This window comes from Kitasatospora sp. NPDC101176, from assembly GCF_044768035.1.
GTDB lineage: Bacteria > Actinomycetota > Actinomycetes > Streptomycetales > Streptomycetaceae > Kitasatospora.
Genome location: NZ_JBIWPA010000004.1, coordinates 401,360 through 443,707 on the forward strand (window position 1 = coordinate 401,360; position 42,348 = coordinate 443,707).

38 protein-coding genes and 1 pseudogene (1 of these 39 running past the window's edge) are annotated in these 42,348 nt (G+C 72.8%); 20 read left to right on the forward strand and 19 right to left on the reverse strand.

What is annotated here, in order from left to right; translation table 11 throughout:
- The 3 genes from ACIRS1_RS09500 to ACIRS1_RS09510 form a co-directional block, all read left to right on the forward strand.
- On the forward strand, window positions 1-367 hold the 3' portion of the coding sequence (locus tag ACIRS1_RS09500) for a threonine aldolase family protein (protein WP_402838151.1). It extends 743 nt beyond the left edge of the window; the window shows 367 of its 1,110 coding nt (coding positions 744-1,110); the start codon falls outside the window, past its left edge; it ends in the stop codon at window positions 365-367.
- Window positions 364-828, forward strand: a complete 465-nt coding sequence (locus ACIRS1_RS09505; RefSeq protein WP_360217385.1) for a pyridoxamine 5'-phosphate oxidase family protein — start codon at window positions 364-366, stop codon at window positions 826-828. Before ACIRS1_RS09500 ends, ACIRS1_RS09505 begins: the two co-directional genes overlap by 4 nt.
- A 224-nt stretch (window positions 829-1,052) precedes the next feature.
- Window positions 1,053-2,804 (forward strand): FAD-dependent monooxygenase, encoded by a 1,752-nt coding sequence (locus ACIRS1_RS09510; protein WP_402838153.1) that lies wholly within the window; start codon window positions 1,053-1,055, stop codon window positions 2,802-2,804.
- 174 nt (window positions 2,805-2,978) lie between these two features.
- Here ACIRS1_RS09510 and hemG read toward each other — a convergent pair whose 3' ends face one another.
- From hemG to ACIRS1_RS09525, 3 genes are all read right to left on the reverse strand, one after another.
- Window positions 2,979-4,457: a protoporphyrinogen oxidase gene (gene hemG, locus ACIRS1_RS09515; protein ID WP_360217379.1), complete on the reverse strand. Its 1,479-nt coding sequence runs from the start codon at window positions 4,455-4,457 to the stop codon at window positions 2,979-2,981.
- Between the two features lie 147 nt (window positions 4,458-4,604).
- Entirely contained in the window at window positions 4,605-6,068 is a 1,464-nt protein-coding gene (locus ACIRS1_RS09520) for an FAD-dependent monooxygenase (RefSeq protein WP_402838156.1), read from the reverse strand.
- A gap of 32 nt (window positions 6,069-6,100) precedes the next feature.
- On the reverse strand, window positions 6,101-7,588 hold the full coding sequence (locus ACIRS1_RS09525; protein ID WP_402838158.1) for an FAD-dependent monooxygenase: 1,488 nt from the start codon (window positions 7,586-7,588) through the stop codon (window positions 6,101-6,103).
- Between the two features lie 301 nt (window positions 7,589-7,889).
- Here ACIRS1_RS09525 and ACIRS1_RS09530 point away from each other — a divergent pair, with 301 nt between their 5' ends.
- From ACIRS1_RS09530 to ACIRS1_RS09540, 3 genes are all read left to right on the forward strand, one after another.
- Complete coding sequence (locus ACIRS1_RS09530; protein ID WP_360217371.1) at window positions 7,890-8,618, forward strand: SDR family oxidoreductase; 729 nt, start codon at window positions 7,890-7,892, stop codon at window positions 8,616-8,618.
- A 34-nt stretch (window positions 8,619-8,652) separates the two neighbouring features.
- The gene (locus tag ACIRS1_RS09535) at window positions 8,653-8,922 is read left to right on the forward strand and encodes an acyl carrier protein (protein ID WP_360217368.1); all 270 of its coding nucleotides are present in this window, start codon (window positions 8,653-8,655) and stop codon (window positions 8,920-8,922) included.
- Between the two features lie 90 nt (window positions 8,923-9,012).
- On the forward strand, window positions 9,013-9,891 hold the full coding sequence (locus tag ACIRS1_RS09540) for an NmrA/HSCARG family protein (protein ID WP_402838160.1): 879 nt from the start codon (window positions 9,013-9,015) through the stop codon (window positions 9,889-9,891).
- A 9-nt stretch (window positions 9,892-9,900) separates the two neighbouring features.
- Here ACIRS1_RS09540 and ACIRS1_RS09545 read toward each other — a convergent pair whose 3' ends face one another.
- Entirely contained in the window at window positions 9,901-10,518 is a 618-nt protein-coding gene (locus ACIRS1_RS09545; protein ID WP_402838162.1) for a DsbA family protein, read from the reverse strand.
- A gap of 33 nt (window positions 10,519-10,551) precedes the next feature.
- Window positions 10,552-11,334 carry a 3-oxoacyl-ACP reductase FabG gene (fabG, locus tag ACIRS1_RS09550; protein WP_402838164.1) on the reverse strand — a complete coding sequence of 261 codons (783 nt, stop codon included), beginning with the start codon at window positions 11,332-11,334 and terminating at the stop codon, window positions 10,552-10,554.
- A 217-nt stretch (window positions 11,335-11,551) separates the two neighbouring features.
- Here fabG and ACIRS1_RS09555 point away from each other — a divergent pair, with 217 nt between their 5' ends.
- The 6 genes from ACIRS1_RS09555 to ACIRS1_RS09580 all read left to right on the forward strand — a co-directional run bounded on the left by ACIRS1_RS09555 (window position 11,552) and on the right by ACIRS1_RS09580 (window position 18,648).
- On the forward strand, window positions 11,552-12,580 hold the full coding sequence (locus ACIRS1_RS09555; RefSeq protein ID WP_360217356.1) for a methyltransferase: 1,029 nt from the start codon (window positions 11,552-11,554) through the stop codon (window positions 12,578-12,580).
- A 56-nt stretch (window positions 12,581-12,636) separates the two neighbouring features.
- Entirely contained in the window at window positions 12,637-14,172 is a 1,536-nt protein-coding gene (locus ACIRS1_RS09560; protein WP_402838166.1) for an FAD-dependent monooxygenase, read from the forward strand.
- A 17-nt stretch (window positions 14,173-14,189) separates the two neighbouring features.
- Window positions 14,190-15,149 (forward strand): aromatase/cyclase, encoded by a 960-nt coding sequence (locus ACIRS1_RS09565; RefSeq protein ID WP_402838168.1) that lies wholly within the window; start codon window positions 14,190-14,192, stop codon window positions 15,147-15,149.
- Window positions 15,146-16,288 carry an FAD-dependent monooxygenase gene (locus tag ACIRS1_RS09570; RefSeq protein WP_402838170.1) on the forward strand — a complete coding sequence of 381 codons (1,143 nt, stop codon included), beginning with the start codon at window positions 15,146-15,148 and terminating at the stop codon, window positions 16,286-16,288. Before ACIRS1_RS09565 ends, ACIRS1_RS09570 begins: the two co-directional genes overlap by 4 nt.
- A gap of 24 nt (window positions 16,289-16,312) precedes the next feature.
- Entirely contained in the window at window positions 16,313-17,827 is a 1,515-nt protein-coding gene (locus tag ACIRS1_RS09575; protein WP_402838172.1) for an FAD-dependent monooxygenase, read from the forward strand.
- 77 nt (window positions 17,828-17,904) lie between these two features.
- Window positions 17,905-18,648: an antibiotic biosynthesis monooxygenase gene (locus tag ACIRS1_RS09580; protein ID WP_402838174.1), complete on the forward strand. Its 744-nt coding sequence runs from the start codon at window positions 17,905-17,907 to the stop codon at window positions 18,646-18,648.
- 69 nt (window positions 18,649-18,717) lie between these two features.
- On the opposite strand, the gene ACIRS1_RS09585 is transcribed toward ACIRS1_RS09580, so the two are convergent.
- The 4 genes from ACIRS1_RS09585 to ACIRS1_RS09600 form a co-directional block, all read right to left on the reverse strand.
- Window positions 18,718-20,598, reverse strand: a complete 1,881-nt coding sequence (locus ACIRS1_RS09585; RefSeq protein ID WP_402838176.1) for a hypothetical protein — start codon at window positions 20,596-20,598, stop codon at window positions 18,718-18,720.
- Window positions 20,595-20,930, reverse strand: coding sequence for a 4Fe-4S dicluster-binding protein (locus tag ACIRS1_RS09590; RefSeq protein WP_360217338.1), 336 nt, complete (start codon window positions 20,928-20,930; stop codon window positions 20,595-20,597). The genes ACIRS1_RS09585 and ACIRS1_RS09590 overlap by 4 nt, the downstream gene beginning before the upstream one ends.
- An 89-nt stretch (window positions 20,931-21,019) precedes the next feature.
- Window positions 21,020-22,522, reverse strand: coding sequence for a glutamine synthetase family protein (locus ACIRS1_RS09595; RefSeq protein ID WP_402838178.1), 1,503 nt, complete (start codon window positions 22,520-22,522; stop codon window positions 21,020-21,022).
- A 2-nt stretch (window positions 22,523-22,524) separates the two neighbouring features.
- Window positions 22,525-23,838, reverse strand: coding sequence for an amidase (locus ACIRS1_RS09600; RefSeq protein ID WP_402838180.1), 1,314 nt, complete (start codon window positions 23,836-23,838; stop codon window positions 22,525-22,527).
- Between the two features lie 265 nt (window positions 23,839-24,103).
- Here ACIRS1_RS09600 and ACIRS1_RS09605 point away from each other — a divergent pair, with 265 nt between their 5' ends.
- From ACIRS1_RS09605 to ACIRS1_RS09615, 3 genes are read left to right on the forward strand one after another with little or no spacing between them, the layout of a single operon-like run.
- Window positions 24,104-24,550: a carboxymuconolactone decarboxylase family protein gene (locus ACIRS1_RS09605; protein ID WP_360217329.1), complete on the forward strand. Its 447-nt coding sequence runs from the start codon at window positions 24,104-24,106 to the stop codon at window positions 24,548-24,550.
- Window positions 24,551-24,567: 17 nt separating this feature from the next.
- The gene (locus ACIRS1_RS09610; protein ID WP_360217326.1) at window positions 24,568-25,230 is read left to right on the forward strand and encodes a sulfotransferase family protein; all 663 of its coding nucleotides are present in this window, start codon (window positions 24,568-24,570) and stop codon (window positions 25,228-25,230) included.
- A gap of 19 nt (window positions 25,231-25,249) precedes the next feature.
- Complete coding sequence (locus ACIRS1_RS09615; RefSeq protein ID WP_360217323.1) at window positions 25,250-25,861, forward strand: dTDP-4-dehydrorhamnose 3,5-epimerase family protein; 612 nt, start codon at window positions 25,250-25,252, stop codon at window positions 25,859-25,861.
- Window positions 25,862-26,047: 186 nt separating this feature from the next.
- On the opposite strand, the gene ACIRS1_RS09620 is transcribed toward ACIRS1_RS09615, so the two are convergent.
- The gene (locus tag ACIRS1_RS09620) at window positions 26,048-27,076 is read right to left on the reverse strand and encodes a Gfo/Idh/MocA family oxidoreductase (RefSeq protein WP_360217320.1); all 1,029 of its coding nucleotides are present in this window, start codon (window positions 27,074-27,076) and stop codon (window positions 26,048-26,050) included.
- Window positions 27,077-27,272: 196 nt separating this feature from the next.
- Here ACIRS1_RS09620 and rfbA point away from each other — a divergent pair, with 196 nt between their 5' ends.
- Together rfbA and ACIRS1_RS09630 are read left to right on the forward strand one after the other, a co-directional pair.
- On the forward strand, window positions 27,273-28,142 hold the full coding sequence (gene rfbA, locus ACIRS1_RS09625) for a glucose-1-phosphate thymidylyltransferase RfbA (RefSeq protein WP_360217317.1): 870 nt from the start codon (window positions 27,273-27,275) through the stop codon (window positions 28,140-28,142).
- A 56-nt stretch (window positions 28,143-28,198) separates the two neighbouring features.
- Window positions 28,199-29,275 carry a nucleotide disphospho-sugar-binding domain-containing protein gene (locus ACIRS1_RS09630; protein WP_360217315.1) on the forward strand — a complete coding sequence of 359 codons (1,077 nt, stop codon included), beginning with the start codon at window positions 28,199-28,201 and terminating at the stop codon, window positions 29,273-29,275.
- A gap of 399 nt (window positions 29,276-29,674) precedes the next feature.
- Here the strand turns inward: ACIRS1_RS09630 and ACIRS1_RS09635 are convergent, their stop codons facing one another.
- Window positions 29,675-30,850 carry a glycosyltransferase gene (locus ACIRS1_RS09635; protein WP_402838183.1) on the reverse strand — a complete coding sequence of 392 codons (1,176 nt, stop codon included), beginning with the start codon at window positions 30,848-30,850 and terminating at the stop codon, window positions 29,675-29,677.
- Between the two features lie 275 nt (window positions 30,851-31,125).
- Between ACIRS1_RS09635 and ACIRS1_RS09640 the strand changes: the two genes are divergently transcribed.
- From ACIRS1_RS09640 to ACIRS1_RS09650, 3 genes are all read left to right on the forward strand, one after another.
- Window positions 31,126-31,386 (forward strand): hypothetical protein, encoded by a 261-nt coding sequence (locus tag ACIRS1_RS09640; protein WP_360217309.1) that lies wholly within the window; start codon window positions 31,126-31,128, stop codon window positions 31,384-31,386.
- 68 nt (window positions 31,387-31,454) lie between these two features.
- A complete protein-coding gene (gene purB / locus ACIRS1_RS09645) occupies window positions 31,455-32,726 on the forward strand; it encodes an adenylosuccinate lyase (RefSeq protein ID WP_387900750.1) in 1,272 nt (423 codons plus the stop codon).
- The gene (locus tag ACIRS1_RS09650; RefSeq protein ID WP_360217303.1) at window positions 32,710-33,111 is read left to right on the forward strand and encodes a GNAT family N-acetyltransferase; all 402 of its coding nucleotides are present in this window, start codon (window positions 32,710-32,712) and stop codon (window positions 33,109-33,111) included. Before purB ends, ACIRS1_RS09650 begins: the two co-directional genes overlap by 17 nt.
- Before the next feature lie 426 nt (window positions 33,112-33,537).
- Here the strand turns inward: ACIRS1_RS09650 and ACIRS1_RS09655 are convergent, their stop codons facing one another.
- The 8 genes and pseudogenes from ACIRS1_RS09655 to ACIRS1_RS09690 all read right to left on the reverse strand — a co-directional run.
- Complete coding sequence (locus tag ACIRS1_RS09655) at window positions 33,538-35,316, reverse strand: ABC transporter ATP-binding protein (RefSeq protein ID WP_402838186.1); 1,779 nt, start codon at window positions 35,314-35,316, stop codon at window positions 33,538-33,540.
- 21 nt (window positions 35,317-35,337) lie between these two features.
- The gene (locus tag ACIRS1_RS09660) at window positions 35,338-36,558 is read right to left on the reverse strand and encodes a ketosynthase chain-length factor (protein WP_402838188.1); all 1,221 of its coding nucleotides are present in this window, start codon (window positions 36,556-36,558) and stop codon (window positions 35,338-35,340) included.
- Window positions 36,555-37,829: a beta-ketoacyl-[acyl-carrier-protein] synthase family protein gene (locus ACIRS1_RS09665; RefSeq protein ID WP_360223255.1), complete on the reverse strand. Its 1,275-nt coding sequence runs from the start codon at window positions 37,827-37,829 to the stop codon at window positions 36,555-36,557. Before ACIRS1_RS09665 ends, ACIRS1_RS09660 begins: the two co-directional genes overlap by 4 nt.
- The gene (locus tag ACIRS1_RS09670; RefSeq protein ID WP_360223258.1) at window positions 37,826-38,152 is read right to left on the reverse strand and encodes a TcmI family type II polyketide cyclase; all 327 of its coding nucleotides are present in this window, start codon (window positions 38,150-38,152) and stop codon (window positions 37,826-37,828) included. The genes ACIRS1_RS09665 and ACIRS1_RS09670 overlap by 4 nt, the downstream gene beginning before the upstream one ends.
- Before the next feature lie 408 nt (window positions 38,153-38,560).
- Entirely contained in the window at window positions 38,561-39,541 is a 981-nt protein-coding gene (locus ACIRS1_RS09675; RefSeq protein ID WP_402838190.1) for an ABC transporter permease, read from the reverse strand.
- Window positions 39,528-40,331, reverse strand: coding sequence for an ABC transporter ATP-binding protein (locus ACIRS1_RS09680; protein ID WP_402838192.1), 804 nt, complete (start codon window positions 40,329-40,331; stop codon window positions 39,528-39,530). The genes ACIRS1_RS09675 and ACIRS1_RS09680 overlap by 14 nt, the downstream gene beginning before the upstream one ends.
- Window positions 40,328-41,518: an aliphatic sulfonate ABC transporter substrate-binding protein gene (locus tag ACIRS1_RS09685; protein ID WP_402838194.1), complete on the reverse strand. Its 1,191-nt coding sequence runs from the start codon at window positions 41,516-41,518 to the stop codon at window positions 40,328-40,330. Before ACIRS1_RS09685 ends, ACIRS1_RS09680 begins: the two co-directional genes overlap by 4 nt.
- Window positions 41,519-41,622: 104 nt before the next feature.
- Window positions 41,623-42,348 (reverse strand): annotated as a pseudogene (locus tag ACIRS1_RS09690) (hypothetical protein); the annotation flags it as partial.

Sequence of the window (42,348 nt, forward strand, 5' to 3'; positions counted from 1 at the left end):
CCTGGTCGCGCTCGGCCGCCTCCCCGACCTGGCCGCCGACCACCGGACGGCCGCCGCGCTCGCCGCCGGGCTCGCCGCGGTGCCGGGCGTCGAGCTGATCCGCCCGCCCCGGCCGACCAACATGGTCATGGCGCGGGTGCCGGGGCTGGCCGCGGGCGAGTGCGCCGCACGCCTCGCCGGCCACGGGGTCCGCGTCCTGCCGCTGCCGAACGGCCATGTGCGCTTCGCGGTGCACCGCGCGCACGACATCATCGGAGTGCGCGCCGCCGTCCGGGCGTTCGCGGCCGTGGCGGCCACCGCGCAACCGGCGACCGACGGAGAACTCCCCGGCCGGGGAGCCTCCCTGACATCGATGGAGGAAGCATGACGGACGTGCCACCGCGCGGGCTGGAGGAGCGGCTGCGGGACACCCGGGCCCGCCTGGAGGAGGACGTCGACCTCTGGGTCGCGTCCTCGGGCTCCCCGGACGGCCCGGGCGGCGTCCACCTGATCCCGCTGTCCTACCTCTGGGACGGCAGCGCGATCCTCGTCTCGACGCCGCGCGACTCGGTCACCGGCCGCAACCTGCTGGCGGACGGCCGGGTGCGGCTGGGCCTCGGCCCGACCCGCGACGTGGTGATCGTCGACGGCGTCGCGGAGCCGGTGGACCTCACCGAGCTGGGCCGGGAGACCGGGGACGCGTTCGCCGCCAAGACCGGGTTCGACCCGCGCGAACTCAAGGAGCCCTACCAGTACTTCCGGATCCGGCCGCGGCGCATCCAGGCCTGGCGGGAGGCCAACGAGCTGGCGGGCCGCGGCATGATGCGCGACGGCGTCTGGGCCGGCTGACCCGCGCCCCGCGCCCCGGCCGGCCGGTCACCGCGGTGACCGCCCGGCCGGGGCGCGCTGCACCGGGGCCCGGGGCCGAGCGGCGGAGGTGCGGTGCCGCGGTGGGACGGAGGTGCTGCGGCGCCGGGGTGCGCCCACCCGGAGTCGACCCGTTCTTGACCGGAGCTGAAGAGCGCCTTGCCAGGCTGCGGGGCAAGGCATCCGTCATTTCTGGAAGGTCGAATATGGGAGCAATCGAGGTTCCGGTCCTGATCATCGGCGGCGGCGGATGCGGTCTGTCCGCCTCCGTCTTCCTGTCCGACCAGGGCGTTGAGCATCTGCTGGTGGAACGGCATCCGGAGACGTCGAGGATTCCGAAGGCCCACTACCTCAACCAGCGCACGATGGAGATCTACCGCCAGCACGGCGTCGCCGACGACGTGCTCGCCGAGGCGGCTCCGCTGGAGTACTTCGGCAAGGTGCGCTGGCAGACCACCCTCGCCGGCGACGGCCCGCTGGACCGTCGGCTGATCCACGAGATGGACGCCTTCGGCGGCGGCGAGCTGGAGGAGTCCTACGCGGCGATCGGCCCGGTGCTACCGGCCAAGCTCCCGCAGATGTGGCTGGAGCCGATCCTGCGCCGCCACGCGGAGGAGCGCAACCCCGGCCGGGTCCTCTTCAACCACGAGGTGACCACCTTCTCCGACGAGGGCGACCACGTGCTCGCCGAGGTGCGCAACGTGGAGACCGGCGAGGTCACCACGGTCAAGGCGCAGTACCTGATCGGCGCCGACGGCGGCCGCTTCGTCGGCCCGGCGGTCGGCATCCGCATGGAGGGCCCGCCCGGGCTGGTCAACACCACGACCGCCTACTTCTCCGCCGACCTGTCCGAGTGGTGGGAGGAGGGCACCCTCATCACCCACTTCCTCAGCCCGGAGGACCCGGACCTCTCCAGCAACCTGATCGAGATGGGCCCGAGCTGGGGCAAGTCCTGCGAGCAGTGGGGCCTGCACTTCGCCCCCGGCCCGCCCGGACGCTGGGACGCCGAGACGGTCGTCCCCCGGATCCGCGAGCTGCTGCGCATCCCGGACCTGGAGATCACCGTCCACAAGGTGACGGACTGGATCGTGGACGCGATCCTCGCCGACCGCTACCGGGTCGGCCGGGTGCTGATCGCCGGCGACGCCGCGCACAAGCAGCCGCCCGCGGTCGGACTGGGCCTCAACACCGGCATCCAGGACGCGCACAACCTGGCCTGGAAGCTGGCCGCGGTGCTGGGCGGGCGTGCGCCCGAGAGCCTGATCGACACCTACGAGGCCGAGCGCCGGCCGATCGGCCGGCAGAACGTCGACTGGGCGGTCTCCGCGGCCGTGCACCACCAGGCCGTGATCGACGCGGTCGGCGCCGGCCACAACATCCCGGCGGGGCGCCGCAAGCAGCGCCTGGAGTCGTACTTCGACCCGTCCTGGCTCGGGGACACCGTGCGGGCCCGCGCCCTGGAGATCTTCCACACCCACCGCGGCGGCTGCCAGTCCCTCGACATGGAGGTCGGCTTCGCGTACGAGGCCGGTGCGGTGCTGCCGGACGGCACCGAGCCGCCGGTCCGCGTCCCGATGCGCAACGAGCACACGCCGACCTCCCGCCCCGGGCACCGGCTTCCGCACGCCTGGATCACCAAGGACGGCAAGCGGCTGTCGACGCTGGACCTGACCGGCCGCACCGGCTTCACGCTGATCACCGGGCCGGAGGGCTCCCCGTGGGCGGAGGCGGCCGCGCGGATCGCGGAGCGGCTCGACGTCCAGCTCGTCACGGCGGTCGTCGGCGCGGGCGCCGAGTTCGCGGACGTGGACGGCGGGTGGGAGGCCGTCCGGCAGATCACCGACGCCGGCGCGCTGCTGGTCCGCCCCGACCAGCACGTCGCCTGGCGCAGCCCGGCCGGGGCCGAGGACCCGGAGCAGGTGCTGACCGGGGTCTTCGCCGCCGTCCTGGGGCGCTGACCCGCGAGCACCGACGAGAAGTGGCCGTGCCCGGTGATCGGGCACGGCCACTTCTCGTTCTCCGGGCGGGTCCCGCCGCGCCGTCGTCCTCGTCGGGCGGGGGCGGGGTGCCGGCTCCCGGGGACACCGGGCAGGCCGTCGCCCGGAACGGCGGACCGTTCCGGGCGAGACCGCTCAGACCCCGACGGCGACGGAGCGCTCGGCGGCGTCCTTCCGCAGCCAGCCGGCGACCTGGTCGGCGGCCTTGCGCGCGGTGGTCATGCAGACGCCGACGCCCACGCCGTCGTACAGCGCGCCGCAGACGGCGAGCCCGGGCTGGGCCGCGACGGTGTCCCGGATCCGCTGCACGCGGTCCAGGTGGCCGACGGTGTACTGCGGCAGGGCGTCGGCCCAGCGGCTCACCCGGGACGCCACCGGGGCGCCGGTGACGCCGGTGGCCTCGGCCAGCTCGGCCGCGGCTACGGCGACCAGGTCGGCGTCGTCGCGCTGCAGCAGGTGGTCCTCGCCGAAGCGCCCGAAGGAGCAGCGGACGATCTCCACCTCGCCGGCCAGGTGCGGCCACTTCACGGTCGTGAAGGTGACCTCCTTGACCGCCCTGCCCTCCACCGCCGGCACCCGGTAGGCCGAGTAGCCGCGGCCGGAGAGCCCGCCGGGGAACGCCGCGCGGGGGTAGGCCAGGGTGACCACGGCGACGCTCGAGTACGGGACCTCGGTGAGCGCGGAGACCGCCGCCGACGTCCCGGAGACCCCGGCGAGCAGGCTGCCCGCGGGGCCGGCCGGCACGGCGACGACGACGGCGTCCGCCTCGATCAGCTCCGGGTCGCCGGCCGGGCCCACCGTCAGCTTCCAGCCGTCCGTGCCGCGGACCAGCTCGCGCACCGGGGCGCCGGTGCGCACCGTGGTGTCCGGGGCGACGGCCAGCACCTCGCGCACCAGCGCGGCGGGCAGGCTGCCGAAGCCGCCCGCCAGCTTGGCGACGCTCACCGGCGGCGGCTTCTCGCCCGGCGCGAGCTCCGGGACGAGCGAGCCGGCCGCGTCGGCGAGCGAGGCGTGCCGTCCGGACGCCTTGGCCAGCGGGGTCAGCGTGGCCTCGAACGACAGGTCCTCGGCGCGGCCGGAGAAGACGCCGGCGAGGAACGGGTCGACGAGGCGGTCGACGACCTCCTGGCCGAGCCGGCCGCCGACGTAGGACGCGACCGAGACGTCGCCGTCCCGGTCGAACGAGGGCAGGGCGAGGTCCTGCCGGGCGCGGTCGACGCCCGCTGCGGACAGCACGCCGGACTTGGCGAGGTCGTCCATGTCGCAGGGCACGCCCATGAACTGACGGTCGGGCTGGTTGCGGATGTCGCCCCTGGTCCAGATCGCCGAGGCGGTGACGCCCGCCGACATGATCTGCTCGCCGAGGCCGACGTCCTTGATCAGCCCGGTGGTCTTGACGCGGTTGGCGTACAGCGACTCGGCGCCCTCGTCGACCGCGACACCCGCCACCTCGGATACCAGCAGCTTGCCGCCGATCCGGTCCGAGCCCTCCAGGACGGTCACCCGGACCGGCTCGTTGCGCAGATAGAACGCCGCCGCCAGTCCCGAGATACCACCCCCGATGATGACCACGTGGGGCTTTCCGTTCACCTGGTCCCGTTCGCTGCCAGCCATTCCACCAGCTCCTTCGTGGTTACGGTGTCGTAGAGCCGCCCCGGCGCCGACGGCCGGCGCCGGGACGGTTTCTTGGCAATGTGGCCGGGGGCTCTGGACCCCCGGTCGAGGGTTCCTGGACCCTCGGCGGTATGTTCTGACGGTGCGTCAGTCCTGTGCTGCGGGGCCGAACCAGCGGTCGAGGGCGGCGGTGAGGTCGTCGTCGCTGCCGGGGGCGGTCCAGGCGACGTAGCCGTCGGGGCGGACCAGGACGGTGTCGAGCGGCTCGTCGGGGGTGGTGGTCCAGGTGCCGGTGACGAGGTCGAGGCCGGTGCGGCCGGTGGTGTGCGCGGCGGCCCCGTCGTCCTGGCCGGTGGTGATCAGCAGGCCGTGCCCGGTGTGCAGCAGGTCGGCGACGCGGGTGCGGGTGCCGTCGGCCAGGGTGAGCTCGCGGCCGGGCGCCAGGCGCCGGCCGAGCAGCGGGTGGTCGCCCTTGCCGAGCTCGTAGCGGATGCCGAGGTTGCTGAGCATCCCGGCCAGGTACTCGGCGGCGTCCCGGTGGGCGACCAGCTCGGACATGATGCCGCGGACCGGGTCCATGTCCGCACCGGTGAGCCGTAGTTCGATCGCCGCCCGGGCGTTGCGCGCCAACTGCTCGCCGACCGCGTGGCGTTCGGCGTGGTAGGTGTCGAGCAGGCCCTCCGGGGCCCGGCCGGCGATCGTGGCGGCGAGCTTCCAGCCGAGGTTCACCGCGTCCTGGACGCCCACGCTGAGGCCCTGCGCCATGGCCGGGGGCTGGATGTGCGCGCTGTCGCCGGCCAGGAACACCCGGCCGCGCCGGTACTGCGCGGCGGCCCGGGAGGCGTCGGTGAAGCAGCTGATCCAGCGGCACTCGCCGTGGTGGATGGACTCGCCGGTGAGCCGCTGCCAGGAGTCGGCGAGGTCGGAGAAGACGAGGGAGTCGCGGTCGCGCGGCGGCGTGCCGGCCTCGTGCACGACGATCCGGGTGACGCCGTTCTCCAGGTCCATCGCCATCACCATGCTGCCGCCCGGCAGGTCCTCGCCGATGCGCCGCTTGCGGGTGTCGATGCCGGTGACGTCGGCGCTGAAGAAGCCGCGGACGCCCTCGGTGCCGGGGAAGTCGATCCCGGCCAGCTTGCGGACGGTGCTGCGCCCGCCGTCGCAGCCGACCAGGTACCCGGCGGTGTCCTCGCCGGGCCCGTCGGGGCCCTCGAAGGCCACCACGACGCCCCCGTCGGTCTCCCGGAGGCCGGTCACCCGGTGGCCGCGCAGGATCGGCACGCCCAGCTCGACGACCCACTCCTCGAGCATCCGCTCGGTGCGGAACTGGGAGATCCCGCGGTGCCCGTGGTGGTCCTCGGCGAGCCCTCGCAGGTCGATCGGCACCCCGCCGAAGTGGCTGTCGGCGGGTTCGGTGGCGCCGAGCCGGCCCAGCAGACCGCGCTGGTCGAAGCACTCGGCGGTGCGCCTGGTGAAGCTCGCGCCGCGGGACTCCCTGGTCGGGGCCGCCAGCCGCTCGTAGACGACGACGTCCACGCCGCGCAGCCTGAGCTCGCCGGCGGTCATCAGCCCGACCGGGCCCGCGCCGACGACGATCACGTCCCTGGTCATGTGTTCGCTCCTCTTCGGATCGATGCGGCCGGTCACCGGCCGGCGGTGCGGGGGTCGGGGGCGGGGCCGAACCAGCGGTCGAGGGCGGCGGTGAGGTCGTCGTCGCTGCCGGGGGCGGTCCAGGCGACGTAGCCGTCGGGGCGGACCAGGACGGTGTCGAGGGGCTCGTCGGGGGTGGTGGTCCAGGTGCCGGTGACGAGGTCGAGGCCGGTGCGGCCGGTGGTGTGCGCGGCGGCCCCGTCGTCCTGGCCGGTGGTGATCAGCAGGCCGTGCCCGGTGTGCAGCAGGTCGGCGACGCGGGTGCGGGTGCCGTCGGCCAGGGTGAGCTCCCGCTCGGGCGCCAGACGCCGGCCGAGCAGCGGGTGCTCGCCCTTGCCGAGCTCGTAGCGGATGCCGAGGCCGCTCACGATGCCGGCGATCTGCTCGGCGGCGTCCTGGTGGGCCAGCAGCTCGCCCATCACCTCGCGGATCGGCTCCATCGCGGCCTCGCCGAGGTAGATCTTCTGCGCCGCCTGGGCGTTGCGGACCAACTCCCGCCCGACCGCGTGGCGTTCGGCGTGGTAGGTGTCGAGCAGGCCCTCCGGGGCCCGGCCGGCGATCGTGGCGGCGAGCTTCCAGCCGAGGTTCGCGGCGTCCTGCAGGCCGGCGCTCAGGCCCCAGGCGGCCAGCGGCGGGATCTCGTGCGCGGCGTCGCCGGCCAGCAGCACCCGGCCGCGCCGGAACTCCTCGGCCAGCGCGGCGGAGTTGCCGCAGGCCCAGAGCCACTGGGGCTGCGCCTCGTGGATGGACTCCCCAGTGAGCCGCTGCCAGGCGTCGGCGACCTCGGCGAAGGTGAGCGCACCCGGTTCGGGGCGGGCGGGCAGCGACAGGTCGTGGATGACGACGCGGAAGCGGCCGGGGCCCAGCGGGGTGCAGACCACCATGCTGCCGCCGGGGAGCCGCTCGCCGATCGGCCGCGGGCGCAGGGCCACGCCGGTGATCTCCGCGGTGTACATCCCCCGGGTGGCGGCCCACTCGGTGGCCGGGATGCCGGCGAGCGCGCGGACGGTGCTGCCCGCGCCGTCGCAGCCGACCAGGTAGCCGGCGGTCTCCTCGCCGGGGCCGTCGGGGCCCTCGAAGGAGACCACGACGCCGTCGGCCTCCTCCCGCAGTCCGGTCACCTCGCGGCCGCGGTGCACCGGGACGCCCAGGTCGGCCAGCCAACCGGCCAGTGCCGTCTCGGTCCTGACCTGGGACAGGCCGAGCACGCCGCTGTGGTCCTCGTCGAGCATGTCGAGGTCGAAGCGGACCCCGCCGAAGTGCCCCATCGGGCCCCACCGGAACTCGCCCAGCCGGGGGAGCAGCCCGCGCTGCCCGAGCGATTCGGCGGCGCGCCGGTTGAAGCCGAGGGCGCGGGACTCGTCGGTGGGAGCGGAAAGCTTGTCGTAGACGACGACGTTCACCCCGCCGAGACGGAGTTCTCCGGCCAGCAGCAGGCCGACCGGCCCGGCACCGACCACGATGACGTCAGCTGTTTTCATATTCAGGCCCTCTGCACTGTGGCAATAGTTGGCCATGGTGAAGCTACCCAGCGCGGTGTTCGACTGCAATGAGTTGAATGCGCACGCAGCAGTCGAACGTTCGACTGTGGATTCAGCGCGTTTGAACGGGAAATCGGGCACGGCAATGTCGGAGGTGCACCCGGCAATTGCGGACCAGCAATGTGAATGCGTGAGCAATTCGGCCCTCGAATGCGGGCCGCCCGGTCTCGCGCGTTCCGTGGCCCCGGCTCCGGTGCGGCGGCGCGCCGGGCCCGGAACGCCCCACACGAAAGGAAGAGACGTGCCGGTCGAGAAGATCGCGCTCATCACCGGTGCCAACAAGGGCATCGGATTCGCCATCGCGCGGCAGCTCGGTGAGCAGGGGGTGGTCGTCCTCGTCGGCGCGCGGGACGAGCTGCTCGGCAAGCAGGCCGCCGACGCGCTGGCCGCCGACGGCGTCACGGCGGTGCCGCTGCGGATCGACGTGACGGACCGCGACTCGGTGGAGGGGGCGGCCCGGGAGGTCGAGCGGCGGTACGGCCGCCTGGACGTCCTGGTGAACAACGCCGGGGTCGCGGGCGGCTTCACCGGGGCGCCCAGCGAGGCGACCGCCGACGACCTGCGGGAGGTCTACGAGACCAACGTCTTCGGCGTGGTCACCGTGACCAACGCGATGCTCCCGCTGCTGCGCCGTTCCGCGGCCGGGCGCATCGTCAACCTGTCCAGCCACGTCGGGTCGCTGACCCTGAACTCGAACCCGGGGTCCCCGCTGGCGGGCGTCAACATGATCGCCTACCAGTCCTCGAAGACCGCGCTGAACGCGGTGACGGTCGCGTACGCCAAGGAGCTGCGCGGGACCCCGATCAAGGTCAACGCCGCCCTCCCCGGAGTGGTGGCCACCGACATCAACCACCACCGAGGTCACCGGACGCCCGCCGAGGGAGCGGTGATCGCGGTCCGGCTCGCCCTGCTGGACGAGGCCGGCCCGTCGGGCGAGTGCCTGGCGGACGACGGATCCATTCCGTGGTAGCGCGGAACGTCCCCAACCAGAAAGAGGAACGGCTTTGCTCCAGATCACGATCAGTGACCTCCAGACCATCATGCGCCAGTGCGCGGGCGAGGCCGAGGACGCGTTGCCGCTCGAGGAGGCGCCCGACCGCACCTTCGAGGAGCTGGGGTACGACTCGCTGGCCCTGCTCGAGACGCACAGCCGGATCGAGCGGGAGTTCGGCATAGCGCTCTTCGAGGACGAGGTCGGCGACGTCGACACGGCCCGGGACCTCGTCGACTACGTCAACTCGCTGTTGCAGCTGAAGGTCATGTCGGCGGCCTGATCCCGCGCGGGGTCGCGGCCGTTCGCGGTCATCACAACCGAGCGCCGGACCGGGCGGGGACCCGGGGGGCACGAGACACGGAGACAGACAGTGGCGGTAGAAGAAACGATTCTGGTGCTGGGCGGTACCGGTCGGCAGGGCGGGGCGGTGGCCCGTGAGCTGCTGCGCCGCGGACGCACCGTGCACGCCCTGGTCCGCGACCCGGAGAAGGCGGAGGCGCGCGCGCTCGCCGAGGCCGGCGCCGTCCTGGTCCGCGGCGACCTGGACGACGGGGAGTCGCTGTTCGAGGCGATGCGCGGCGTGCACGGGGTGTTCAGCGTCCAGACCTTCCGGGGCCCGGGCGGCTGCGAGGCCGAGGTGCGCCAGGGCCGGGCGGTGGCCGACGCCGCGGTCCGCGCCGGCGTGCGGCACTTCGTCTACAGCTCGGTGGGCGGTGCGGACCGGGACACCAGGGTCCCGCACTTCGAGAGCAAGCTGGAGGTGGAGCAGTACCTGCGGACGCTGGACCTGCCGACGACCGTGCTGCGGCCGGTCATGTTCCACGACATCCTCCTCGACATCGCCCCGCGCCCGGTGGCGGGCGAGCTGGTGCTGGCCATGTGGCTGGATCCGGAGACCCCGGTGCAGCTGATCGCGACGAGCGACATCGGCGCCTTCGCCGCGGACGCCTTCGACGACCCGCAGGCGTGGCTCGGCCGGGTGGTCGAGATCGCCGGCGAGGAGCTGACCGGTCCGCAGATGGCGGCGGCGTTCCAGGCGGTGTCCGGCGTGCCGACCCGCTTCCAGCAGCTGCCCATCGAGCCGCTGCGCGCGGCCCGCGAGGACCTCGCCAACATGTTCGACTGGTTCGAGCGCGACGGCTACCGGGCCGACCTGCCCGAGCTGCGCCGGATCCGGCCGGACCTGGTCTCCCTGGAGACCTGGCTGGGCGACAACTGGACCTCCCCGCTGGCCGCCTCCCGGGGCTGACGGCGGGGTTCAGGTGAAGATCGGATCGCGGGTGCGGGTGCGCTTGAGTTCGAAGAACCCGTCGGTCCCGGCCACGGCCAGGACGCCGTCCCAGAGCCGCACGGCCGCCTCGCCGCGCGGGGTCGGCGTCACCACCGGGCCGAAGAACGCCACGTCCCCCACCGCGAGGACCGGAGTGCCCACGTCGGTGCCGACGCGGCCGATCCCGTCGTCGTGCGAGGCGCGCACCGCGCCGTCGAACACGTCGGATCCGGCCGCGTCGGCCAGGGCGGGATCGAGCCCCGCCGCCGCCAGCGCCGCCTCGTAGGTGGACCGCTCCTTGGGGGCCCTCCCGAGGTGGAACCGGGTGCCGAGCTCGGTGTACAGCCGGCCCAGCACCTCCGGGCCGTGCTTCCGGGCGGCGGCGGCGCAGACCCTCACCGGTTCCATCCGCAGCACGAGGTCCCGGTGCCAGCGTTCGGGCAGGTCGGTCCGCCCCTCGTTGAGCACGGTCAGGCTCATCAGGTGCCACCGGACGTCGAGGGGCCGGTGCCGTGCGACCTCCAGGATCCAGCGGGAGGTCAGCCACGCCCAGGGACAGGTCGGGTCGAACCAGAAGTCCACCGGGATCTGTTCGTCGTGCGGCAAGGTCGGCTCCTCGGGGGTCTCGGTCGGTCGCGATCAGTAGTTTCCGAGGCCGCCGCAGACGTTGATCGCCTGCGCGGTCACCGGCGCCGCCACGTCGGACACCAGATAGGAGACCAGGCCGGCCACCTCCTCGGCGGTGGAGTAGCGGCCGAGCGGGATCTTCGCCTGGAAGCGCTCCAGGATGGCGTCCTCGGTGGTCTCGAAGTGGGCGGCGTAGCCCTCGCGGACGCGCCGCGCCATCGGGGTCTCCACGTAGCCGGGGCAGACGGCGTTGACGGTCACGCCCGTCTTCGCCAGCTCCAGGCCGAGCGCCTTGGTGAAGCCGACGACGCCGTGCTTGGAGGCAGAGTAGGGGGCGCCGAGCACCACGCCCTGCTTGCCGCCGGTCGAGGCGATGTTGATGATCCGGCCCCAACCGCGTTCGACCACGCCCGACTTGAGCACGGCCCTGGTCACCAGGAAGACGCTGTTCAGGTTGGTGTCGATCACGTCGTACCAGAGCTCGTCGGCGATCTCCGCGGTCGCGCCGCCGCCGCTGCGGCCGGCGTTGTTGACCAGGACGTCCACCCGCCCGTACCGCTCCACGGCGGCGTCCACGAGCCGGGCGACGTCCTCCGGCCTGCGGACGTCGGCGGCCAGGCCGTCGGCCCGGTGGCCGTCCGCGCGCAGCTTCTCGACCGTCGCCCGGACGCTCTCGGGGTTCCGTGAGCAGAGGAAGACCCCGAATCCCTGGCCCGCGAGGGTCTCGGCGACCGCCAGGCCTATTCCGCTGGTACCGCCGGTGATCAGTGCTACCTGCTGTCCGTTGTCAGCCATTCCGCCTGCTCCTTTTCGGGGTGTGTGCGGGGTCGGAACAAGCTGACAAGATGGGCCGGATTCCCGGTCGAGGGGTGGTCGAGGTCATCGTGTTCAACTGCCTCAATTCTTCAGTTGAACGTTCGACAGTCAATTCCCATAATGCCGGGTTGCGGCCCTGATAAGCGCCGACCTATCGTCGGGTAATCCACGAAAAAGGCGCTCTGAAGGGAAAGCCATGTCCGCATCGCCCGAGGTCCGTGATCAGTCGGACTCCTACTCGCTGCTCGACCTGATCCAGGGCGCGGTGATCACCCAGGCGATCTCCGTCGCCGCCCGGCTCGGCGTCGCGGACATCCTCGCCGAGGGGCCGCTGGCCGTCGAGGAGATCGCCAAGCGGGCCGGTGCCGACGCCAAGTCCACCCACCGCATCCTGCGCGCGCTGGCCGGCCACGGGGTGTTCGCCGTCCGCCCGGACGGCCGCTACGAGCAGACGCCGCTGTCCGAGAAGCTCCGCGAGGACGCGACCGACTCGATGCGCGGCTTCGCGCTGCTGATGAGCCACCCCCTGCTGTGGGAGGAGTGGGGCCACCTCTTCACCGCCGTGGAGACCGGCGAGCCCAACCTGCCGAAGCTGCGCGGCATGAACGCGCTGGAGTTCTTCCACGCGACCCCCGAGTACGCGGGCGTCTTCTTCAACGCGTTCGGCCGCCTCTCGGAGTCGGAGACCGACCCGATCCTGGCCGCCTACGACTTCTCGCAGTTCGGCACCGTGGTGGACGTCGTCGCCGGCCGCGGCGGCCTCCTGGCGGGCATCCTGCAGCAGTCGCCGGACGTCAAGGGCGTGCTGTACGACTCCGAGGCCGCGACCGTCGACTCGCCGGCGTTCTTCGAGGCGGCCGGTGTCGCCGACCGCCTGACGATCGCGCACGGCGGCCACCTGGACGCGCTGCCGACCGGCGGCGACGCCTACCTGTTCAAGCACATCATCCACGACTTCAGCGAGGCCGACGCCGTCACCGCGCTGCGCAACGCCCGCGAGGCGATGGCCCCCGGCGGCAAGCTGCTGGTCGTCGAGTACGTGCTCCCGGAGAACAACGAGCACCACCTCGGCCACTCCATCGACCTCTGGCTGATGCTGATGCTCGGCGCCCAGGACCGCACGCTGGAGCAGTACTCCGAGCTGTTCGCGAAGGCCGGCTTCACGCTCACCCGGGCCGTCCCGACCACCGCGCCGATCTCGATCATCGAGGCGATCCCGGCCTGATCCCGGCAGGTGAGCCGGTCCCCCATCGCAGAAGTCGAGGCTCAGGACAAGAAAACATGGATACCGATGTCATTGTTATCGGGGCAGGTCCCGCGGGACTGACGCTCGCGGCCGAGCTCCGCCTCGGCGGCGCCGACGTCATCGTCTTCGAGCAGCGGGCCGAGCGGAGCAGGGAGTCGCGCGGCATCGGGTTCACCGCGCGCGCCACCGAGATGTTCCACCAGCGCGGGATCCTGGAGCGGCTGGAGAACATCACCACCACCCGCCAGGGGCACTTCGGCGGCATCCCGATCGACTTCGGGGTGCTGGAGGGGTCGCACTTCGGCGTCCGCGGCGCCCCCCAGTACAAGGTCGAGGAGATGCTCGAGGGCCGGGCGCTGGAGCTGGGCGTGTCCCTGCGCCGGGGCCACGGGTTCACCGGGCTGACCGAGGGCGGGGACGGCGTCACCGCGACCGTGCGGGGGCCGGAGGGCGAGCGGGAGTACTCCGCCCGCTTCCTGGTGGGCTGCGACGGCGGGCGGAGCACCGTCCGGCGGCTGGCCGGCTTCGAGTTCGCCGGCTCCGACGCCACCCGCGCGATGTACCTGGCGGACGTCCGGGGCTGCGACATCAAGCCGCGCATGATCGGCGAGCTGCTGCCGAACGGCATGGTGATGTCGGCGCCGCTGGAACAGGGCTACACCCGCATCATCGTCTGCGAGAACGGGACGCCGCCCGACCGCGGCCGCGAGGTGACGTTCACTCAGATCGCGGACGCCTGGCAGCGGTTGACCGGCGACTCGATCCACCACGGCGAGACGCGCTGGGTGAGCAGCTTCACCGACGCCACCCGCCAGGCCACCGAGTACCGGCGCGGCCGGGTGCTGCTGGCCGGCGACGCCGCACACATCCACCTGCCCGCCGGCGGCCAGGGGTTGAGCGTCGGCGTGCAGGACGCCTTCAACCTGGGCTGGAAGCTGGCGGCGACGGTCCGCGGGCGGGCCCCGGAGGGCCTGCTCGACACCTACCACGCCGAACGCCACCCGGTGGGCGCGCGGCTGCTGCGCAACACCCTCGCCCAGGGCGTCCTCAACCTCGCCGGCCGGTCGGTCGAGCCGCTGCGCGCCGTCATGGCCGAGCTGGTGACGATCCCGGCCGCGGCCCGGCACCTGTCCGGCATGGTGAGCGGCCTCGACATCGGCTACCCGGTCGGCGGGCCGGCGCCCGGGGCGCCGGCGCACCCGCTGCTCGGCGGCCGGCTGGCCGACCGCGAGCTGGAGCTCGCCGACGGCGGCTCCGTGCGGGCCGCGCGGCTGCTGCACCCGGCCCGGGGCGTCCTGATCACCGCCGACGCCTCGGGGGAGACCGCCCGCACCGCCGCCGGCTGGTCCGACCGTGTCGACCTGGTCCGGGTGCGGGAGTTCCCCGCCGGACCGGAGGAGGGCGGCGCCGTGACGGAGTCGGTGCTCGTCCGCCCCGACGGCTACATCGCCTGGACGGCGCCGGACGGGGGCGGTCTCGACGCCGCGCTGCGGCGCTGGTTCGGCGAGGCCCGGCAGGGCCCGTCCGGCGGACACGCCCCGGGTCCGAGACAGGGCCTACGGGCCTCGTAACCGAGAGGAGAACCAACGTGACCGAGAACGCGGTCCGTGAGACCGAGCACGAGATCAACGTCTCCGCCCCCGCCGAACTGGTGTACGCCCTGATCGCGGACGTCACCCGGTGGCCGGAGATCTTCCCCCCGACCGTGCACGCCGAGGTGGTCGAGAAGGACGGCGACACCGAGCTGATCCGGCTGTGGGCGACGGCGAACGGCGCCGCGAAGACCTGGACCTCCAGCCGCCTGCACGACCCGGAGCGGATGAGCGTGGCGTTCCGCCAGGTCCGTTCGCAGCACCCGGTCGGCGCCATGGGCGGCGCCTGGGTGGTGGAGCCCGTCTCCGGGAGCTCCTGCCGGGTGCGCCTGCTGCACGACTTCTACGCGGCCACCGACGACCCGGCCGACCTCGACTGGATCAGCGAGGCCGTCGACCGCAACAGCGCCTCGGAGCTCCGGGCGCTGAAGTCGAGCGCCGAGGCGTCCGGCCCCGACGAGCTGATCACCTTCGACGACACCGTGACCGTCGACGGCCACGGCAAGGACGTCTACGACTTCCTGAACGAGGCGCAGCTCTGGCAGGAACGGCTGCCGCACGTCGCCCGGGTGTCGCTGGAGGAGGACGAGCCGGGGCTCCAGATCCTGGAGATGGACACCCGCACCAAGGACGGCAGCACCCACACCACCCGCTCCGTCCGGGTCTGCCGGCCGTCCACCGCGATCGTCTACAAGCAGGTCGTCCTGCCCGCGCTGATGACGCTGCACACCGGGCGCTGGCTCATCGAGGAGCGGGCCGGCGGCGGGGTGTCGGTGACCTCGCGGCACACCGTGCGGATCAACACCGCGAACATCGCCGCGGTGCTCGGTCCGGAGGCGACGGTGCGGACCGCGCAGGAGTTCGTCCGCACCGCGCTGAGCACCAACAGCCTGGCCACCCTGGACCTCGCCAAGGCCCACGCCGAGGGTGTCCGCAGCGGGCGCGCCGAGTCGTGAACCCGTCCCGGGGGGCCGCGCCGGTCGTCGTGGTCGGCGCCGGCCCCGTCGGGCTGCTGCTCGCCTGCGAGCTGCGGCGGGCCGACGTCCCGGTGGTCGTGCTGGAGCGGCTGACCACCCCGATGGCCGAGTCGCGGGCCAGTCAACTGACCACGCGTACGGCGGAGTTGCTCCATGAGCGGGGCTTCGGCGCGCTGCTCGCCGAGGCCGCGCACGAGCCGCGGACGCACTTCGGCGGGCTGGGCTTCGAACTGTCGCCCGTGGACAGCCCCTTCGGGGGCAACTGGAAGGTGCCGCAGTACCGCACCGAGGCCGCCCTGGGCGCCCGCGCGGTCGAACTGGGCGCCACCGTCCTGCGCGGGCACGAACTGACCGGCCTCACCGCCGCACCGGACCACGTGCGCTGCGAGGCCGCGGGCCCCGACGGCCCGCGGCGGATCACGGCGCGGTACCTGGTCGGCTGCGACGGCTCCGGCAGCACGGTGCGCCGGCTGGCCGGCTTCCCGGTGACGGAGACGGCGGCGACCAGGGAACTGCTCCGGGCCGACCTCACCGGCCTGCGGATCCGCGACCGCCGCTTCGAACGGCTCCCCGGGGGCTTCGCGGTGGCGTCCACCCGCGGCAGCGTCACCCGGGTGATGGTGCACGCGTTCGGCGACGCCGTGACCGGGCGGCGCGGCGCGCCCGGGTTCGACGAGGTCGTCCGGGCCTGGGCGCGGGTGACCGGCGAGGACGTCTCCGGGGGCACCCCGATCTGGCTGGACGCCTTCGACACCGCCAAGGGCCTGGCCGACGCCTACCGGCGCGGCCGGGTCCTGCTGGCCGGCGACGCCGCCCACTGGCACCCGCCGGTCGGCGGCCAGGCGCTCAACCTCGGCCTCCAGGACGCCGTCGACCTGGGCCGCAAGCTCGCCGCGACGGTGCACGGCACCGCCGCCCCCGGACTCCTCGACACCTACCAGGACGAGCGGCGCCCCGTCGCGGCGCGCGTCCTCGACCACGTCGCGGCCCAGGAACACCTGATGTTCGGCGGCCCGGAGGCCGAGCCGCTGCGCGCGGTCCTCGCCGAGCTGATCGGCCTGGAGCAGGTCCGCGCCCACCTGACGGCGACGGCGAGCAATCTCGACGCCCGCCCGTGAGGAACGACCGGTTGTGAAGAACGGATGCGCAGGGAAGGCAGGAAGAGGACAGTGCAGGACTTTGACACGGACGTGATCATCGTGGGGGCCGGCCCCACCGGTCTCATGCTCGCGGGCGAACTCCGCCTGGCGGGGGTCGAGGCCGTCGTACTGGAACGGCTGACCGAGCCGATGCGGCAGTCCCGCGCACTCGGCTTCTCGGCCCGGACCATGGAGGAGTTCGGCCAGCGCGGACTGCTGGAACGGTTCGGCGACATGGGCGTCATCCCGATCGGCCACTTCGGCGGGTTGCCGCTCGACTACACCATCGTGCCGGGCGGCAACTTCGGCGTGCGCGGGGTGCCGCAGGCGCTCACCGAGTCGATCCTGCACACCTGGGCGACCGGACTCGGCGCCGAGATCCGCCGCGGCTGGGAGCTCACCGGCCTGACCGCCGGGGATGAGGGCGCCGAGGTGCGGGCCGACACCCCGGAGGGCCCGCGCACCCTGCGCGCCCGCTACGTGGTGGGCTGCGACGGCGCGCGCAGCCCCGTGCGCAAGCTGTCCGGCATCGACTTCCCCGGCCACGAGGCCACCATCGAGATGCTGATGGCCGACGTCACCGACGTCCAGGTGCGGCTGCGGCCCACCGGCGAGCTCGGCGACGCGGGCATGGTCGTGGTGCTGCCGGTCGGCCCGGACACCACCCGGGTCGTGGTCTTCGAGCGCGGCGCGGGCGTGCGCCCGACCACCGAACCGCCCACCTTCCAGGAGGTGGCCGAGGCGTTCAAGCGGGTGACCGGCGAGGACATCAGCAGCGGCACCCCGCGCTGGCTCAGCTACTTCACCGACTCCACCCGCCAGGCCTCCGAGTACCGCAGGGGCCGGGTCTTCCTGGCCGGCGACGCGGCGCACATCCACATGCCGATCGGCGCGCAGGGCATCAGCGCGGGCCTCGGCGACGCCGTCAACCTCGGCTGGAAGCTCGCCGCCGAGATCCACGGCCACGCCCCGGAGGGGCTGCTGGACACCTACCACGCCGAGCGCCACCCGGTCGGGGACCGCATCCTGGCCAACACGCTCTCCCAGCGCAGCCTGTACCTGGGCGGCCCCGAGATGGCGCCGATGCGCGCGGTCTTCGCCGAACTGATGGCCCACGAGGACGTCCGCAAGCACCTGGTCGGCATGGTCACCGGCCTGGACATCACCTACGGGGCCGCCGAGGGCGACCACCCGCTGCTCGGCCGGCGGCTGCCGGAGTTCCCGCTCCCCGACGGCCCGGACGGCGCGCCGACCGTCTTCGGGCTGCTGCACGACGGGCGCGGCGTCGTCCTCGACCTGCGCGGCGACGAGGCCCTGGCCGCCGCCGCGGCCCCGTGGACCGACCGGGTCCCGGTCGTCACCACGGCGGCCCGGCCGGAGGGAGCGCTCGCGGACGTCGAGGCGCTGCTCGTCCGGCCGGACGGCTACATCGCCTGGATCGGCTCCGGCGGCTCCGGCGCGGCCGGCCTGACCGACGCCCTGGGCCGCTTCTTCGGCGCCCCCCGTGACACCCACTGAGACGGACCCCCAGGACCGGACGCCCCGCCACCTCGGGCGTTCCACGCCAGCCAGTCCACGCTAACCAAGGAGGAAGCATGCCGTTCATCAACCCCGAAGACGGGCACCTGACCGTCCTCAACCTGTTCAAGACCGACTCCCGCGACCGCGTGGACACGCTGGTCAAGGAGATGTCGAAGATCGTCGACACCGCGGACTTCCCGGGCTGGATCTCCAGCACCGTGCACCGCGGCGAGCACACCCCGGGCACCCTGAACTTCATCCAGTGGCGCGGCATGGACGACCTGGAGTCCCGGTACAACGACAGCGAGTTCAAGCACCACACCGTCCCGGTCTTCCGGGAGATCACCACCTACGTCCGGCTGATGCAGAACGAGGTGGAGTCGAGCCTGCGCCACCCGTCGCTGGGCGACGTCACCGAGGTCTCCCCGGACCGCGACGACTACACCGTGATCGAGGTGCTCGGCGTGGACCCGGCCGACCAGCGTGCCCTGGTCGCCCACGAGAGCACCGCCCACTCCTGGCTGCTGGACGTCCCCGGCTACCGCTCGCGGACCGTGCTGCGCGGCATCCGGTCCCGCAACCTGCAGGGCGGCGACAGCACCCTGGCGACGGTCGGCACCGACAACGACTTCGTCGTCGTCTACTCGCAGTGGGCCGGCAAGGAGGCCTACGACGCCTTCCGCACCCAGGCCGAGGCCGACTGGTCCGGCGCCCGCAGCGGCTTCGGGGCCAAGCGCGGCTCGCTGATCACCAGCGCCGACTGGAACGGCTACCGCCCGGTGCACACCCGCTCCGCGGGCGACCCGGTGGCGGTCTGACCCCCGCACCGCACGAACCCCGAAGGGGCCCCCGGCAGTCAGCCGGGGGCCCCTTCGGGGTTCGTGCGGTCAGCCGGCGATCGAGTCCCAGTGCCACCGGGAGTCGAAGGAGGAGACCTCGACCTGCGCTCCGGCGGCGACCAGTGCCGCCGCCCGGCTCGTCGCCCGCGCGACGAACCCGGAGAGCCGGTGGGCCGCCAGCAGGTCCTGCTCGTCGAAGGGCAGGCCCTCGCAGCGCAGCAGCCGCAGGTCCATGAAGCCGTTGAACGTCCGCCCCAGCACCTCCACGGCCTGCGGGCTGCGGACGGTGAAGCGGACCCGGGCCGCGACGTGGCCGTTGTGGTGCTGGTCGGAGTAGTACGCGACGTCCGGGATCACCGGCGGCACGAAGTGGTCGCGCGCGGCGATCTCGGGCACCTTCGGGAGGTTGCCGACCAGGAAGTGCCACGAGTTGTACTGCATCCGCGAGGAGATCGCCCACGCGGTGTCGGCCAGGTGCGCGGCGGAGCCGCCGAAGAGCCGGCGGGAGTCCTCCGACGGGACGACGCAGCAGAAGAAGTGCGGGATCTCCCACTCGGCGATCCTGGCGTACTCCTCGGCGCGCAACGCCGCGATCAGTGCGGGGAGCGAGCGCATCCCCCGGCTCATCGCGAAGTCGGCGTCGAACACCGCGGTCGCCGCGCGCACGCTCTCGTGCACCAGGGACTCCAGCCCGGTGCCGAAGGCGCCGTGCGGTCCGGCCAGCCAGTCCGGCGACGCCGCGACGGAGGCGGTCAGCTCGTCGAGGGTGTCCCCGGCGACGGGGAGCCGCTCGCGCAGCCGCGCGCAGAGCTCGGCCTCCAGCCGGCGGGCGTCGTCCTTCACCGGGCCCGCGACCCGCTCGATCTTGTGCATCAGCGGGCCGTAGATCTCCCGGTAGAGCTGCACCCTCCCGACGAGCTCCCGGCGCCGCGCGGCCAGGGCCCCGGCGAGGGCGTCGAGCGCGGCGACCCCGTGCCCGTCCGGAGCCGGTACGGGCGGCAGCTCCCCGGCGGCCGCGTTGTAGGCGGTGCGGGTCCGCTCCAGCAGCAGGGCCACGTGGTCGAGCGTCAGCTGGGTCCCGTTGGCCTCCTCGATCCGGGCGTAGCCGGCCGAGCGGACCAGCAGGGTGAGGCAGACCACCAGGAGGACGTCGCCGTCCGCCCACAGGTCGAGCGGCACCGTCTCCAGGCTGGTCAGCGTGCAGTCGGGGTGGCCCGGCCGCAGCGTCTTGCCGGTCAGGTTGTTCCGGTCGCGGAAGTTGGTGTACTGGCGTTCGCCGACGTAGAGGACGAACGGCGCGGTCCGCAGCGCCGCCTCCTTCAGGGTGTCGAGCAGCTCGCGCCGGCCCTCGGCGCCGGCCGCCGCCAGCCACCGGCGGCCGTCGGCGACGGACTGCCGCCAGCGCTCGGCGGCCAGGGCCAGTTCGGTCCGGTAGGCGGCGAGGTCCTCGGCGGTCCAGGGCACCCGCAGGACGCCGTCGACCAGGTCGGCGGTGTCGCTCAGTGCGCCCCTGGACGGGACGCGGACGGCGAGGCGGCCGCTGCGGTCCAGCCCGATCTCGCCGAGGAACGCGGTGGCGGCGTCCGCGGGCCGGTCGGGGGCCCGGCCGTCGTCCCGCCAGGACCGGCCGACCAGGACCTTCAGCGCGGCCTCGTCCTCGACGGGCAGCGCCCGCAGCTGGATGTCGGCCGGGACGTGCCCGGCGAGGGTGAGCAGCGTGTCCACGGCGGTGGCGAGGTCCGGCGCGGCCGCGGCCCGCCGCCAGGTCTGCGCGAGCAGCGCCGGGAAGCCGGAGTCCTCGGGGGTCAGGTAGTCGGGCCCGCCGGCGCCGGCGGGGCGGCCGAGCCGGCTGGGCCGCCGGCTCTGCCGGGCCTTGGCCAGCGCCGCGCTGCGGGTGAGGGTGTCGTCCCGCTCGGTGGGCAGGGTCATGAAGTGCCCCTGGCGGTGAGGTCGACGTGGTCCCACATCCGGTCCTCGGTGGCGGTCCACTCCTCGTCCACGTAGATGCAGTCGACGGGGCAGACCATCACGCACTTGGGGCAGCCCGAGCAGAGTTCGGGGATGATCTGGACGTTGAGTCCGTTGTCGAAGATCGCGCCGAACTCGGCCGGGCAGCTGCGCAGGCAGGTGTCGCAGGTGATGCACTCGGACGTCTCGATGCGGCGCGGCGGCTTCTTCCAGTTCTCGTCGCGGGACCGCCGGGCGATCCGTTCCTCACGCGCGGTGGTGGTGACTGAAGGAGTGTCCTTCACCCATGGCATGGTCTTCTCCTCACAAGTGGTGGCCCGTCAGGTCGTGCGGGACTGCTCGTGCGGCGGGCGCCCGGCGGCCGGGTGCCCGTGCGGGTGGCTCAGAACGCGCCGAAGTACTCGCGCTGCTCCCATTCGGTGACGCCGCCGGGCGCGCTCTCCGGGAGCTCGGCCGCGCACCAGGTGTCGAACCGGCGGGCCTCGCTCTCCTTGAGCTTCGCCAGGCAGGACTTGAGCGGTGCGCCGAGCAGTCGTTCGGCGCGGTCGCTCGCGCGGAAGGCCTCGAGTGCCTCGTGCAGGGTGCGGGGCAGCGGCCGGTGGGCGGCGGGCTGCTCCGGAACGCCGGCGAGCAGCCCGTCGAGGCCCGCGTGCAGCTGGGAGGCGATGGCCAGGTAGGGGTTGGCGCAGGGCTCCCCGATCCGGTTCTCGACGTGGGTCGAGCTGCCGCCGCTGAGTATCCGGACCATAGCGCTGCGGTCCTCGAACCGCGAGTCCACCGAGGTCGGCGCGAGCGTGAACTCCGGTGCCAGGCGCCGGTATCCGTTCACGGTCGGCACGGAGAGCAGGCAGAACTCGCGGGCGTGCGACAGCAGGCCCTCGGTGTAGGCCCGGCCCTCGGCGGAGATGGCGTCCTGCAGGCCGTTGCCCTCAGCGAAGAGGTTGACGCCGGTCTTGGCGCTGGTCACCGACTGGTGGAGGTGCCAGCCGCTGGGGTCGAAGCTGTCCAGGCGGGGCAGCGTCATGAACGAGGCGTGGTAGCCGCGCCGCCGGCACTCCTGCTTGAGCTGGGTGCGGAACAGCAGCATGGCGTCGGCGGCGTCCAGGGCGAGCATCGGGTTGAAGGTGGTCTCCAGCTGCCCGGGGCCGGACTCGTGCTCGAAGGAGCGCAGCGGCAGGCCGAGCCGCATCAGCATCGCGGCCAGCGGGTCGGCGACGTGGGCCACCGAGTCGTAGGCGCTGTCCAGGTTGAACTGGTAGCCGGGGTTCACCGCCTCGACCTGCGGGGCCGGGCCCTGCAGGCCGAAGCCGTTGCCCTCGTTGCCCACCGGGCCGCCGGTCAGCCGGGTGAGGTACCACTCGACCTCGAGACCGATGACCGGGGACAGCTCGTGCCGGGCGTAGTCGGCGCAGACCCGGCGCAGCACGTTGCGGGCGGAGAGCGGGTGCGGCGTGCCGTCGCGCAGGTACTCGTCGCCGAGCACCCAGGCGGTGCGCGGCTCGGTCCGCGGCAGCACCTGGAAGGTGCGCGGGTCCGGGACGAGCACGAAGTCGCCGGCGCCGCGCAGTTCGCCGACCCCGACGCCGGCGTCGGCGAGGAAGTCGACGGCGACGGCGTGGCCGGTGTCGAAGAGGAACGGCCCGGCGCTGAAGTCCATGCCGTTGCGCAGCACCGAGCGGAACACGCCGGCGGGCACGGTCTTGGAGCGGGCGAGCCCGTGCGGGTCGCAGAACACGACCCGGACGAGGTCGACCTCGTCCAGCTGGAGCTCGACCTGCTCGGCGGCGGCGGCCTGCCGTTCGTCCCAGAGCCCGAACTCGGCGACGAACGAGGGGCGCCCCACGCTCTCGTCGCCGCCGTGCAGGGACCATGACCTGGAAACCATGATCATCTTCCTTCCGTTGTGATGCCGGGGGGAGTGAGGGTGAGGCCGAGCGCCGTCTCGACGAGTTCGGCGGTCGAGAGCACCAGGCCGTCGGCACCGACCCGGCCCACGAGCTGGAGCCCGACCGGGAGCCCGGCCGGGGTGAGGCCGACCGGCAGCGACAGCGCGGGCTGGCCGGTCAGGTTGAACGGGTAGGCCGCGGGGGCCCACGACAGCCAGCGCAGGTCCTCGGGGTCGGCCGCCCACGGCGGGGCGATCGCCTCGGCGGCGAACGCCTCGATCGGGACGGTCGCCATCGCCAGCAGGTCGTGGGACTCCATCACCGAGGCCAGCCGGGCCCGCAGGGCGAGCCTGGTCTCCTCGGCGCGGGCCACCGCGGCGGCGCCCAGGGAGCGGCCGTAGCGCACGATCGCGAGCCGGCCCGGGTCGCACCCCGGGTCGTCCTCCGGCGCGGTGCCGTGGGCGTCGGCGGCGGCCAGGATGTCCACCAGGGCGCGGTACGGGTCGGGGAACGGCACCTCGATCCGGTCGACCCGGTGCCCGAGTGCGGCCAGCACCGGCAGGACGCCCTCGGTGACGTCGCGGACCGGCCCGGACGTCCCCGGGAACTCGATCCAGCCGATGCGCAGCCCCGCGGGCTCCGCCGCGGCCACGAGCGGCGTCGTCCCCGAGTCGGGGTCGCGCGGGTCGGCGCCGCCGAGCACCGCCGTCAGCTCCGCGGCGTCCGCCACCGTCCGCGCCAACGGCCCGACGTGCGAGAGCCGTTCGGGGCAGGGCGGCACGTAGGGGATCCGGCCGTAGGAGGGCTTGAAGCCGACCACGCCGCAGAACGCCGCGGGGATGCGCACCGACCCGGCACCGTCGGTGCCGAGCGAGGCGGTGCACAGGCCCGCCGCCACCGCGGCCGCCGAGCCGCCGCTGGAGCCGCCGGCCGTCCGGCCGAGGGCCCAGGGGTTGCGGGTCGGGGAGGAGACCCGGCACACGGTGCTCGCGCTCCAGCCGTACTCCGACGTCGTCGTCTTCCCCACGACGATGGCGCCCGCGGCCCGCAGCCGGGCCACGGACGGGGCGTCGGCGGCGGGCCGCCGGTTGGGCAGCAGCGAGCCGCGCCTGGTGGGGAGGCCCTCTGTCTGGATGAGGTCCTTCACCGATACCGTGACGCCGAGCAGCGGCCGGTCGCGGAAGGCGGCCGGGCCGAGGGCGGCCAGCAGACGGTCGGCCGCTTCGGCCTCGCGCAGCGCGCGGGCCTGCGCGACCTCGACGTACGCGCCGAGGGAGGGGTCCGTGGCGCGGATCGCGCCGAGCACGTCCAGCACGTGCCCGGCGACCGTGGAATGACCTTCGAGGAGGAATTTCCGGGTTTCGGGAATGCTGCGGCAGATCGACTGCCTCGTCGTTGTGGTGGGGACTGGCACGAGTCCACTACAGGACATCGGCCGAATTTCCCGCAACTTGCCGATTGCCGGTGTTGCATCTGCGTGCATTCCTCAGTTGAACGGGATTTCTTGCGAATGCGGCGGGCTCCTAGCAGCATGTTTCGGAAGGTAATTCAGGCGCACTTATCACTCAGGAGAAGACCCGATGACCCCACGGATGGACAACCCTTCTCTGGTCGTTCCCGGCACCCTGCAGCCCCTGCTCGACCTGACCGAGGTCATCGGCAAGGTCGGAGTGCCGCAGTCGACCCTCGACCTCATCCGGCTGCGCGTCAGCGAGATCAACGGCCGGGTCTACCTGCTCACCGACGAGCCGGGCAAGGACGGGCCGAAGGACGAGCGTCTGCCGCAGGTCGCCACCTGGCGCGAGGAGTCCTGCTTCACCGGAGCCGAGCGCTCCGCGCTGGAGATGGCCGAGGCGGTCACCCTGATGACCGACCCGCAGGACATGGCCTCGGACGCGGTCTGGGAGGACTCCTCGCAGTACTACACCGACGAGCAGCTCGGCGCGCTGGTCATGCACATCGGCCTGGTGAACTTCTGGAACCGCGTCAACGTCGCCACCAACCAGGAACCCGCCGTCTGGCGCTGAGAAGGAGCCCGACCACCGTGTTGAAGCTCATCAACGCCGGCCTGGGCAGGACCGGCACCACGTCCCTGCAGGTGGCCCTGGACCGGCTCGGTCTCGGCCCCTGCTTTCACATGTTCGACATCGTCGGCGACGAGACCCGGCTCAAGGAGTGGGAGAAGGTCGTCTGCGACGGTGCCGAACCCGACTGGGCGGCGCTCTTCGAGGGCCGCACCTCCGCCGTGGACGGCCCCTGCGCCGTCTACTACCGGCAGATCAGCGAGGCCTTCCCGGAGGCCAAGGTGATCCTCACGGTGCGCGACGCCGAGGGCTGGTACCGCAGCACCCACGACACCCTCTTCCAGTTCGTCCTGCGCAGCGCGGAGAACCCGCCGGAGCCCGGCTCCCACCAGGACCGGCTGCTCCGCGTCACCAGCACGATGGTCTGGGACGGCATCTTCGGCGGCCGGTTCACCGACAAGGACCACGCCATCGAGGCGTACCACCGGCACAACGAGGAGGTCGTGCGGGCCCTCGGCGCGGACAACGTCCTCGTGTACGACGTCAAGCAGGGGTGGGAGCCGCTCTGCGCCTTCCTCGGCGTCGAGGTCCCCGAGGAGGACTTCCCGCACGCCAACGACTCCGCGGCCATGCGGCAGCGGATCGCCCAGGCGGCCGGCGCCGGTCCGGCCCCGACCGGTTGAGCCAGCGAGGGAGCATTCGGTGCTGATCACGGAAATGACGGTCCCCGGCGCGTACCGCGTCGAGCCGGAGACCCTGAGCGACCGCCGCGGGTACTTCTTCGAGTCGGTGAAGACCAGCGCCCTGCTGGCCGCCAGCGGCTGGGAGTTCGCGGTCCGCCAGGTCAACTACTCGGTGTCGAGGCGGAACACCCTCCGGGGCATCCACGGCACCAAGGTCCCGCCCGGCCAGGCGAAGTTCGTCACCTGCGTGCGCGGCAGCGCGCTCGACATCGCCGTCGACCTGAGGGTGGGGTCGCCGACGTTCGGCCACTACGACGTCACGTACCAGAGCCCGGAGACGGGGACGGCGGTGTACCTGCCCGACGGGATCGGTCACGCCTTCCTGGCCCTGAGCGACGACACCTGCATGAGCTACCTCTGCTCGCAGGAGTACGTGCACGGCACCATGATCGACGTCGACGCGCTCGATCCGGCCCTGGGCCTGCCCTGGGACCTGAAGGAGGAGCCGATCCGCTCGGACAAGGACGCCGCGGCGCCCACCCTGGCCGAGGCGGCGGCGGCCGGCCTGCTGCCCACCTACGAGGAGTGCCTCCCCCGGCCCTTCCCCGCGCTGGTGAACGGCGGCCGCTAGCGGCCGTGCCGGAACGCCGGAGCACCCCGCCGGCCGGACGGCCACCGACCGGGACGCGCCCGCACCACGAGCATCCGCACGACCGCGGGACGGGCAGGCGCACGACGCCAGCACGACGCCCAAGGGAACGGCAGCCGGAGTCCGCGGACTCCGGCTGCCGTTCCCTTTCCCCTTCCCGTGACCGCCTCACCCGGTCCCGCCGACCGGGCCCTCCTGGCCCAGGGCGTGCTCGCGGATCCGGGCCATCAGGGCGGCCTGCCGCACCAGCTCGTGGTGGTGGGCCGGCCGCGCCGCCGGGTCGCGGACGGCGTCGTGGAAGGCGGTGAAGACGCCGAGGAACTGGTCCGAGGCGGGGGCGGTGATCAGGGTCTCGCGGTCCCGCTGCTGGAGCCGCAGGACGGGGCGGGCGTCCCGGGAGGGGGTGAAGGCCCACTCCAGCACGAGCCGGCCCTCGCTGCCCCAGAGGTCGTAGGTCGACCGGTAGCTGTGCGACAGGCCGAAGGAGCAGTTCGCGGTGACGCCGTCGTCGCCGCGCAGCAGCGCCACCCCGGAGACGTCCACGCCCAGGCCGCCGTCGAACTCCAGCCCGGCGCCCAGGACCCGCGCGGAGTCCCCGAGGTACTCCTGGGCCGCGCGGACGGGGTAACAGCCGACCTCCCAGAGCGCCCCGCCACCGAGGTCGGCCTGGTACTTGATCCCGTTCGGGTCGGTCGGGGGGATGCCGAACGCGCCGTTGAAGGCCCGGAGCCGGCCGATGGCCCCCTCGGCGAGCAGGGAGCGCGCCAGCTCGTGCTGGGGGTGCCGCAGGAACGCGAAGTTCTCCATGATGAGCAGTCCGCGTTCCTCGGCGAGCGCCACGAGGGACCGGGCGGTCTCCTCGCTGGGCACCGCGGGCTTCTCGATCAGGACGTGCTTCCCCGCGCTCAGCGCCCGGTGCGCCCACTCCGCGTGCTGGCTGTTCGGCAGCGGGATGTAGACGGCGTCGACGCCGGGCGTCTCGAGGAGCCGGTCGTAGCCGGCCACGGCTTCGCAGTCGAACGGGGCCGCGACGCTCTTGGCCTTCTCCTGGGAGCGGCTGGCCACCGCCACCAGGTGGAACGGTGACTGCCGGATCGCCGGCAGGGCCCTCCGGACGGCGATGTCGGCGCACCCGATGATGCCGATGCCGGGGCCCCGCTCGGATTCGTGAACGGGTGACAGATCTTCGATTTTCACAGGTCCACCTAAGCGACAAGAGGAATTCACGTGCCTGAATCGGGATGAGGTCAGCGTAGGTAGCCGCCGCTTTGTCCGTCAACACCCGCGGATAAACGCGGACCCGGTTCGCAAGGTCTCTTTCGGTCGCCACTTCCCCCGATATAAAGTGCGGTCATTCGCCTAATTGGCACGAATCCACTGAGGAGGCGGCACGGTGAAGGGCATCATCCTGGCCGGCGGCAATGGTACGAGGCTCCATCCGATCACGCTCGGTGTCTCCAAGCAAATGCTCCCGGTTTACGACAAGCCGATGATTTACTACCCGCTGTCGGCCCTCATGCTGGCGGGGATCACCGAGATCGAGATCATCACCACCCCCGAGGACCAGGAGATGTTCCGCCGGCTGCTGGGCGACGGCTCCTGGCTCGGCATCACCCTCACCTACGCCGAGCAGGACAAGCCCCGGGGGCTCGCCGACGCCTTCCTGGTGTCCGAGGAGCACATCGGCGACGACTCGGTGGCCCTCGTGCTGGGCGACAACATCTTCCACGGCTACGAGTTCGGGCCCATGCTCCAGCGGGCCGCGCAGGACCTGGAGGGCTGCGTCCTCTTCGGCTACCCCGTGCGCGACCCGGAGCGCTACGGCGTCGGCACCGTCGACGAGCGCGGCCGGCTCGTCGCGATCGAGGAGAAGCCCGAGAAGCCGCAGACCAACATGGCGATCACCGGGCTCTACCTCTACGACAACCAGGTCGTCGACATCGCGCGGCAACTCCGGCCGTCCGAGCGCGGGGAGCTGGAGATCACCGACCTCAACCGGGTCTACCTGGAGCGCGGCGAGGCCACGCTCATCCCGCTGGGCCGCGGATTCGTCTGGCTCGACACCGGAACCCACGACGCGCTGATGGAGGCCGGGGACTACGTGCAGGTCCTGGAACACCGTCAGGGCGTGCGCATCGCCTGCCTCGAGGAGATCGCCTGGCGCATGGGCTACATCGACCAGGAGACCTGTTTCCGGCTCGGCAGCCGCCTCGCGAAATCGTCCTACGGCCAATACATCATGGAAATGGCGCAGGCCGGCTGACCGAGCGGGGTCCCGGAACACCGAATTCCCCTCCCACCGAAAGAGGTTCGATCGCCGTGAAAATCCTGTTCACCGTCGGGGGCAGCCAGGCGGCCGTCTTCGGCGTCGCCCCGCTCGCCGCGGCCGCCCGGAACGCCGGGCACGAGATCCTGGTGGCCGCCGACGAGCCGCTGATGGCCGCCGCGGCCTCGGTCGGCCTGCCCGCCGTCTGCATCACCCCCGAGCGCATGCGGTACGGCCAGGAGGCCATGACCGCCACCGCCCGCATCGACGCCCTGCTGGAACTGACCGGGGCCTGGACCCCCGACCTCGTGGTCGGCGGCCTCTCCCACGTCCCGCGGGCGCTCGCCGCCAAGCTGAAGGTCCCCTACGTCCGGCACATCTGGCACATCGCCCCGATGGCGCGCCGCGACCGCAAGGCGGTGGAGGAGCTGCAGCCGGAGCTGGAGCGCCTCGGCCTGTCCGAGCTCCCGGCCCCCGACCTCTTCATCGACCTCTGCCCGCCCTCCGTCCGCCCGGCCGGCGCCCCCGAAGCCCGGTCGATGCGCTGGGTGCCCCGGGTCAGCCAGCGCCGGGTCGAGCCCTGGATGTACACCCGGCCCGAGGGCCGGAAGCGGGTGCTGATCACCGCCGGGACCCGCAACCTCGTGCTCGACGCCGCCGGGAGCTCGCTGCGGGGGCTGGTCGACGGGCTCACCGCGGCCGGGGCCGAGGTGCTGATCGCGGCACTGCCCGAGGCCGCCGAGCAGTTCGGCGCGGAGCTCGGCGACGTCCGGATCGGCTGGATCCCGCTGGACGTGGTCGCCCCCACCTGCGACCTGGCGGTCCACCACGGCGGCGCGACCACCGCCATGACGCTGATCAACGCGGGCGTGCCGCAGCTGATCATCCCCGACAACGGCTACGGCAAGGCCGTCGCGGAGGCCGTCCGCGACTTCGGCGCCGCCCTGATCGTCGACAAGCACCGGCCGGAACCGGGCCGGACCCCCGACGAGGTGATCGCCGCCGGCTGCCGGGAGATCCTCTCGGACCCGCGCTTCGCCGAGCGGACCCGGCTGCTCGCGAAGGAGAGTGCGTCGCTGCCGACCCCGTCCGAGGTGCTGCGGGAGCTGGAGGCCCTCGTCGCCCCCTGATCCCGTGCAGCAGATCGTCGCCATGCCGGCCGGTAGCCTCACCGGCCGGCATTCCGTTTGCCCGGACGGGCTGACGGGCTGACGGGCTGACGGGCTGACGGGCCGGCGCCGGGCGGCCGGGCCGGGGCGCCGCGCTACGCCCCGGGGCCTCCGTCCGTGGCGCGGGCCCGCCCCGCGGGGCCGCGGAAGGCCGCCGCGGCGGCCCGCCACCGGCGGCCCGCCACCGGCGGTCGTCCACCGGCGGTCGTCCGCCGCCGGTCGTCCGCCGCCGGTCGTCCGCCGCCGGTCGTCCGCCGCCGGCGCGCGGCCCGGGAAAACGCGGATCGCCCCGAGGCCGACGGAGGGGGCTCCGTGGTCTCGGGGCGATCCGGGTCACCGGGGGCGGACCCGCCGGGTGGGTCAGACGAGCGCCTCCAGCTTGGGCACGATCTCGCCGGGGGTCGGCAGGGACGCGATCTCCTTGGCGAGGAACTGGGTCCGCTCGGTGTAGCTGGGCGTCTCCAGCAGCTCCTTGCAGGCCGCGGCGATCACGGCGCCCGGCTCCTTGTCGGGCTCCTGCTCCTGCGGCCACAGCGTCTTGGCGGCGCCGAAGTCGCTGATGGCCTTGGCGATGGCCTCCCGGTGGTAGTTCGGCGGGAACTCCGGCGGGTTCTCCGGGATGATCAGCTGCGGCACGCCGTTCGCCATCAGGGTCGTGGCGGTGGTGGCGCCACCGTGGTGGACCGCCAGGTCACAGGTGGCGGCGGCGACGTCGACCGGGATCCAGCCGACGCGGGCGTCGCCCAGCTGCGAGCCGAAGCGCTCGGCGGCACCGGGGGAGGCCGCGATCAGGACCTCCGCGCCCAGCTTGTCCAGCTCGCTGACCAGCAGCGGCATGGACCAGCCCGGGTCGCGGAACATCAGGCTGCGGAAGCCCGAGGTGACGAGCACGCGACGACGGCCCTCGGGCTTGGTGTACATCCACCGCTCGAGCCGGCGCTGCGGGTTGCTCGGGATCCAGCGCACGGACTGGGCGGCGGGGTCGTGGGACGGGCGCAGCGACGGCGGGGTCGAGTCGAGCAGCAGGTCGGGCTTGAGCAGCCCGTCCACGCCCAGGCGCTCCAGCTCGGGGCGGAGCTCCTCCTCGGCGCCGGGGTCGATGCCGGTGAGCGGGATGCCCAGGTACTCGACCTGACGGACGTACGGGACCTTGAGGTGGGCGGCGAGCAGCATCGCCGCGTAGCTCTGCGAGCTGCCGACCACCGCGTCGGGGGTCCAGTCCTTCGCCAGCTCCAGGAGGGACTCCACGCCGGCCAGACCCATCCGGGCGAAGCCGCGGCCCTGACCGATCATCTCCTGGTCGCCGAGCTCGCGGGGGAAGCGCAGGCCCCGGCCCGGGTTGGTGATCCGCATGAAGTGCCGGATCGGGTCGACGGTGAAGCAGAACGTGGGCAGGCCGATGGCCTCCGCGGTCTCCACCCACGGCTCGTGGGCGGCCAGGATGACCTGGTGGCCCGCGTTGCGCGCGGCCGTCGCCAGCGGGGCGGCGGCGTAGTAGGTGGCCTGGCTGCCTGTGGTGATGAACAGGATTTTCATGGCACTCCGGATGCTTTTTGTGAGACGGCCTGACGCATTTATGGGCTGCATCGATGTTCCCCAGTGGCGGCTTTTTCTGTCAATCACCGGCAATTGGCGGCGGTGTTCGATTGCGGATTTCGCGCAGTTGAACGGGATGAACGCGGGCCTCGTTTTCACGGGGCCGACGATGGCAACATCGAAGAAGTCAGCACCGTCGGCGGCCCACCACCATGGGGTCACCGCGTGTGGCGACGAAGCCGCAGGAAATCCGATACCGAAAGACGGTGGCACCCATGAACAGCCTGATCTACAACGCTCGCATGGCGCTGCGCGACATCATGGAAGTGAACATCTACTCGCAGGGCAACGACAAGGTCTACCTGACCGTTTTCCCGGACCTCGTCTGGGAGGGCACCGAGGAGACGCAGACCGAGAAGGTCATCCAGTTCGTCCTGGGCCGCCTGCACGACATGGAGATGGACATCGCCGGCGAGGACGCCGTGCAGACCCTCCTGGACGGCAAGGCCGTGGAGATCGTCCGCAAGGCCGCCTGAGCAAGCCGCTGCGCCGTGCCTTCGCGTCCGCGGGGCCCGGTGGCCATCCCCGAGGAGGTACGTCGGTCTTGATACCCCGTTATTCACTGCCCGAGATGGCGGAGCTCTGGTCGGACCAGGCCCGGTACACCACCTGGGCCGAGGTGGAGGTCCTGGCCTCCGAGGCGCAGGCACTGCTCGGGCGGGTGCCCGAGGGCGCGCTGGCGGACATCCGGCGGGCGCGGGTGCCGTCGGCGGCGCGCGTCGCGGAGCTCGAACGCGAGCGGGACCACGAGATCCTCTCCTTCCTCGCCGCGTTCTGCGAGGACCTGCCGGACGACTCGGCCCGCTGGGTCCACCACGGCATGACCAGCTACGACCTGGTGGACACCGCGCTCGGGTCCACCCTGGCCCGGGCCTGCGACGTCCTGATCGGCGCCACGGCCCGCCTGCGCGGGGTGCTGGTGGAGAGGGCGGTCGAGCACTGGGACACCCCGTGCATCGGGCGCACCCACGGCATGCACGCCGAGCCCACGACCTTCGGCCACAAGCTGGCCGGCTTCGCCTTCGCGGTCGACCGCTCGGTCGGGCGGCTGAGGCAGGCGCGCGAGCAGGTCGCGGTCGGCACGATCTCCGGCTCCGTCGGGACGTACGCGCTGATCGACCCCTTCGTCGAGGAGCACGTGTGCGCGGCCCTCGGCCTCGGCGTGGAGCCGGCGCCGAGCCAGGTCGTGGCCCGCGACCGGCACGCCCAGCTCGTCGCGGCGATCGCCACGCTCGGCGCCTGCGTCGAGCAGATCGCCGTCGAGGTGCGGCTGCTGTCCCGCAGCGAGGTCCGCGAGGTGGAGGAGCCCCGGACCGTCGCGTACCAGGGGTCCAGCGCCATGCCGCACAAGCGCAACCCGACGACCGGCGAGCGCCTCACCGGGCTGGCCCGGCTGCTGCGCGGGTACGCCGGGACGATGCTGGAGAACGTGGCGCTCTGGCACGAGCGGGACCTGTCCCACTCCTCCGTGGAACGGGTCGTCCTGCCGGACGCCATGACCGTCGCGCACTACCAGGTGACCTCGGCGGCCGACCTGGTGCGGGGCCTGCAGGTCTTCCCCGGCCGGATGCGCGACGCGATCGACCGGACCAACGGGCTGGTGTACAGCTCGGCGGTGCTCGCCGACCTGCTGGAGGGCGGGAGCGAGCGGGAGCGGACCTACCGGATGATCCAGGACGCCGCGAACGGGGAGGACTTCCTCGGCCGGCTCAGGGCCGAGGGGGTCGCCACGGACCACCTGGGACCGGAGCGCTTCCTGGTCCACCATGACGTCATCTACAAGCGACTGGAGAGCCTTCGTGAGCTGGAGCATTGAGCGGGAGAGCGGTCCCGACCTCGACCTCGAGGAGGTTCTGCGGGTCTACCGGGAGTCCGGCCTCGGCGAGCGCCGGCCGGTCGACGAGACCGAGCGGATGGCGGCCATGGTGCGCAACGCGAACCTGGTCGTCACCTGCCGCGTCGACGGCGAGCTCGTGGGCATCGCGCGCAGCGTCTCGGACTTCGCCTACGTGACCTACCTGTCCGACATCGCCGTCGTCCGCAGCCACCAGCGGTCCGGCATCGGCCGGGAGCTGATCGAGGCGACCCGCAAGGAGGCGCCGCAGGCCAAGATCGTCCTGCTGTCGGCCCCCGCCGCGACGGAGTACTACCCGCACATCGGCTTCACCGCCCACCACTCCGCCTGGGTGCTGAACCCCTGAGTCCGTGAGGGTCCGCCCGCAGTGCCCCGCGCCGGCCACCGGCGCGGGGCACTCGTGGTTCCCGGGGGCGGGGTGGTCCGCGGGGGTGGGCGCCGGGGGCGACCGTGCCGGAGCGGACGGCTCACCCGCGGCCGTGCTCGTGCCGGAGCGGACGGCTCGCCCGCGGCCGCGGCGGGGACGGTGCGGCCGGCGGCCGGGCGACGGACGACGGGTCGCTTCTCGACGGGTGCCGCACCGCCCCCGCGGTCCCACGGCACGGGGGTGGCCCCACCCGACGGCCGGGCCGGGGGCGCCGGCACGGGACGACGGGACGGGCGCCGTGACGGGACGGCGCCACGGCGGGACGACGGGACGGCGCCACCGGGAACCCTCCCGGTGGCGCCGTCCCGTCGTCTCGGTGCGGGCCGCGCCCTTGCGGGCGCCGGCTCAGGCGACCGCCATCTCGGTGTCGCGGTTGACGAGCGCCGCGTAGTGGCCGCCGAGGGCGAGCAGTTCCTCGTGGGTGCCGCGCTCGGCGACCCGGCCGCCCTCCAGCACGACGATCTCGTCGGCGTCGCGGATGGTCGACAGCCGGTGGGCGACCGTGATGGTGGTCCGGCCGGCGCTCGCCGCGTCGATGGCCTCCTGGACGGCCTGCTCGGTCTGGGTGTCGAGCGCGCTGGTGGCCTCGTCGAGCACCAGGATGGGCGGGTTGCGCAGGATGGCCCGGGCGATCGCCAGGCGTTGCTTCTCCCCGCCGGAGAAGCGGTACCCGCGCTCGCCGACGACCGTGTCGTAGCCGTCCGGCAGGGACATCAGGTAGTCGTGGATGTGGGCGACCCTCGCCGCCGCGACGAGCTCCTCGTCGGTCGCGGCGGGCTTGGCGAAGCGGAGGTTGTCGGCGACGGTGGCGTGGAACAGGTAGGTCTCCTGGGAGACCACGCCGACCGCGGCCGAGAGCGTCCCGAAGGACAGGTCGCGCACGTCGACGCCGTCGATCGTGACGGTGCCGGTGGTCGCGTCGTACAGGCGCGGGATGAGGTAGCTGAGGGTGGTCTTGCCCGAGCCGGTCTCCCCGACGATGGCGAGGCTGCGCCCGGCCGGGACGGTCACGTCGACGCCGTCCAGCGTCGGCCGCTCCGCCCCCGCGTAGGAGAAGCCCACCCCCCGCAGGCGGACCTCGCCGCGCAGCACCGCCGGCTCGACGGGCCGCTCCGGCTCGGCGACGTCGACCGGCAGGTCGAGGTACTCGAAGATCCGCCCGAACAGCTCGAGCGAGCTCTGGATGTCCAGCCCGATGGTGAGCAGCCGCTGGGCCGGGCGGAACAGGCTCTGCTGCAGGGTGGTGAAGGCGACCAGGGCGCCGAGGGAGATGGCCATCCGGCCGCCGTGCGAGGTCAGCCCCGCCACCCAGTAGATCACCGCGGGCATGGAGGCCATCACGATCCAGATGGTGGACTGGTACCAGAGGCCGGCCGTGCTGGCGCGCACCTCGATGCCGGTGAGCTTGCGGGACTGCTGGGCGAAGTTGTCGCTCAGCGACCGTGACCGGCCCATGGTGTGGCCGAGCATGATCCCGCTGACCGAGAGCGACTCCTGCACGATCGAGGAGAGTTCGGAGAGCTGGTGCTGCCGCTCCCGGGAGATGACGCGGCGCTCGTCGCCGACGTGGCGGCTGACCCAGACGAACCCCGGGAGCATGACCAGCGAGGCCAGCGTCAGCCGCCAGTCGAGCAGGACCATCGCGGTGGTGGTGGCGATGACGATCGTCAGGTCCGACACCAGCGCGGTGGCGGTGGTGGTCACGGTGACCTGCATCCCGCCGATGTCGTTGGCGATGCGGGACTGCACCTCGCCGGTGCGGGTCCGGGTGAAGAAGGCCAGCGACATGCGCTGGAGGTGGGAGTACACGGAGGTCCGCAGGTCGTGCATGACCAACTGGCCGACCTTGGCGGACACGTGGGTCTGCCAGACGTTGAACGTGCTGGTGGCGATCGAGACGAAGATCATGCCGAAGGCGAGGAGCGACAGCAGCCCGGTTCTGCCCTGCGGCAACGCCACGTCCATGATCTCGCGGATCAGGAAGGGGTTCACGAGGGAGACCAGGGACGAGCCCGCGACCAGGGACGAGACGAGTAACAGGTTCTTCCGGTACGGGCGGAACAGCCTGAGGATGCGTCTCTTCTGGACGGAAGGCTGAGCGGTGGACGACCCGGTGGTGCTCACCCTGGTCTCCTTCTCTTGTGGTCAGTTCCAGTCGACGGAACGCAGGACGAGGGCGGAGTTGAAGCCGCCGTGGCCCCGGGCCAGGACGAGCGCCGTGGTCACGGGCGCGTGCCGCGGCTCGGTGACCAGATCGAGGTCGTAGTCGGGGGAGGGGGTGACGTTCGCGGTCGGCGGGATCACCCCGTCGCGCATGGCCAGCAGGGCGGTGGCGACGTCCAGCGGGGCGGCGCCCGACCCGAGCCGGCCGGTCATCGTCTTGGGCGCGGTGACGGGGACCGCCCGGGGCCCGAAGAGCCCGGTGATCGCCGCGGCCTCGATCCGGTCGAGCTCCGGGGTGGCGGCCGCGTCGGCGAAGACGACGTCGACGTCGCCCGGCGACAGGCCCGCGTCGTCGAGCGCGATCTCGATCGCCTTGCGCAGGGTCGGCTCCCGGCCGCTGTCCGGGCCCGGGTCGAAGGTCGCCCCGTAGCCGCTGATCTCGCCGTACACCCGGGTCGCGCCGCGCCGGCGGGCGGCCTCGGCGTCCTCCAGGATCAGCAGGGCGCCGCCCTCGCCGACCACGTGCCCGGTGGCGTCGGCGTCGAAGGGGAGGTAGGCCCGCTCGGGGCGCTCCTCGGTGGTCATCCTCCCGGTGGTGAGCTGGGCCGCCCAGCCCCACGGGCAGATGGCGGCGTCGACGCCGCCGGAGAGGATCAGGTCGCTGCCCTTGCGGATCAGCCGGCGTGCGTGGGCGAGGGCGTCGAGGCCGCCGGCCTGGTCGCTGACGACCACGCCGCTGGGGCCGCGCATGCCGTGCCGGATGGAGATCTGGCCGGTGTTCACCGCGTAGAACCAGGCGAAGGACTGGTAGGCGCTGACGTACTGGCTGCCCTGGCTCCACAGGTTCTGGAGCTGGTCCTGGCCGAACTCGAAGCCGCCGGAGCTGCTGGCGGTCATCACGCCCATGCCGTACTCGTCGGCCGCCTCCGTGCACACCCCGGCGTCGGCCAGGGCGTGCTCGGCGCCGACGAGGGCGAGCTGGGTCATCCGGTCGGTCTGCGGGATGAGCCGGCTCGGCAGGTGTTCCTGCACGGTGAAGCCGTCCACCTCGCCGGCGAGCTTCGACGGGTACTGCTCGGGGTCGAAGCGCTTGATGCGGCCGATGCCGCTCCGGGACGCGCGGGTGGCGTCCCAGTAGTCGTCCACGCCGAAGCCGTTCGGGGAGACGACGCCGATGCCGGTCACCACGACCTGGGTGCTCATGCCGCGGTGCCCCTGTCCGGTCGGGCGAGGACCATCGCGCTCTGGAAACCGCCGAACCCGCTGCCGACCGTCAGCACCGTGTCGGTGTGCCAGTCGCGCGCGGTCAGCGGCACGTAGTCGAGGTCGCACTCGGGATCCGGCTTGTGCAGGTTCGCTGTCGGGGGCACCACGTGGTTCTCCATGGCCAGGACGGATGCGGCGATCTCGATCGAGCCGATCGCGCCGAGCGAGTGGCCGACCATCGACTTGATCGAGCTCACGGGGGTACGGCGGGCGTGGTCGCCGAGGCTGCGCTTGAAGGCGCTGGTCTCGTGACGGTCGTTCTGCTTGGTGCCCGAGCCGTGCGCGTTGATGTAGTCGACGGCCTCGGGGTTCAGCCGGGCCTCGTCCAGCGCGACCCGGATGGCCTCGGCCATCTCGCGGCCGTCGGGGCGCAGCCCGGTCATGTGGAAGGCGTTGCAGCGGCTGGCGTAGCCGGCGATCTCGGCGTACACGTGGGCGCCGCGCCGGCGTGCCGACTCCAGCTCCTCCAGGACGAACATCGCCGCGCCCTCGCCCAGGACGAAGCCGTTGCGGGTGAGGTCGAACGGCCGGGAGGCGTGCTCGGGGTCGTCGTTGCGCGGGGTGGTGGCCTTGATCGCGTCGAAGCACGCCACGGTGATCGGCGAGATCGGCGCGTCGCTGGCACCGGTGATCATCACGTCGACCGAGCCGTCGCGGATCAGTTCGGCCGCGTAGCCGACCGAGTCGATGCCGGAGGTACAGCCGGTGGAGACCACGGTCGAGGGGCCCTCGGCGCCGACCGCCCAGGCGACCTCGGCGGCGAAGGAGCTCGGGACGAAGTAGTTGTAGAGGTGCGGGACGGCGTACTCGTGGTCGACCAGGCCGAGCCGGCCGCCGTCGCTGACCACCCGGTACTCCTCGTCGAGGCCCATGGTGGCGCCCACGGCGCTGCCGACCGCCACGCCGACCCGGTGCGGCGCGAGGCCGGGCAGGTCCAGGCCGCTGTCCGCGAGCGCCTCGCGGGCGGTGACCAGGGCGAACTGCGCGGCGCGGTCGGTGCGCCGGATCTCCTGCGGGCCGAGCCCGTGCTCCCACGGGTCGAAGTCGACCTCGGCCGCGACGCGCGAGCGGAACGGCGCCGGGTCGAAGAAGGTGATCCCCCTGGTCGCCGTGCGGCCCTCGCTGAGCAGGCTCCAGAAGTTCTTCGCGCCGATTCCCCCCGGTGCCACCACCCCGACGCCGGTGATGACCACCCGCCGGCCCGTCATTCGGACTCCCAGGTGTAGAACCGCTGGGCCATGGCGTCCGCGGGGGAGCGCCAGGTCGACGGGTCGTAGGCCTGGATGAACGGCTTGAGGTCGTCGCTGATGCGGACGAAGCGCGGGTCGCCCTTCGCCTGCTCGATGAGCCGGCCGCCGTTGTCGTCCTCGAAGTCCTGGAGATGGAAGTACAGCCCGTTGTACATGAAGAGCTGACGTCGCCGAGTCCCCATGCGATGCGGCATCTCGGTCTCGTCGAAGGCGCTGAAAAGCCGAGCCACCTCAGCGCTCGAACGAGGGTCCATCTTGGCCACTATTAGATTGCTGTGCATTTGACCGCCTCCTCAGGGGGTTTACCGGGACTACCGCAGATCCTTGACCAGCGCCGCCCACCGGGCGAGCTCCTCATCCGACAAGGGGGGCAGACAGGGCTGGTCGGCAGGTGGGATTCTGAGGTCCCGCCATTCGTAGGGGGGACACACTCCGGTCGCCGCCCGCCCCATCCACATCAGGCCCTCGGCGAAGTTCTTCCATAGGGATCGCAGGACGGACCTGGGTCTCGCGCCCATGTCAATCTCCAATCATCGGGGAATATCGCCCATCGCCACGATGGGTGAAGCCCCTCAAGGGGGGGTCGGGAGGGCATCGAATTCCACTGGAGTGCGCGATGGGACGGGAAAAGGGCGGTTCCGTGGCGGAACCGCCCTTTCCGGTGTGGCCGGGGGGGGGATGGTGAGGCGTCAGTGCGAAGCGGCCAGCAGCCCGCGGTTGCGCAGCACCCGGCGCTCCAGCGGGGTGAAGACCAGCAGGTCGATGGCGACGCCGACGACGAGGATCAGGACGATGCCCAGCAGCACGCCCGCCATGTCCGAGAACTCGCGCTGGTTCTCCAGGTACCGGCCCAGGCCCAGGCCGAGGTCGGGGGAGGAGGCGATGAGCTCGGCGGCCATCAGCGAGCGCCAGGAGAAGGCCCAGCCCTGCTTGAGGCCGGCCAGGTAGCCGGGCAGCGCGGCCGGCAGCAGCACGTGCCGGGCGCCGCGGGCGCCGGTCGCGCCGAGCGTGCGGCCGGCGCGCAGCAGCAGCGGCGGCACCTGGTCGACCCCGGCGATCAGGCCGTTGGTGATCGAGGGCACCGCACCGAGCAGGATCACCGCGTACATGGCCGCGTTGTTGATGCCGAGCCAGATGACGGCCGCGGGCACCCAGGCGACCGAGGGCAGCGACTGGAGGCCGGACAGCACCGGGCCGACGGCGGCCCGCAGCGGCCTGACCTGCGCGACGAGCAGACCGATCGGCGTGCCGATCAGCACGGCCGTCAGGAAGCCGGAGACGCCGCGCCAGACGCTGGTCCAGATGATCGAGAAGAGCGTGCCCCGGTCCCAGAGGTCGGTGAGCGAGTGCCAGACGTCGGCCGGGCTGGGCAGCTTGTCCGGGGTGGTCAGGTGCAGGCCGTAGGCGAGCTGCCAGAGGCCGAGGACCAGGGCGACCCCGAGCAGCGGCGGCAGCACCCGCTGACGCAGCCGGCGGCCGATCGGGGTGCGCTGCGCCGGGGCGGTCTCCAGCGCGTCGAAGCCGGCCACGACGCCGGCGGCGTCGGTGGCCGGGTCGCCCGGTACGGCGGGTGCGGAGGTGCCGCCGGCGCGGCCGGCTCCCCCGGCGGGTCCGCCCGGCCGGGGGAGCCGGCCGGGGAGGGCGTCGGGGAGGATGTCAGTGCTGGCCATGGCGGCGGATCTCCCCACGTAGGTGTTCGGTGATCTCGATGGACAGGTCGGACACCCCGGCGGACTCGATCCGGCGGGGCTGCGGCAGGTCGATCCGCCACTCGCGGGCGACCCGGCCCGGGCGGGAGGAGAGCAGCACGACGCGCTGACCGATCCGCACCGCCTCGCGCACGTTGTGGGTGACGAACAGGACGGTGAGCCGCCGTTCGGTCCAGATCCGGATGAGCTCCTCGTGCAGCAGGTCCCGGGTGATGGCGTCGAGCGCGGCGAAGGGCTCGTCCATCAGCAGCACCTTGCTGCCCTGGGCGAGGGCGCGGGCCATCGCGACGCGCTGGCGCATGCCGCCGGACAGCTCGTGCACCCGCTTGTGGTGGGAGCCGTCGAGGCGGACGAGTTCCAGCAGGCGTTCGGCCTCGGCGCGGCGTTCGGCGCGCGGGACGCCGGCGAGCTTGAGGGCGAGTTCGATGTTGCGTCCGGCGGTGAGCCAGGGGAACAGCGCGTGGTCCTGGAACATCAGGGCGGGGCGGCCGCCGGGCACCTCGATGCTGCCCGCGGTGGGCCGGTCGAGGCCGGCCACCAGGTTGAGCAGGGTGGACTTGCCGCAGCCGGAGGCGCCGAGCAGGGTGACGAACTCGCCGGGCGCGACGTCGAGGGTGATGTCGTCCAGGACGGGGGCGGCGGCGCCGGGGCGGCCGAAGGCCTTGGAGACGTGCGAGATCCGGACGGCCGCGGTCTCCCGCGCGGCGCCGGCGCCGGGGGCCTCCGCCGGGCCGGTCAGCGCGGTGCTCACGGGGTGCCGAGCCCGGCGTCGGCGGTGGCCGGCCGGCCCGCCGCGGCGAGCACCTTGTTGAGCAGGGTGAGGTCGTAGATGCCCTTCAGGTTCGGCCCCGCGCCAGCGGAACCGGATGTGGGCAGTTTGAGGAGGCCGGCGGTGACGGCGTGGTCGGCTTCGGCCTGGAGGGTGCCGGCGAGGGGGTCGTCGAGGAAGTCGATGTCGGCCCAGGCGGGGTCGAGGACGGCCGGTTCGAGGGCGTTGCCGGCTTCCTTCCTGATGGCCTCGTTGGCGTCGGCCTTGGCCTTGTCGGGGTTGGCCTTGATGAAGGCGTTGGTGGTGACGGAGCCGCGCAGGACGGCTTCGACGACGTCGGGGTGTTCGGTGAGGAACTTCTGGCTGACGATGAGGTTGGTGATGACGAACTTCTTGTCGGGCCAGACGTCCTTCTCGTTGAGGAGGACCTTGGCGCCGAGGGTGACGAGCTTGGAGGCGGTGGGTTCGGGGACCCAGGCGCCGTCGATGGAGCCCTGCTTGTAGGCGTCGGGGGTGACCTTGTTGTCGGTGCGCACGACGCTGACGTCGCCGGCGCCGGAGCTGGCGTCGACCTTGTAGCCCTTGCCGGCGAGGTAGTCGAGGAGGGCGACGTCCTGGGTGTTGCCGAGTTGGGGGGTGGCGATCTTCTTGCCCTTGAGGTCGTCGAGGGTGGAGATCCTGTCGGGGTTGACGACGAGTTTGACGCCGCCGGAGGCGGAGCCGCTGATGATCTTGAGGGATTTGCCGTCGGACTTGGTGTAGCCGTTGATGGCGGGGGAGGGGCCGATCCAGCCGATGTCGATGGAGCCGGCGTTGAGGGCCTCGATCTCGGCGGGGCCGGCGTTGAAGACCTGGGTCCTGATCCGGGTGGCGCCGAGTTCCTTCTGGTAGAGGCCTTCCTGGAGGCCGACCAGGGCGGTGCCGTGGGTGAGGTTGGCGAAGTAGCCGATCTTCACGGTGTCGGCGGAGAGCTTCGCGCCGGAGGCACTGGAGGCGGCGTCACCCGCGGCGGCGGGCTTCTCGTCGTCGGCCTTGGCCCCGTAGCCGCAGGCCGACAGCAGCCCGGCGGCGGTCAGCACCGCGACGCCCGCCGCGGCCGCTCGTGCGCCCCGGTCGCGGCCCGTCCGGCGGGGCTTCGGGGTGGGGGAGGACCCGGAATGGGCTGCCATGCGCGTCGTCCTGTTCGTCGGTGGGAGTCGGTGGAGGTGGTGCGTCACGGGGTGCCGGGCGCACCGGGCCGCCCCGTCCGCGCCCGGCACCGCCCCGCCGGGCGTCAGGCCCGGTCCTCCCCCGCGGGCTCGGCGGTGCGTACGGTCGCGAAGGCCTCGCCCGCCATGCCGGCGGTGAGGGTGGTGCCGTCGGCCGGGTCGATCAGCAGGAACGATCCGGTGCGGCGGTTGTCGGTGTAGGGGTCGAGGGCCAGCGGCTCGGCGGTGCGCAGCAGTACGTGGCCGATGTCGTTGACGTCCAGTCCGTCGGCGCCGGAACGCTGTTGGAGCGTGTCGATGTCGATCCGGTAGGAGATCTCCTTGACGAGTGCGCGGACGGTGCGGGTGGTGTGCTTGAGCAGCACCTTGTCGCCGGCGCGCAGTGGTCTCTCGTGCAGGTGACACACCGTCGCCGTGATGTCCCGGGTGACCCGGGGTTGGCTACCGGCCGCGATCAGGTCGCCGCGGGAGACGTCGAGGTCGTCGGTGAGGCGGACGGTGACGGACTGCGGCGCCCAGGTGAGGTCGGCCTCCCGGCCGAGTGCGTCGATGCCGGCGACGGTGGTGGTGTGGCCGGAGGGCTGGACGGTGACGGTGTCGCCGACGCGCAGGACGCCGGAGGCGAGCTGGCCGGCGTAGCCGCGGTAGTCGGGGTGGTCCTCGGTCTGCGGGCGGATGACGTACTGGACGGGGAAGCGGGTGGGTTCGGCGCTGGGGTCGCTGCCGACCGGGACGGTCTCCAGGTGCTCCAGCAGGGTGGGGCCGCCGTACCAGTCCATGTGGGCGGAGGG

Coding starts and splice junctions, on each gene's coding strand:
- ACIRS1_RS09505 (WP_360217385.1), top strand. CDS start 364: ATGACGGACGTGCCACCGCGCGGGCTGGAGGAGCGGCTGCGGGACACC.
- ACIRS1_RS09510 (WP_402838153.1), top strand. CDS start 1,053: ATGGGAGCAATCGAGGTTCCGGTCCTGATCATCGGCGGCGGCGGATGC.
- hemG (WP_360217379.1), bottom strand. CDS start 4,457: ATGGCTGGCAGCGAACGGGACCAGGTGAACGGAAAGCCCCACGTGGTC.
- ACIRS1_RS09520 (WP_402838156.1), bottom strand. CDS start 6,068: ATGACCAGGGACGTGATCGTCGTCGGCGCGGGCCCGGTCGGGCTGATG.
- ACIRS1_RS09525 (WP_402838158.1), bottom strand. CDS start 7,588: ATGAAAACAGCTGACGTCATCGTGGTCGGTGCCGGGCCGGTCGGCCTG.
- fabG (WP_402838164.1), bottom strand. CDS start 11,334: ATGGCTGACAACGGACAGCAGGTAGCACTGATCACCGGCGGTACCAGC.
- ACIRS1_RS09555 (WP_360217356.1), top strand. CDS start 11,552: ATGTCCGCATCGCCCGAGGTCCGTGATCAGTCGGACTCCTACTCGCTG.
- ACIRS1_RS09560 (WP_402838166.1), top strand. CDS start 12,637: ATGGATACCGATGTCATTGTTATCGGGGCAGGTCCCGCGGGACTGACG.
- ACIRS1_RS09575 (WP_402838172.1), top strand. CDS start 16,313: ATGCGCAGGGAAGGCAGGAAGAGGACAGTGCAGGACTTTGACACGGAC.
- ACIRS1_RS09580 (WP_402838174.1), top strand. CDS start 17,905: ATGCCGTTCATCAACCCCGAAGACGGGCACCTGACCGTCCTCAACCTG.
- ACIRS1_RS09585 (WP_402838176.1), bottom strand. CDS start 20,598: ATGACCCTGCCCACCGAGCGGGACGACACCCTCACCCGCAGCGCGGCG.
- ACIRS1_RS09590 (WP_360217338.1), bottom strand. CDS start 20,930: ATGCCATGGGTGAAGGACACTCCTTCAGTCACCACCACCGCGCGTGAG.
- ACIRS1_RS09595 (WP_402838178.1), bottom strand. CDS start 22,522: ATGGTTTCCAGGTCATGGTCCCTGCACGGCGGCGACGAGAGCGTGGGG.
- ACIRS1_RS09605 (WP_360217329.1), top strand. CDS start 24,104: ATGACCCCACGGATGGACAACCCTTCTCTGGTCGTTCCCGGCACCCTG.
- ACIRS1_RS09635 (WP_402838183.1), bottom strand. CDS start 30,850: ATGAAAATCCTGTTCATCACCACAGGCAGCCAGGCCACCTACTACGCC.
- ACIRS1_RS09640 (WP_360217309.1), top strand. CDS start 31,126: ATGAACAGCCTGATCTACAACGCTCGCATGGCGCTGCGCGACATCATG.
- ACIRS1_RS09660 (WP_402838188.1), bottom strand. CDS start 36,558: ATGAGCACCCAGGTCGTGGTGACCGGCATCGGCGTCGTCTCCCCGAAC.
- ACIRS1_RS09665 (WP_360223255.1), bottom strand. CDS start 37,829: ATGACGGGCCGGCGGGTGGTCATCACCGGCGTCGGGGTGGTGGCACCG.
- ACIRS1_RS09670 (WP_360223258.1), bottom strand. CDS start 38,152: ATGCACAGCAATCTAATAGTGGCCAAGATGGACCCTCGTTCGAGCGCT.
- ACIRS1_RS09675 (WP_402838190.1), bottom strand. CDS start 39,541: ATGGCCAGCACTGACATCCTCCCCGACGCCCTCCCCGGCCGGCTCCCC.
- ACIRS1_RS09685 (WP_402838194.1), bottom strand. CDS start 41,518: ATGGCAGCCCATTCCGGGTCCTCCCCCACCCCGAAGCCCCGCCGGACG.